62 protein-coding genes (1 of these 62 running past the window's edge) are annotated in these 57,671 nt (G+C 31.8%); 17 read left to right on the top strand and 45 right to left on the bottom strand.

Translation table 11 applies throughout. From position 1 onward, the window contains the following. The 3 genes from sgtB to ACZ267_RS11145 form a co-directional block, all read right to left on the bottom strand. Positions 1-363 carry the 5' end (the start) of a monofunctional peptidoglycan glycosyltransferase SgtB gene (gene sgtB, locus ACZ267_RS11155; protein ID WP_002466157.1) on the bottom strand. The gene continues 447 nt to the left of window position 1, outside the view, so the window shows 363 of its 810 coding nt (coding positions 1-363); its start codon is at positions 361-363; its stop codon lies off the left edge, out of view. A gap of 234 nt (positions 364-597) precedes the next feature. Next, positions 598-1,116 carry a type 1 glutamine amidotransferase domain-containing protein gene (locus ACZ267_RS11150; protein ID WP_015364861.1) on the bottom strand — a complete coding sequence of 173 codons (519 nt, stop codon included), beginning with the start codon at positions 1,114-1,116 and terminating at the stop codon, positions 598-600. A 126-nt stretch (positions 1,117-1,242) separates the two neighbouring features. After that, on the bottom strand, positions 1,243-1,404 hold the full coding sequence (locus ACZ267_RS11145; protein WP_001830395.1) for an SE1561 family protein: 162 nt from the start codon (positions 1,402-1,404) through the stop codon (positions 1,243-1,245). Positions 1,405-1,636: 232 nt separating this feature from the next. Between ACZ267_RS11145 and yfkAB the strand changes: the two genes are divergently transcribed. Then, complete coding sequence (gene yfkAB, locus ACZ267_RS11140; protein WP_002466151.1) at positions 1,637-2,779, top strand: radical SAM/CxCxxxxC motif protein YfkAB; 1,143 nt, start codon at positions 1,637-1,639, stop codon at positions 2,777-2,779. Between the two features lie 119 nt (positions 2,780-2,898). On the opposite strand, the gene ACZ267_RS11135 is transcribed toward yfkAB, so the two are convergent. The 3 genes from ACZ267_RS11135 to ACZ267_RS11125 are packed head-to-tail and all read right to left on the bottom strand — an operon-like array spanning position 2,899 to position 4,945. Then, positions 2,899-3,429: an acyl-CoA thioesterase gene (locus tag ACZ267_RS11135; RefSeq protein WP_002452295.1), complete on the bottom strand. Its 531-nt coding sequence runs from the start codon at positions 3,427-3,429 to the stop codon at positions 2,899-2,901. A gap of 58 nt (positions 3,430-3,487) precedes the next feature. Beyond that, entirely contained in the window at positions 3,488-4,729 is a 1,242-nt protein-coding gene (locus ACZ267_RS11130; RefSeq protein ID WP_015364860.1) for an aminopeptidase, read from the bottom strand. A 12-nt stretch (positions 4,730-4,741) separates the two neighbouring features. Further along, a complete protein-coding gene (locus ACZ267_RS11125; protein ID WP_002466135.1) occupies positions 4,742-4,945 on the bottom strand; it encodes a DUF1128 domain-containing protein in 204 nt (67 codons plus the stop codon). A 146-nt stretch (positions 4,946-5,091) separates the two neighbouring features. Between ACZ267_RS11125 and ACZ267_RS11120 the strand changes: the two genes are divergently transcribed. From ACZ267_RS11120 to ACZ267_RS11110, 3 genes are all read left to right on the top strand, one after another. Next, positions 5,092-5,556, top strand: a complete 465-nt coding sequence (locus ACZ267_RS11120) for a low molecular weight protein-tyrosine-phosphatase (protein ID WP_002466141.1) — start codon at positions 5,092-5,094, stop codon at positions 5,554-5,556. A 6-nt stretch (positions 5,557-5,562) separates the two neighbouring features. Beyond that, positions 5,563-5,847: a YtxH domain-containing protein gene (locus tag ACZ267_RS11115; RefSeq protein WP_002466132.1), complete on the top strand. Its 285-nt coding sequence runs from the start codon at positions 5,563-5,565 to the stop codon at positions 5,845-5,847. Positions 5,848-6,076: 229 nt separating this feature from the next. Further along, positions 6,077-7,312: a YihY/virulence factor BrkB family protein gene (locus ACZ267_RS11110; protein ID WP_015364859.1), complete on the top strand. Its 1,236-nt coding sequence runs from the start codon at positions 6,077-6,079 to the stop codon at positions 7,310-7,312. A 58-nt stretch (positions 7,313-7,370) separates the two neighbouring features. Here ACZ267_RS11110 and vraR read toward each other — a convergent pair whose 3' ends face one another. The 5 genes from vraR to map form a co-directional block, all read right to left on the bottom strand. Further along, positions 7,371-8,000 carry a response regulator transcription factor VraR gene (gene vraR / locus ACZ267_RS11105; RefSeq protein ID WP_002466112.1) on the bottom strand — a complete coding sequence of 210 codons (630 nt, stop codon included), beginning with the start codon at positions 7,998-8,000 and terminating at the stop codon, positions 7,371-7,373. Continuing rightward, the gene (gene vraS, locus ACZ267_RS11100; protein WP_002466111.1) at positions 7,990-9,033 is read right to left on the bottom strand and encodes a sensor histidine kinase VraS; all 1,044 of its coding nucleotides are present in this window, start codon (positions 9,031-9,033) and stop codon (positions 7,990-7,992) included. The genes vraR and vraS overlap by 11 nt, the downstream gene beginning before the upstream one ends. After that, positions 9,030-9,731: a cell wall-active antibiotics response protein VraT gene (gene vraT / locus ACZ267_RS11095; protein WP_015364858.1), complete on the bottom strand. Its 702-nt coding sequence runs from the start codon at positions 9,729-9,731 to the stop codon at positions 9,030-9,032. The genes vraS and vraT overlap by 4 nt, the downstream gene beginning before the upstream one ends. A gap of 14 nt (positions 9,732-9,745) precedes the next feature. Continuing rightward, the gene (locus tag ACZ267_RS11090) at positions 9,746-10,132 is read right to left on the bottom strand and encodes a DUF2543 family protein (protein WP_002466133.1); all 387 of its coding nucleotides are present in this window, start codon (positions 10,130-10,132) and stop codon (positions 9,746-9,748) included. Positions 10,133-10,275: 143 nt separating this feature from the next. Further along, on the bottom strand, positions 10,276-11,031 hold the full coding sequence (map, locus tag ACZ267_RS11085; RefSeq protein ID WP_002466104.1) for a type I methionyl aminopeptidase: 756 nt from the start codon (positions 11,029-11,031) through the stop codon (positions 10,276-10,278). Positions 11,032-11,197: 166 nt separating this feature from the next. Between map and ACZ267_RS11080 the strand changes: the two genes are divergently transcribed. Then, entirely contained in the window at positions 11,198-12,184 is a 987-nt protein-coding gene (locus ACZ267_RS11080; protein WP_015364857.1) for an FUSC family protein, read from the top strand. A gap of 67 nt (positions 12,185-12,251) precedes the next feature. On the opposite strand, the gene gatD is transcribed toward ACZ267_RS11080, so the two are convergent. After that, on the bottom strand, positions 12,252-12,977 hold the full coding sequence (gene gatD, locus ACZ267_RS11075; protein WP_002466154.1) for a lipid II isoglutaminyl synthase subunit GatD: 726 nt from the start codon (positions 12,975-12,977) through the stop codon (positions 12,252-12,254). Next, positions 12,977-14,290: a lipid II isoglutaminyl synthase subunit MurT gene (gene murT, locus ACZ267_RS11070; protein WP_002466150.1), complete on the bottom strand. Its 1,314-nt coding sequence runs from the start codon at positions 14,288-14,290 to the stop codon at positions 12,977-12,979. Before murT ends, gatD begins: the two co-directional genes overlap by 1 nt. Positions 14,291-14,483: 193 nt before the next feature. Between murT and ftnA the strand changes: the two genes are divergently transcribed. Then, positions 14,484-14,984 (top strand): H-type ferritin FtnA, encoded by a 501-nt coding sequence (gene ftnA, locus ACZ267_RS11065; RefSeq protein WP_002466148.1) that lies wholly within the window; start codon positions 14,484-14,486, stop codon positions 14,982-14,984. Between the two features lie 221 nt (positions 14,985-15,205). Then, complete coding sequence (locus ACZ267_RS11060) at positions 15,206-15,760, top strand: 3'-5' exonuclease (RefSeq protein ID WP_002466136.1); 555 nt, start codon at positions 15,206-15,208, stop codon at positions 15,758-15,760. A gap of 32 nt (positions 15,761-15,792) precedes the next feature. Here ACZ267_RS11060 and dinB read toward each other — a convergent pair whose 3' ends face one another. The 7 genes from dinB to gatC form a co-directional block, all read right to left on the bottom strand. Beyond that, positions 15,793-16,863, bottom strand: a complete 1,071-nt coding sequence (dinB, locus tag ACZ267_RS11055) for a DNA polymerase IV (RefSeq protein ID WP_002466110.1) — start codon at positions 16,861-16,863, stop codon at positions 15,793-15,795. A 141-nt stretch (positions 16,864-17,004) separates the two neighbouring features. Beyond that, positions 17,005-17,547: a DUF3267 domain-containing protein gene (locus ACZ267_RS11050; RefSeq protein ID WP_002466107.1), complete on the bottom strand. Its 543-nt coding sequence runs from the start codon at positions 17,545-17,547 to the stop codon at positions 17,005-17,007. 155 nt (positions 17,548-17,702) lie between these two features. Beyond that, positions 17,703-19,064: a 23S rRNA (uracil(1939)-C(5))-methyltransferase RlmD gene (gene rlmD, locus ACZ267_RS11045; RefSeq protein WP_002466102.1), complete on the bottom strand. Its 1,362-nt coding sequence runs from the start codon at positions 19,062-19,064 to the stop codon at positions 17,703-17,705. Positions 19,065-19,139: 75 nt separating this feature from the next. Further along, positions 19,140-20,117 (bottom strand): diacylglycerol kinase, encoded by a 978-nt coding sequence (locus tag ACZ267_RS11040; protein ID WP_002466146.1) that lies wholly within the window; start codon positions 20,115-20,117, stop codon positions 19,140-19,142. A 320-nt stretch (positions 20,118-20,437) separates the two neighbouring features. Next, on the bottom strand, positions 20,438-21,865 hold the full coding sequence (gene gatB, locus ACZ267_RS11035; RefSeq protein WP_002452275.1) for an Asp-tRNA(Asn)/Glu-tRNA(Gln) amidotransferase subunit GatB: 1,428 nt from the start codon (positions 21,863-21,865) through the stop codon (positions 20,438-20,440). A gap of 12 nt (positions 21,866-21,877) precedes the next feature. Continuing rightward, entirely contained in the window at positions 21,878-23,335 is a 1,458-nt protein-coding gene (gatA, locus tag ACZ267_RS11030; protein ID WP_002466125.1) for an Asp-tRNA(Asn)/Glu-tRNA(Gln) amidotransferase subunit GatA, read from the bottom strand. 1 nt (position 23,336) lies between these two features. Further along, positions 23,337-23,639, bottom strand: a complete 303-nt coding sequence (gene gatC, locus ACZ267_RS11025; RefSeq protein WP_002452273.1) for an Asp-tRNA(Asn)/Glu-tRNA(Gln) amidotransferase subunit GatC — start codon at positions 23,637-23,639, stop codon at positions 23,337-23,339. A gap of 419 nt (positions 23,640-24,058) precedes the next feature. Here gatC and putP point away from each other — a divergent pair, with 419 nt between their 5' ends. Beyond that, on the top strand, positions 24,059-25,597 hold the full coding sequence (gene putP, locus ACZ267_RS11020) for a sodium/proline symporter PutP (RefSeq protein ID WP_015364855.1): 1,539 nt from the start codon (positions 24,059-24,061) through the stop codon (positions 25,595-25,597). A 53-nt stretch (positions 25,598-25,650) separates the two neighbouring features. On the opposite strand, the gene ACZ267_RS11015 is transcribed toward putP, so the two are convergent. From ACZ267_RS11015 to ACZ267_RS10970, 10 genes are all read right to left on the bottom strand, one after another. Continuing rightward, positions 25,651-26,853 (bottom strand): CamS family sex pheromone protein, encoded by a 1,203-nt coding sequence (locus tag ACZ267_RS11015; RefSeq protein WP_015364854.1) that lies wholly within the window; start codon positions 26,851-26,853, stop codon positions 25,651-25,653. A gap of 9 nt (positions 26,854-26,862) precedes the next feature. Next, positions 26,863-28,869: an NAD-dependent DNA ligase LigA gene (gene ligA, locus ACZ267_RS11010; RefSeq protein WP_002466117.1), complete on the bottom strand. Its 2,007-nt coding sequence runs from the start codon at positions 28,867-28,869 to the stop codon at positions 26,863-26,865. A gap of 3 nt (positions 28,870-28,872) precedes the next feature. Next, complete coding sequence (gene pcrA, locus ACZ267_RS11005; RefSeq protein WP_002466142.1) at positions 28,873-31,065, bottom strand: DNA helicase PcrA; 2,193 nt, start codon at positions 31,063-31,065, stop codon at positions 28,873-28,875. Beyond that, the gene (pcrB, locus tag ACZ267_RS11000) at positions 31,062-31,754 is read right to left on the bottom strand and encodes a heptaprenylglyceryl phosphate synthase (RefSeq protein WP_002466119.1); all 693 of its coding nucleotides are present in this window, start codon (positions 31,752-31,754) and stop codon (positions 31,062-31,064) included. Before pcrB ends, pcrA begins: the two co-directional genes overlap by 4 nt. A gap of 175 nt (positions 31,755-31,929) precedes the next feature. Beyond that, entirely contained in the window at positions 31,930-32,232 is a 303-nt protein-coding gene (locus ACZ267_RS10995) for a YerC/YecD family TrpR-related protein (RefSeq protein ID WP_002452267.1), read from the bottom strand. 108 nt (positions 32,233-32,340) lie between these two features. Next, the gene (purB, locus tag ACZ267_RS10990) at positions 32,341-33,636 is read right to left on the bottom strand and encodes an adenylosuccinate lyase (RefSeq protein ID WP_015364852.1); all 1,296 of its coding nucleotides are present in this window, start codon (positions 33,634-33,636) and stop codon (positions 32,341-32,343) included. A gap of 233 nt (positions 33,637-33,869) precedes the next feature. Continuing rightward, the gene (locus tag ACZ267_RS10985) at positions 33,870-34,052 is read right to left on the bottom strand and encodes an NETI motif-containing protein (protein ID WP_026088922.1); all 183 of its coding nucleotides are present in this window, start codon (positions 34,050-34,052) and stop codon (positions 33,870-33,872) included. Next, entirely contained in the window at positions 34,036-34,629 is a 594-nt protein-coding gene (locus tag ACZ267_RS10980; RefSeq protein ID WP_002452264.1) for a DUF2179 domain-containing protein, read from the bottom strand. The genes ACZ267_RS10985 and ACZ267_RS10980 overlap by 17 nt, the downstream gene beginning before the upstream one ends. A 164-nt stretch (positions 34,630-34,793) precedes the next feature. After that, positions 34,794-35,615 carry an ammonia-dependent NAD(+) synthetase gene (nadE, locus tag ACZ267_RS10975; RefSeq protein ID WP_015364851.1) on the bottom strand — a complete coding sequence of 274 codons (822 nt, stop codon included), beginning with the start codon at positions 35,613-35,615 and terminating at the stop codon, positions 34,794-34,796. Beyond that, entirely contained in the window at positions 35,608-37,077 is a 1,470-nt protein-coding gene (locus ACZ267_RS10970; RefSeq protein ID WP_002466130.1) for a nicotinate phosphoribosyltransferase, read from the bottom strand. The genes nadE and ACZ267_RS10970 overlap by 8 nt, the downstream gene beginning before the upstream one ends. 232 nt (positions 37,078-37,309) lie before the next feature. Here ACZ267_RS10970 and ACZ267_RS10965 point away from each other — a divergent pair, with 232 nt between their 5' ends. Further along, complete coding sequence (locus ACZ267_RS10965; protein WP_002466138.1) at positions 37,310-38,377, top strand: nitric oxide synthase oxygenase; 1,068 nt, start codon at positions 37,310-37,312, stop codon at positions 38,375-38,377. A 21-nt stretch (positions 38,378-38,398) separates the two neighbouring features. Continuing rightward, positions 38,399-39,205, top strand: coding sequence for a prephenate dehydratase (locus ACZ267_RS10960; protein WP_002466139.1), 807 nt, complete (start codon positions 38,399-38,401; stop codon positions 39,203-39,205). Between the two features lie 55 nt (positions 39,206-39,260). Here ACZ267_RS10960 and ACZ267_RS10955 read toward each other — a convergent pair whose 3' ends face one another. Beyond that, positions 39,261-40,355, bottom strand: coding sequence for a glycosyl hydrolase family 28-related protein (locus tag ACZ267_RS10955; RefSeq protein WP_058714596.1), 1,095 nt, complete (start codon positions 40,353-40,355; stop codon positions 39,261-39,263). A 176-nt stretch (positions 40,356-40,531) separates the two neighbouring features. Here ACZ267_RS10955 and ACZ267_RS10950 point away from each other — a divergent pair, with 176 nt between their 5' ends. The 3 genes from ACZ267_RS10950 (at position 40,532) to ACZ267_RS10940 (ending at position 43,642) form a co-directional block, all read left to right on the top strand. Continuing rightward, positions 40,532-41,086 (top strand): cysteine hydrolase family protein, encoded by a 555-nt coding sequence (locus ACZ267_RS10950; RefSeq protein ID WP_047210901.1) that lies wholly within the window; start codon positions 40,532-40,534, stop codon positions 41,084-41,086. Positions 41,087-41,155: 69 nt separating this feature from the next. Next, positions 41,156-42,085 (top strand): manganese-dependent inorganic pyrophosphatase, encoded by a 930-nt coding sequence (locus ACZ267_RS10945; protein ID WP_002466143.1) that lies wholly within the window; start codon positions 41,156-41,158, stop codon positions 42,083-42,085. A 177-nt stretch (positions 42,086-42,262) separates the two neighbouring features. Further along, positions 42,263-43,642 carry an aldehyde dehydrogenase gene (locus ACZ267_RS10940; RefSeq protein ID WP_002466121.1) on the top strand — a complete coding sequence of 460 codons (1,380 nt, stop codon included), beginning with the start codon at positions 42,263-42,265 and terminating at the stop codon, positions 43,640-43,642. 43 nt (positions 43,643-43,685) lie between these two features. Here ACZ267_RS10940 and pglS read toward each other — a convergent pair whose 3' ends face one another. Then, complete coding sequence (gene pglS / locus ACZ267_RS10935; protein WP_002466106.1) at positions 43,686-44,714, bottom strand: 6-phosphogluconolactonase; 1,029 nt, start codon at positions 44,712-44,714, stop codon at positions 43,686-43,688. A gap of 202 nt (positions 44,715-44,916) precedes the next feature. Between pglS and ACZ267_RS10930 the strand changes: the two genes are divergently transcribed. Further along, positions 44,917-45,321: a YolD-like family protein gene (locus ACZ267_RS10930; RefSeq protein ID WP_002466101.1), complete on the top strand. Its 405-nt coding sequence runs from the start codon at positions 44,917-44,919 to the stop codon at positions 45,319-45,321. A 74-nt stretch (positions 45,322-45,395) separates the two neighbouring features. On the opposite strand, the gene ACZ267_RS10925 is transcribed toward ACZ267_RS10930, so the two are convergent. After that, complete coding sequence (locus ACZ267_RS10925) at positions 45,396-45,566, bottom strand: hypothetical protein (protein WP_002466153.1); 171 nt, start codon at positions 45,564-45,566, stop codon at positions 45,396-45,398. Between the two features lie 386 nt (positions 45,567-45,952). Between ACZ267_RS10925 and ACZ267_RS10920 the strand changes: the two genes are divergently transcribed. Continuing rightward, the gene (locus tag ACZ267_RS10920; protein ID WP_002466108.1) at positions 45,953-46,993 is read left to right on the top strand and encodes a C45 family autoproteolytic acyltransferase/hydolase; all 1,041 of its coding nucleotides are present in this window, start codon (positions 45,953-45,955) and stop codon (positions 46,991-46,993) included. A 54-nt stretch (positions 46,994-47,047) separates the two neighbouring features. Here ACZ267_RS10920 and ACZ267_RS10915 read toward each other — a convergent pair whose 3' ends face one another. The 3 genes from ACZ267_RS10915 to ACZ267_RS10905 all read right to left on the bottom strand — a co-directional run bounded on the left by ACZ267_RS10915 (position 47,048) and on the right by ACZ267_RS10905 (position 48,993). Further along, on the bottom strand, positions 47,048-47,890 hold the full coding sequence (locus tag ACZ267_RS10915) for a DUF4097 family beta strand repeat-containing protein (RefSeq protein ID WP_002466129.1): 843 nt from the start codon (positions 47,888-47,890) through the stop codon (positions 47,048-47,050). Continuing rightward, entirely contained in the window at positions 47,887-48,444 is a 558-nt protein-coding gene (locus ACZ267_RS10910; RefSeq protein ID WP_015364847.1) for an HAAS signaling domain-containing protein, read from the bottom strand. The genes ACZ267_RS10915 and ACZ267_RS10910 overlap by 4 nt, the downstream gene beginning before the upstream one ends. Before the next feature lie 63 nt (positions 48,445-48,507). Further along, positions 48,508-48,993 carry a hypothetical protein gene (locus ACZ267_RS10905; protein ID WP_026088924.1) on the bottom strand — a complete coding sequence of 162 codons (486 nt, stop codon included), beginning with the start codon at positions 48,991-48,993 and terminating at the stop codon, positions 48,508-48,510. A gap of 166 nt (positions 48,994-49,159) precedes the next feature. On the opposite strand from ACZ267_RS10905, the gene ACZ267_RS10900 reads away from it, so the two are divergent. Continuing rightward, on the top strand, positions 49,160-49,723 hold the full coding sequence (locus ACZ267_RS10900; RefSeq protein ID WP_002466160.1) for a thioredoxin family protein: 564 nt from the start codon (positions 49,160-49,162) through the stop codon (positions 49,721-49,723). A 132-nt stretch (positions 49,724-49,855) separates the two neighbouring features. Here the strand turns inward: ACZ267_RS10900 and pmtD are convergent, their stop codons facing one another. The 7 genes from pmtD to ACZ267_RS10865 all read right to left on the bottom strand — a co-directional run bounded on the left by pmtD (position 49,856) and on the right by ACZ267_RS10865 (position 54,059). After that, positions 49,856-50,590 (bottom strand): phenol-soluble modulin export ABC transporter permease subunit PmtD, encoded by a 735-nt coding sequence (pmtD, locus tag ACZ267_RS10895; RefSeq protein ID WP_463680319.1) that lies wholly within the window; start codon positions 50,588-50,590, stop codon positions 49,856-49,858. Continuing rightward, complete coding sequence (pmtC, locus tag ACZ267_RS10890) at positions 50,590-51,462, bottom strand: phenol-soluble modulin export ABC transporter ATP-binding protein PmtC (protein ID WP_002466134.1); 873 nt, start codon at positions 51,460-51,462, stop codon at positions 50,590-50,592. Before pmtC ends, pmtD begins: the two co-directional genes overlap by 1 nt. A 12-nt stretch (positions 51,463-51,474) precedes the next feature. Beyond that, positions 51,475-52,146, bottom strand: coding sequence for a phenol-soluble modulin export ABC transporter permease subunit PmtB (pmtB, locus tag ACZ267_RS10885; protein WP_002466128.1), 672 nt, complete (start codon positions 52,144-52,146; stop codon positions 51,475-51,477). Continuing rightward, positions 52,143-53,042 carry a phenol-soluble modulin export ABC transporter ATP-binding protein PmtA gene (gene pmtA, locus ACZ267_RS10880; protein WP_002466097.1) on the bottom strand — a complete coding sequence of 300 codons (900 nt, stop codon included), beginning with the start codon at positions 53,040-53,042 and terminating at the stop codon, positions 52,143-52,145. Before pmtA ends, pmtB begins: the two co-directional genes overlap by 4 nt. Beyond that, the gene (gene pmtR / locus ACZ267_RS10875; protein WP_002466156.1) at positions 53,042-53,419 is read right to left on the bottom strand and encodes a PSM export ABC transporter transcriptional regulator PmtR; all 378 of its coding nucleotides are present in this window, start codon (positions 53,417-53,419) and stop codon (positions 53,042-53,044) included. Before pmtR ends, pmtA begins: the two co-directional genes overlap by 1 nt. Positions 53,420-53,602: 183 nt before the next feature. Beyond that, positions 53,603-53,785 carry an SE1626 family protein gene (locus ACZ267_RS10870; RefSeq protein ID WP_002466152.1) on the bottom strand — a complete coding sequence of 61 codons (183 nt, stop codon included), beginning with the start codon at positions 53,783-53,785 and terminating at the stop codon, positions 53,603-53,605. A 178-nt stretch (positions 53,786-53,963) separates the two neighbouring features. After that, the gene (locus tag ACZ267_RS10865) at positions 53,964-54,059 is read right to left on the bottom strand and encodes a Trp-rich small protein (RefSeq protein ID WP_015364845.1); all 96 of its coding nucleotides are present in this window, start codon (positions 54,057-54,059) and stop codon (positions 53,964-53,966) included. Positions 54,060-54,258: 199 nt separating this feature from the next. On the opposite strand from ACZ267_RS10865, the gene ACZ267_RS10860 reads away from it, so the two are divergent. Beyond that, positions 54,259-55,545, top strand: coding sequence for an aminotransferase class I/II-fold pyridoxal phosphate-dependent enzyme (locus ACZ267_RS10860; RefSeq protein WP_002466099.1), 1,287 nt, complete (start codon positions 54,259-54,261; stop codon positions 55,543-55,545). Positions 55,546-55,614: 69 nt separating this feature from the next. Here ACZ267_RS10860 and ACZ267_RS10855 read toward each other — a convergent pair whose 3' ends face one another. Next, positions 55,615-55,923 (bottom strand): hypothetical protein, encoded by a 309-nt coding sequence (locus tag ACZ267_RS10855; RefSeq protein ID WP_002466124.1) that lies wholly within the window; start codon positions 55,921-55,923, stop codon positions 55,615-55,617. A gap of 68 nt (positions 55,924-55,991) precedes the next feature. Continuing rightward, a partial coding sequence (locus ACZ267_RS10850) for an energy transducer TonB (protein WP_340102162.1) occupies positions 55,992-57,671 on the bottom strand: 1,680 nt, incomplete at its 5' end.

The following is a 57,671-nucleotide window of genomic DNA, read 5'->3' as shown; positions in this document are numbered from 1 at the left end:
TGAAAATAATGCACGCGAAGTACCCTTAAAATCAAATCCATGGTGCTTATAAAATCGTTCATCTTCTAACGAAATAAATGCACCTCTTACATATTCAGGCATTTGATCAGCAGCAACGTAATCATTTTTATTTTCTATCGATTTTAAATCATCTACATTAGCTCTAGAAGACATAAAATACATTAATCCTAAAAATAGAACAATAATAATTGTTAATATGATTAAAATTCTTAAAAAAATACGTTTACTTTTTTTCTTTTTAGGTGGTTTTCCTACTGGTTGATAATAAGTATTATAGTGAGGTTCACGCATATCTTGTTGATACGTTTCATTCGATTGTGCAAATCTATCGCTTCTTTTCATGCATTTGCTCCTTTACTTAAACTCACTGTTATAATGTGAGTTTACCAGTAGTTAAGAGGATTAGCTATACTTTATCTTAAAAATCAGTCCCAGGGTGTACTTGATTCTATACGTTTTTACTTAAAATTGTCAAAAAAATGATTATAACTTCTGATCATTAATATTTAAATTCTATAAACAAAGCCTGTTGAAATTAATCAACAGGCTTTTGTGAACTCTTATTAAACTCATAAATTAGTCTTCTAGTTGTTTAACAATTTCTCTGTTAAAATCATCTAAATCATCTGGTGTACGACTCGTTACAATGTTGTTATCTACAACTACTGATTCGTCTACAACATGAGCACCCGCATTAGATAGGTCTTTTCGAACATTTAATACTGCTGTTAATGTTCTACCATTTAAATCATCAGTATCAATTAATACTTGAGGACCATGGCAAATTGCGAAAGCAGGTACATCATTTGTTGTGAAATATTTAGCAAAAGTGCCGTATCTACCTTCTGCATCACCACGTAAATGGTCTGGTGCAAATCCACCTGGTATTAATAAACCATCGTAATCTTCTGGTTTAGCATCGGCAATACTTACTTGAACTGTTGCTTTTTCACCATGTTTACCTACAACCTCTTGGTTTTCGTTATCTCCAACAATAACAGTTTCAATGCCAGCATTTTCTAATGCTTCTTTAGGGCTTGTTAATTCTATATCTTCAAATTCATCTGCTAAAATAATAGCTACTTTTTTACTCATAATGTAATCACCTTTCTATTGTTCGATTATATTTATTACTTTCACTCTTTTAGGTGAATTTAAACATCATCTAACAATTGAAAAATAATCGTCACTAAAGTGTCACTATTATTAATTACCTAATAATTATTTTGAAACTTGTTTCACTTTTTCTTCTAATTGGTCTAATAATCCAATCCACTCATCAATGTCTTCAACGCGTACTTCATCAGGGTTTACGTGATCAATATCTTCAATAAATTTGTTTAATCGTGTTTTAATTTGGTCAATCGTTTGTTGTTCACTCATATTAAATAAGCGCTCCTTTGATTTGTTTTTTTGATAATATCATCCTAACAGAATTTGACAAAAAGGGATATAATCTTAATAATGTTTACTGTACTTTTTACAAAATTTAAAGAGCAAGACTTGGTAAAAGTTAGATATACATATATTTTGTAATGAACAAATACATACTAATGATTTACATTTTTTCACATCTAATTTTATACTAACGTCTCCTCTTTTAGGAGTAATTATCATGTTAACAACTAATAAACAACCTATTTCAATATATAACGATCCTTGGGAAGCCTATAATGATGTCATTGATAATGGGCAACTTACTTTAAGTAATATAGAGTTTACAACTACTAATTTATGTAATATGAGATGTAGTCATTGTGCGGTTGGTTATACACTTCAAACAAAGGACCCCGAACCCTTACCCATGGATATTATATACCGTAGATTAGATGAAATACCAAATTTACGTACGTTATCAATTACAGGTGGCGAACCCATGTTCTCAAAAAAATCCATCAAAAATGTTGTTAAACCATTATTAAAATATGCACATCAGCGTGGGATTTACGTTCAAATGAATTCAAATTTAACATTGCCACAAGATAGATATCTAGATATCGCTGAGTATATCGATGTGATGCATATTTCTCATAACTGGGGTACTATCCAAGAATTTACAGATGTGGGATTCGGTGCTATGAAAAAACAACCACCTTTGAAAGCGAAACTCAAACTATATGAACAAATGCTTGATAACGCTAGCACGCTCTCTGAGCAAGGTATGTTCGTTTCCGCAGAAACAATGTTGAATCAAAGTACTTTACCCTATTTAAATAAAATCCATCAAGAGATTGTGAACGATATGAAATGTAGTCGCCATGAGGTACATCCAATGTACCCTGCTGACTTTGCTAGTTCATTAAATGTGTTGTCATTAAAAGAAATGAAAGAAGCAATACATCATTTATTAGATATTAGAAACGAAGATACATGGATGCTTTTTGGTACATTACCTATTTATCCATGTATTAATGACGAAAATGACCAACTTTTATTACAACGATTAAGAAATGCTAAAAACGTTACGATGCGAAATGACCCAGATGGTCGTAGCCGTTTAAATGTAAATGTATTTACAGGTAATGTCATTGTTACTGATTTTGGTGATGAAAATGGTACTATCTCTAATATTCAAAAAGATAAACTGACTGATGTTTTTAATCAATGGCTCAATTCTGATTTAGCACAATCACTCAACTGTCATTGTGCTGAATATCAGTGCTTAGGACCCAATGTTTTAGTGAAAAATATGTACTACCCTAATACAGATTTCAGAGAAAATGAAAAAGCAATGCATGCTAAACATATTTTCTCGTAACGCCTAATTTGTATAGCATTTTAATTTAAAACAGATATAGCTTAAAATAAAGTACCTCTATCTCAATGTGTTTCAATGCATTGAGATAGAGGTACTTTTATTATGAATTAATTTAAGTATTATCTTTCAATATGTTGGATTTTTGATAAATACTCGATTGTATTTTTGCTTTCATCACGACGTTCTTTGCGACGGGCCACACGTTGTGGCGCAGTTTCATGGAACCATTTTTCAACTTTATCTTCTGGATAGACTTGAGGTACTTGTGTTGGTTTACCACTTTGGTCCAATGCAACGAAAGTTAAAAAGCTGAGGGCAGCTAATTTTCGTTCACCTTCGAACACATCTTCAATAATAATTTGTACACATACCTCCATTGAACTACTACCTGTGTACGAAACCATCGCTTCATATGATAAAATATCCCCATTTTTAATCGGTAGTAAAAAATCAACAGAATCTGTCGATGCTGTAACAACTGAGTTACCAGCATGTTTCATTGCAGTAATTGCTGCAATTTCATCAACATTAGCCATTAATGTACCACCAAACATTGTATGATGATGATTTGTATCTTGTGGGTAGACTTGTCTAGACTTCAAACTTTTAGATTCTGACATTGCTTTTTTAGTCACTTGTTGTTTTGCCATTCATATCTTCCTATCTCTTAATGAATTTTGACTCCTCATATTTTATATAACATGATGTTTAGTTTGCCCAATTACCATTTTCAAATACGAGTTCTTTTGTATCATCTTCTAATATGCCATAAATAGTTAAATCTGCACTTCCAATCATAAAGTCTTCATGCACATTTGAATCATTTAAACCACTTGCAATTTTTTCTTCGGTAGTCATTTCTGTCCCACCTTCAATATTGAACCCATATGCTGAACCTATTGCTAGATGACAAGATGCATTTTCATCAAATAACGTATTATAAAAGATTGTATTACGATTAGAAATTGGTGAATCATCTGGTACTAACGCAACCTCACCTAATCGTTTAGCACCTTCATCTGTATCCAATAAGTCTCTTAACACATCTTCACCTTTATCTGCTTTAAAATCAATGATTTCTCCATCTTTGAATGTCAATGTAAAGCCATCAATAATATTACCATTAAAACTTAAAGGCAATTTATTTGTCACATATCCATTAACGTTGTTTCTATCTGGTGCAGTGAATACTTCTTCAGTAGGTATATTAGCAATAAAAGCCTGTTGATCACCATTGACATAACTAGTCGCATCTTCCCAAATATGTCCTTTTGGTAAGCCAACAACTAAGTCTGTACCTTCTGATAGATAGTGTAATGCTTTATATTGTTTTTTCTGCAATTTATCAGCATGCACACTTAAATTCTTGACATGAGATTGCCAATTTTGAATCGGATCGTTACCATCAACTCGTACAATATCAAACACTTCATCAACAAAAGTTGTATATGCGTCTTCCACTGATTTATCAGGATAAACGCGTTGTGCCCAAGCTTTAGATGGAAATGCTGCTACGACCCATGGAAATTGATTCTTTTGACTCGCTTCCATATAACCTTTATACGCTTTTGAATATTGTAATTGATATGCTTTTAATTTACTTGCATCGATACCACTTAATAAATCTGGATCTTCAGTTAAAATTGCTAGATTTGCAGCCCCTCTTTTTACAAAGTCCATTCTAGCTTCAACATCATATGACTTAACGTCGTTATTTTCAAAGTGGTCTAGAGATTCATGTTCAAATTTTAATCGTTTTAAACGTGGATCAGCATACTCAACTCTTACATCTGAAGCACCAGCAATGTATGCCTCTTCAACGACTAAATGAGTCAGTTCCAATGCTTCAACTGATGATCGAATAAATACGGGTTGCTTATCTTGGACATTCATCCCTACTCTAACTAATAGCTGTGCATATTGTCTTAATTTGTCTTGATAGTTACTCATTTAGGTTCCCCCTTATTGTCGTAATTGTCCTAGTGCATCTGCAATTGCAGTGACTTCGCTAGGTGAAAAAGAATCTTTTGAAGTGACAAATTGGTGAATTTCTTTAATTTCATCATGATTTGCCTCTTTAAATTTATCTGGATCGATAAGTGCTTTATTGACAATATTTAATTTTTGTCTAATCTCAGTAATCATCTCTTCATTAGATAATGCCACGCGTCTCACCTCTTTATATTAGTAATCATATTCTATCAAACTAACATACTTTATGGAACTTTAATAGAAATTGAAAAAATTTACTTTCTAATTGTTTGAAGAACCATTAAAATGGGGATATAATTACATGGTTTGGAGGAATCAATATGGTAGACGTTGCTTTTGTATGTCTTGGAAATATTTGCCGTTCTCCAATGGCTGAAGCTATCATGAGACAAAGACTTCAAGACAGAGGCATTAAAGATGTTCAAGTACATTCTCGTGGCACTGGAAAATGGAATTTAGGAGAACCTCCACATGAAGGTACTCAAAAGATTCTTAATGAACATCAAATTCCTTTTGATGGTATGATTAGTGAGCTATTTGAACCAACAGATGATTTTGACTATATTATTGCAATGGATCAAAGTAATATAGAAAATATCAAAGCAATTAATCCTAACATTCAAGGACAATTGTTCAAACTGTTAGAATTTAGTAATATGGAAGAAAGTGATGTACCAGATCCATACTACACAAACAATTTTGAAGGTGTATATAAAATGGTACAATCATCTTGTGATCATTTAATTGACTACATCGTAAAAGATGCAAATTTGAAAGAGGGGTAAAAAATTATGGAAAACAAATTCATTCCTGGTGTATTATTAGGCGCTGTTATCGGTGGCGCAGCAACATTAGCTGATAAATCAACTCGTAATTCATTAAAACAATCATTCTCTAATGTTAAAGAAGGCAAAAAATCTCAAAAACCTTCTAAAGTGAGTAGCATTAAAGATGAAGTAATGTACTGGAAAGATGTTATCGAAGAAATTCGTCGTAACAATCCAGAATTAGAACGTTCTATTAAAGATGCTAAAGACACATTTGTTAATAGAAAAAATGAACGTATTGGTAAGTAATGGAATGCCAAATGGGCAATTTTATTGAATATTGGCTTTATAGCCAATGAGTAATCTAGCTATATAAAATAGTGAAATACTTCTAATATTATTGTCCCACTCCATTAATACGGGGGTGAGTTTAAGAATTCATTTCCAAATGAGTTCTTTCTCACTCCCTTTCTTTACAACTAATCATAAATTAAAATTGCATTTAAAATTCGATGTCAAAGGACTAAAGGAGATTGTTATGTCAAAGAAAGAAAAAACAAGTTCCAAATTCCTTAACTCTGCAAAAGAATACGAAGAGCATAAGGATGACAAAAATAGTGATAATAAAATTAAAGTAGACCGTACATATATTGAACCACAGGAGTTTCAATCTAAGGAACCTAAGAAAGATAATCAAGTTTTCTTCTTATCAAGATTAAACAAACCTGCTAAATATACAAAGAATTCAAATTTCTTTTCATATTTAGTTTATCGAATTGGTAAAGATGATGCTTCAGGTTTAGCAGCACAAATGACTTATCATTTCGTTCTTGCGATGTTCCCTATGTTGATTTTCTTATTAACATTGTTACCATTCTTTAATATTGAACAAAGCCAAATTACTAGCATGTTAAGCAGTGCACCATCTGAAACATCATCAATCATAAAAGGTGTTATTGGCGATGTAACGAAGAACTCAAGTGGTGGCTTACTATCTGTCGGTTTGATCTTAGCAATTTGGTCAGCTTCAAACGGTATGACAGCAATTATGAACTCATTTAACGTTGCTTACGATGTTGAAGATAGTCGTAACGGTATTTTACTAAAACTTCTAAGTGTTGTATTTACAGTAGTAATGGGTGTTGTATTTGCTATCGCAATGGCATTACCAACATTAGGTTCTGCAATAAGTCATTACTTATTCGGGCCATTAGGCTTAGATTCTGAAGTGAAATGGGTATTCAATTTAATAAGAGTGGTATTACCACTTATCATCATTTTAGTTTTATTTATTGTGCTATATTCAGTTGCACCTAATGTAAAAACAAAAATCCTATCTGTATTGCCAGGTGCTATTTTTACTTCTATCATTTGGTTACTAGGATCATTTGCATTTGGTTGGTATATTTCTAACTTTGGTAACTATTCTAAAACGTATGGTAGTATCGCAGGTATCATTATTTTATTAATTTGGTTATACTTAACAAGTTTCATCATTATTATAGGCGCAGAAATCAATGCGATTATTCACCAACGTCATGTAATTAAAGGTGAAACACCAGAAGAAGCAGCATTGAAACATGATGATAACAACCAAAACCATTACAACGAAGATACAACTTATGAATATAATGATCATCGTGAAATTGGTAAAGATGAAGATTATAATATTGATAAAGATGCTAATGACAAGTATCAAGAAGATCAAAGTACAATGAAAGATAAAATTGTTAATAAAATTAAAAATAATGATTCTGAAGATAAACATTCTTAATCATAAAATTAAAGGCCAAGTGGAATTGATAAACATCATCCACCTGGCCTTTTTATAATTATTGAATTAAGTTATGTTGGAAAGCATAAATGACTGCTTGTGTTCTATCTTGAACTTCTAATTTACTTAGAATATTACTTACATGTGTTTTAACTGTTTTTATTGTAATGTGAGATGCACTAGCAATCTCTTGATTGGAGTAACCTTTAGCAATTAACAATAAAATTTCCATTTCTCTTTCTGTTAACATTTCATATAGCTCAGCGCGTTTTTTCATTCTGTTACGCATTTTAACTAATACTTCTGGTTCAAACACCGATTCACCATTGTATGTTTTACGAACCGCTTCTGCGATATCACTAGCACTTGTAGTCTTTAAAATATAACTATCTACACCAGCATCTAAAGCTCGATATACTTCTTTATCTTCAATGAAACTTGTAAGCATTACTACTTTGATGTGAGGTAAATCCTTTTTTATTTCTGTTGTCGCTTCTACACCATCCATATCATCCATCAGTAAGTCCATTAGAATTAAATCTGGTTGTAACTCGTGTGCCTTTGCAATTGCATCTTTCCCAGACTCTCCTTCTCCCACTACTTCAATGTCAGATTGTGTTGATAAGTAACTTGATATACCTATTCTAACCATCTCATGGTCGTCTACAAATAATACTTTAATCGCCATACGAATCCTCCTTGTTTAATGGTGCTTTAACTTCAATACGTGTACCAGAGTCTGGTAACGATACGATATGGAAGGTAGCACCAATTTCTAGTGCACGTTCACGCATATTCTTTAATCCATAACTTTGTTCAAGTTTCTCATCTACATTAAAACCTTTACCATTATCTTGTATACGTAAAAGCAGATAATCTTGCTTATTAAATAATTCAACCGTTACTCTTGTGCCATTAGAATGTCTCAATGTATTTGAAATTGCTTCTTGTGTAATTCTGAATAAATGATCCTCAATTCCTTTTGGCACTTTAAATTCTTGAATTTCATGCACTACTTTCATTGGTACTTTCTTTTGAAGGTCAATGACTAAATCTTTAATACCTTCACCTAATGATTTATCTTTTAATCCTAATGGTCTTAAATGAAGTAACAATGCTCTCATCTCTAGTTGTGAATCTTGGACCATCTTTTCAAGTACGGGTATTTGTTGATCTAATGGTGGTTCTAACTGTGTTTCTTTTATTGCAGATAACATCATACTCGCAGCGAATAATTGTTGGCTTACAGAATCATGTAATTCTCTAGCTAAGCGTTGTCGCTCATCTTCAATAATCTTTTTAACTTTAACATCATTCATATTGTAATTTTCGTTAGTTAAATTTTGTGTTTTCATTCTTAATCGATGTAACTCTTGATTTAACGGGACAAGTGTATGATATATTTCTAACGTCTCGCTATACAATTCAATATTTTGATCATTAATTCCAACAGTTTCCCCTTCAATTGATCGCTCAATTTGAGTTTTAATCCAATCATTCTGTTGATTAATTTTATATGCTAGAACTGATCCAACTATAATACATAATAATATAACTATAATATTTAAAAATAAGAACACTGGAATACCGAAAATTTGTGTATAAAACATTCCTTGAAAGTAAATGATGTTGACAAAAACTTTATCAATAAATAAGAACGCCGTTAACATACTATATATCAATATCAGCATTGACCCAATAGCTCTTATATAGTGATTCATCTATATATCACCTCTAGGTCACCAATAAATGTTGATACATAGACATTAACCGTATAATTTTCTTCTTTTGTCTTCTCTTCAACATGAATATTATTATTCTCTATCTTATATGATTTTTCATTTATATTTGCTGAACCATAAAATGCAGTAGCATGGATATTAATATTATAATTTAATGGCACAATCACTTGAACTTTACCTAATATATGTCTCACAACAATAGTATTGTTATCTTTAATATTCGCGGCTTTAGTCAAATCGATATGAATATCTCCAATTCCATGTTGGATTTGAACATCTTCCCACTTATATACATATACTGGTGTACGTTGCTCACCAAACCATTTCTGCTTAATAAATGCTGGCGATGTAACTTCTTCTTCAGTTGCTGTTACTTTTAAAGGTTTAAATTTATAAATTAAGTACCTTACAATTAATATCAATAAAAATATAAACAAAATGATAATCGTATATTTATTAGATAATAAGGTGAATGCAATTAATAAAGTACCAATCCAAAAGGATAACAAACCTCGTACTTTATGAAAGTAAATATATCCTACATAGACAAGTACACATCCTAAAAGTAAAACGAGTAAAAAGCCTATTTTTTCAAAGAATATATAATAAAAATTAGCAATAATCATTAATGCTGTAAAAACTATCAACAATTCTGTTGATATATATTTATGTGTCATGATTCGCCACCTTTCTATGCCACAGCACTCATATAATGAATTAAATGACATTCTTTTTCTATAGTCATTTTCTCTTTTGCTTGTTCACTTATTTTAGACTCAATTTGAGCACAATACGCTTCAATTTGATTTAAATTATTTCTTAATGACGCAATTTCATTATCATGTACCTCTTCTGCACATCTAATATTATATAAATCTGCGATATCTATATATTTATTTTCTAATGCTAAAGAAATACTGTCAATTAACTTTTTGAGTTGCATTCGCTTTTCACTTAAATAAGCTATATACTCTTCAATATCTTTCAATTTTTTGTCTAATTTCATTTTATAATCATCAATATTGTATCGTAATGATGTTTTAAATATTTTATTTAAGTAAATCTCCATGTAATTCATAGAACCACCTCGCCCTTGATTAGGCTCTATTATAAAACAATTCCGAAACCATCAGTAATAGGCTCCGGAACCATATCTTGTTAGTCCTTTAGTCTTAGTCTAAGTAAAATGAATAACTTTACTATCTAAAGGAAGAATATACTTTAATCTTCAATTTTAGTTGTTAATAAAGGACCCTCTTTGGTAACGATAACAGTATGTTCTATTTGTGCAACATAGCTTTTATCTCTTGTTTCAAATGCCCATTCATTTTTACCTTCAGTCACAAATGTTGCTTTAGATGAAATAAATGGTTCTACTGCAATAACAAGTCCTTCTTTTAAAAGTGTTTTATCTTTAGGATCATAGTAGTTCATGACATGATTAGGTGCTTCATGTAATGATTGACCAACGCCATGACCTGTTAGATTCTTAATAACTGTTAAATCATTTTGACGTGCTGTTGCATGCACAGCTTTACCAATATTACTCAATTTTGTACCTGGTTTTACTTTAGCCATTGCATTTTCAAATGCCATTGTTGCAACGTCACAAACTTTTTGTTTCATTGGATCACTTGCTTCACCTACCACAAATGAAATGCCAGTATCTGCATAATACCCATTTTTCAATGCTGAAACGTCAATATTAACTAAATCACCTTCACGAATCACACGTTTTCCAGGTATGCCATGTGCCACTTCTTCGTTGACACTGATACATGTCTGACCTGGAAAATTCTCATCATGAATTGGCGCTGAAATCGCACCATGTTCTTCGAATAAAACTTTAGCAATATTGTCTAACTCTTTTGTTGTAATACCTGGTTTAGTTTCAGCTTGCATTGTGTCTCTTACTTTTGCACAAATATAGCCAATTTCTTTTAAAGCTTGTAATTCCTCATCTGTTTTTACAATCATTTTTATCCCGTTCCTTTTTATTTATTATTCTATCTTATTATAGCAAAATTTTTTTGATATACTAAACATGAATGCATAGAAATGACTTTATTTTGTTTGATTAAGAAAGAGAATTTGTAAAAGCGTAAATCGTTTTAAAAATTCCCTTTTCAAGGGGGACAACATTTTGAATGAAAAATGGTATAAAAATCTCATTGGTGCACGCACTATCAAGACAGGTTTAGCTACATTTTTTACAACTGTCTTTTGTATGCTATTAAATCTCACACCAATATTTGCCATATTAACTGCTATAGTAACAATAGAACCTACTGCTAAAGCCTCAATTAAAAAAGGCTATCGCCGTTTACCTGCTACAGTTATTGGCGCATTATTTGCAGTTATATTTACATTTATATTTGGCGACCAATCGCCATTTGCTTATGCATTAAGTGCAACATTGACGATTTTAGCTTGTACTAAACTCAATTTGCAAGTAGGTACGACAGTAGCAGTATTAACGTCAGTTGCAATGATACCAGGTATACATGAAGCTTATGTATTTAACTTCTTTTCACGTTTATTAACTGCCTTAATTGGATTAGTTACAGCAGGTCTAGTCAATTTTATGATTTTACCACCTAAATATTATAATCAGTTAGAAGATCATCTTTATGACTCTGAAGAAAAAATGTACGCATTATTTAATCAACGATGTCATGAATTGTTACTTGGTCGATTTCAGTCTGATAAAAGTAATAAAAAGATTATTCAAATCAGTAATTTAAACCAGAAAATCGATATGCTAACTGGGTATCAACGTGATGAGCTCACATATCATCAGAACAAGGCTGATGATTGGAAAAAACTAAATAAATTAACGAATAGAGCTTATACTAATCGATTACTGATGACCCATTTAGCGAACATTATTTATTTACCTAAAGATGCACACGTATTCTTTACACCTGAAGAAAAAATGGCGATTCTAAAAATTAGTACAAGTATTAGCCAAATTCTATGTGATGGTACATTTAAACGTGAACGAAAATCCGCTTCAACACTAAAATCATCAGTGAAGCAGCTAGAAGAATTTGATCAAAATCAGATTAAAAGTCACCTTATTTATGAAATATTGTTAATCTATAAAATATTAGATCATCGTTATGCTTAAGGTGATGTCAAATATAAGAAAGAAGAGGTTGCGACTCGTTATAAAAGTCGCAACCTCTTCTTTTAAATTATTTACTTTTATTTGCACGATCTATTAAAACTTGTTTGGCAGCTTCTTCTTCAGTATTATCTATTTCTTTTGGTTCAAATGGTATACCTTTTCTTTCACAAGCTTTTTCTAATAAATAATCTGTAACTTCATGGTTTTTAGGTAAGATAGGACCATGTAGATAAGTTCCTAGTAAATTCTTATAGTGGATACCCTCTTTACAATCCGTATCATTATTACCATAACCATGTGTCACTCGACCTAGGGTACCAAATTGGTGATAAGTTCTTCCCCCGTGATTCTCAAAACCAACAATTGTTCCGAACGTATCACTTTCGATAATGATATCACCAGTTAATCGATCTTCTCTAGATTCAGTATAGAAATCTAAAATACCTAACCCATCTAATTCTGTACCATCTGGTGTAATATATTTAGTTCCTAAAAATTGGTATCCACCACAAATAGTTAAACCAGGCATTCCATCCTCAATAGCTTCTTTTAATGGAGTTTTAATTTTACTTAATTGTTTTGTAGCAAGTGATTGTTCACGATCACTGCCACCGCCAATAAAGAAGATGTCACAATCATCAAATGTTACACCCTCTGTTTCATTAATTTCTACCACATTCACTTTAATATTTCTTTTTTTGGCTCTTATTTTTAAGGCAATAATATTACCAATATCACTATATAAATTTAATTTATCGGACATAAAATGATATATCGTTAATTCGTGCTTCATTATGATTGTCCTCCTTCAAAAGAACGATTCAATTGTTCTAGCATCGGTGATAATGAAGTATAGTTCGGTATCGCTACTGTAAACCCTGTAAAGTCTATTGTTTTAGCAGTTGCTTTATATATATCCCTTTCAAGAATTACAGGTACATCCACTTCAGCTAATTTTAATCTTAGTTGTAATTCTTCAGCACGATTACCTGTAACAATAATTGCTTCAATATCTTGATGACTCAGTTTTTCAAAGTCTGCATCATAAATCCATGACGTATCTCTTCCATCTGCAGCATTATCATTTAAACTAATAACATATACTTTACGTCCTTCTAATTGCTCGCCAACTGATAAACTTGCATTCATTCCTGCTGGATTTTTAGCTAAGTTAATCATCGCTTCTTTTTGATTTAAAGAAAAATACTGCATACGGCCATTGTCAGATGTATAAGTTTCAAATCCTTTTTGAATAGATGCATCATTTAATCCTAATTCTCTTAACACAGTATAGGCTGCAAGCGCATTGTATGCATTAAAATCACCAGCAATTTTCATATTAAATGTGGCATTTCCTATATTTAATTTTAGGAACGGTGATGTTTCGAAGGAAGATACTTCATATTTAGGTTGTTCACGTTTGAAGCCACATTCACAATGATAATGACCAATTTGATTATAATGTATGTAATCATATTTAAGTAAACGACCACAATTTGGACAATATCTACTTTCATTCATTGTACTTTGTTCAAATTCATGAGCATGTGCTTTCATACCATAGTAAATACGAGTCTCACTTGCTATTTTAAGTCGACTTACAAATGGATCATCTGCGTTTAATAATAGTTTTATACCTTTATCACTAATTGATTTAGCAATATTATTTACCATGATGTCTATTTCACCAAAACGGTCCATTTGGTCTCTAAAGAAGTTTGTAAATACCATCATAGATGGCGTTACTTCTTTAAGTACTCTCGGTATCGATCCTTCATCTATTTCAATAATAGCGATTTTAGTTTGCTTTGTTGTTTGCATAATGAAGGCAGATGTAATACCTGCTGCCATATTGGCACCTTCATTGTTATGAATAATATCAATTTGATTAGCCTTTAATGTATGTCCAATTAAGTTAGATGTTGTTGTTTTACCGTTTGTACCACTTATGAAGACAATATCATCAACTTGTTCTGATAATTTTCTTAATATATTTTGATCCACTCTACGTGCGATTTGACCTGGTAAGTCAGTTCCATTTTTACCCACGGCTCTACTTGCCTTGCGCGCTAACTTCGCTAAATGGGTTGCAGTCCATTGTCTCATTTGTTTCCTCCCTATTACTATTCACTCGCATAATTATAACATGCAGAGGGTATAACTAAAAAGATTCTCAATTAAAAAGATAAAAATGCACTCCAGATTATAATAATTATTATTTACGAATGAGAATAAGTTTGTTATACTCATTTTAGTCAACAGAGAAAGAAAATGAAAATTTTCATATGAGGTGAATATTATGTTAAACAAAGAATTATTAGAAGCATTAAATGAACAAATGAATCACGAGTATTTTGCTGCTCACGCATATATGGCAATGGCATCTTATTGCGATTCTCAATCATACGAAGGATTTGCAAACTTCTACATTCAACAAGCTAAAGAAGAAAGATACCATGGTAAAAAAATCTATGATTATATTAACGATCGTGGTGGACATGCGAAATTTACTGCATTACCAGCACCTAAAGTAGATTTTAGTTCTATTTTAGAAACATTTAAAGACGGTCTAGCTCAAGAGCAAGATGTAACAAAACGTTTCTACAATTTATCAGAAATCGCACATAAAGATAAAGATTATGCTACAATTTCATTCTTAAACTGGTTCTTAGACGAACAAGTCGAAGAAGAATCAATGTTCGAAACTCATATCGATTACTTAAATCGAATTGGTGATGACTGTAATACTCTATATTTATATGAAAAAGAATTAGCTACTCGTACATTTGACGAAGAATAATTTAAAATAACTCTTTAAATCATTGATTAACAACAGAGGGACTGTCAATTAACCTAATAAGTTAATTGGCAGTTTTTTTCGTGAAATTTCAAAAATCATTTTTCAAAACACATTCCCTAATTAGAATGTTTATAGATGTTAACCTTTTCCCTTTTACTATCCATTATAGTTTTGATATATTAAAATATATTTTATGATCTTTGATAGAAAGGAGCGATACAATGAGCGAGAATGCATTTGTCGCACTAGACTTTGAAACTGCTAATGGAAAACGTACTAGCATATGTTCAGTAGGTATGGTTAAAGTAATAGAAAATCAAATTACAGAATCCTTCCATACTCTAGTCAATCCAAATGATTATTTTTCTGAACAAAATATTAGTGTACATGGTATACATCCAGAAGATGTAGCATCCTCTCCAAATTTTTCATATGTATATCCCTATATGATGCAGTTTATCGATCAACTTCCAGTCGTGGCGCATAATGCTGCATTTGATATGAATGTACTCCATCAAAGTATTCAAGCCATAGGGTTAGAAACACCTCATCTTACTTATTTTTGTTCATATCAATTAGCAAAAAGAACAGTACAATCACATCGCTATGGCTTAAAACACATGATGGACTATTATCAACTTGATTTCCATGGGCATCATGACGCGTTGAATGATGCGAAAGCTTGTGCAATGATCACCTTTAGATTATTAAAACATTATGATGATTTACCAAGCATGCTCAATATCTATGGTAAAGATTTAAAAGATAAAGGCTAATAATGTAGACATTATCTTACATTACTAGCCTTTTATATAAAATCATATATAGTCATATTGCGATATGCTGATTGCTCTAGGTTACCTACTGTAACACCTATTAATCGTATAGGTACATCAGGATCTTTCAAATCAGTATAAAGTGAATAGGCAATATTATAAATATCTGTTTCTGAATTAACAGGATCCCTTAAACTGGTTTGCTTTGATAACGTCTCAAATTGATAGGTTTTAATTTTCACCGTCACAGTTTTACCTGATTTTTGTAACTTATTTAATCTTTCCGCCGTTTTTCCAGATAATTCCCAAACCTTTCTTAAAATCTCATCATCATCATTAACATCTGTTGCAAAAGTACGTTCTGTTCCTACAGATTTTCGTATTCGGGTCGATTTTACCTCATTATGGTCAATACCTCTTACTTTATTGTATAAACCCCTCCCTCTTTTTCCAAACAAACGTATTAATTCAAATTCATCCTTATTGTATAAGTCTTGACCATTAAAAATTTGATTATCATGCATGACCTTTTCCGATGCTTTTCCAACACCTGGAAATTCACCAATATCCAAATTCATTAAAATGTCATGTACATTATTATAATCTATTACTGTGAGGCCATTAGGCTTATTCATGCCACTTGCCAATTTCGCTAAAAATTTATTATAAGATACCCCCGCAGACGCTGTTAATTCAGTTTGTTCTAATATATCTCTTCGTATAAAATTAGCTATTTTAGAAGCTGGTAGATCAGGTCTCACTAAATGTGTAATATCTAAATAAGCTTCATCTAAAGATAAGGGCTCTACAATTTCAGTATAACTGCGAAATATGTCCATAATTTTCTTAGAAGCTTCCCTATAAGCATCAAAGCGACTCGTTACATAATAACCATTAGGACATAGTTTATGTGCTTGTGACATGGGCATGGCAGAATGCACACCATATTTTCTAGCTTCATAAGATGCAGTAGAAACGACCCCTCTGTTACTTGCCTTTCCTCCAACAATTACTGGTTTCCCTTTTAGTTTCGGATTATCTCTCATTTCAACTTGCGCAAAAAAGTAATCCATGTCAATGTGAATAATTCTTCTTTCTTCCATTATTTCACCACACTTTCACTTTTAGTATTATCTTACTTTTATTATAAAATGTATGACGACGATTCACGAATTTCATGCTTTTAAATTAAGGCATTAAAATAAGCCATCTTCTCTTTTAAGAAAGATGACTATAATGATTGACTATTCTTGATTCATTTGACTAGGTTTGTGTTGATATAGATATAATCCTTCATCATATTTTTGAATATATTTAAAATTACTGGCAAGTGCTAACGACACTAATAAAACATCAAGCACGCAATAGCCAATATGGATACTAAACATAAATATCAACGAGGAATATGCATAAGTCTTAATTAGTACAAGTAAAAGTGAACTTATTAATACAAGAGGCGCTAACATGATTGTGCTAAATTGCCATCTGTTAAAGCAAGTTTCAGTAAATTGTAATAACATTGTTCCCTTTTTATATTTCATTTTAGGCTTTTCACCTTTAGAAAATAAAATAAATAATACACGATGTATCAACTCATGAATAATTAATAAAACTAAAAAGCCAGCAAAACCATAAACTAAGTTCATAACAATATTTTGTTCTATAATATGTGTCACGGTATAAGCCCACTTATATGTAAATAATATGACAAACATAATTAAAACAATTTGCATTAATACAAAGCGACGAATATTAATTTTATGTGGAAACAAATCAATTTTATGCACAACCAACCCTCCATTTTTCTCTAAAATCAACTTTAGTATACATTGTTTAGGATTGATACTAAAGGTATTTTCAAGAAAGTAAGTTGCTTGTAATATAATTTTAATAATCGTCTTGTTTTAGCAATCAACTTCTTCAAATATCTCGACAAATGATATTATTTTCTTTCAAATAATGCCACTGTTTCAATATGTGTTGTTTGCGGGAACATATCAACAGGTGTAATTTCTTTTAAATCATACTGATGATTAAGTATGTGTGCATCACGTTGTTGTGTAGACGGATTACATGATATATATACAATTCGTTTAGGATTAAGTTCTAATATTGTTTCTAAGAACGTTTCATCGCAACCCTTTCTTGGTGGATCGACCATAACAACATCTGGTCTTATTCCTTCTGCTTTCCATTTTAGAATAACTTCTTCAGCTTTCCCACAGACAAAAGTTGTATTTTCTAATTGGTTTTTAGTCGCATTTTGATTTGCATCATTAATTGCTGAAGGTACTACTTCGACACCATATACGTGTCGAGCATTTTCAGCCATGTATATAGCGATTGTACCGATACCACAATATGTATCAAGTACAATTTCATCCCCGGTTAATTGGGCATAATCTAATGCTTGTTGATATAATTTTTCTGTTTGATGTGAATTGATTTGATAGAACGATTGATCACTTATATTGAAAGTGACTTCACTTAATTGATCTTCAATTTCTTCTTCACCATAAAGCGTAATAGATTGAGGCCCCATTATCACATTTGAATGTGCATCATTAATATTTTGTTTAATACTTGTGACATTAGGATATTTTCGAACTAGTGCATCCACCAGAGATTCAGCTTGTTTGAACGCCTTACCATTGGTCACTAATATAATCATTAATTGATTCGTGTAATGTCCTGTTCTCACTACTAAATGACGAAGTAATCCTTTTTTAGTTTTTTCATTATAAACGCTTATATTTAGCTCAGATATCAGTTGTTTTAGATCGTTCATCACTTGTTGATGTTGTTGATCCTGAATTAAACAACTTTCCATATCAATGATGTCATGACTTCGTTGTCGGTAAAATCCCATTATTGGTTGCTGATCCTTACTTAAACCAACGGGGATTTGTGATTTGTTTCTATATCGCCAAGGGTCTTCCATACCAACAGTATCTTTGATAACTGTATTTGTAAATTTTGCTTTTCTGTGAAATAAATTAACCACCTGTTCTTTTTTCATATTGAGTTGTGCTTGATATGACATATGCTGAAGTTGGCATCCTCCGCATTTGTAATAATATATACATGGTGGCTCTACTCGAGCATCACTTTCAGTAATCACTTTTATTAATTTTCCAATTGCAAAGTTTTTCTTTACTTTAATCACTTTATACTCAATCTTCTCATCTATTAACGTATTTGGGATAAATATCGGATATCTATCAATTTTTACAACGCCATGGCCTTCATGTGTTAAATCTACAACCTGGCCTGTTAGTACATCATTTTTCTTCAATGTTTCCACTTTATTTCCCCCACATATAAAAAGGTTAGGACATATCATCTTGCCTATCCTAACCTTGTGTTCTTTAAATATTTATTAAACTTCGTCTTCTGAATTATGTTGATAATCCTCAGCCTTCATCTGTGGTGTTACTGTTGGTTGATCAAGTAATTCTTCATTATGAATATCATGAGGTGTAAATACATCGATATGTCTTTCTAAATTTAAGAAATTAGCTGGTAATTTGCCGCCATATTCACCATCAACATTTAATTGCATTTCAGTATATGATGAAATATTAATAGATTTTGCTTTTTCATATATCACTTTAGGATGCTTTGTATGTTCGCCTCTTGAAGCTAAAGTCATGATGTGACCTAATTCTGCTAAGTTCGCCTTTTCTACTATTATTAATGTATAGTAACCATCATCTAACTTTGCGTCAGGTACTAATTTTTCAAAACCTGCCATTGAATTAGTTAGTCCTAGTAAGAATAGCAATGCTTCTCCCTGAAAGACTTTATCATCATATTCGATTCTTAAATCAACAGCCTTCATTTGCGGTAACATTTCGAATCCTTTAATGTAATACGCAAATGACCCGACGATAGATTTTAATTTACTTGGTGTTTCGTATGAGACTTGTGTCAGTTGACCACCTGCTGCTAAGTTAATGAAGTAACGACTGTTCATTTTACCTATATCAACTTTAGTACTGTGTCCTTCAATTATCACATCAAGCGCACCCATTATGTCGTTTGGCAAATGCAACGCTCGTCCAAAGTCATTAACTGTGCCCATAGGTATAACACCTAATTTCGGTCTATTAGGTTGCTCAGCGATTCCATTGACTACTTCATTTAATGTACCGTCGCCACCCGCTACTATTAAAATATCATATTGTTGTTTAAGTGCTCGCTCTGCTTCTAAAGTAGCATCACCTTCGCGCTCTGTAGCATAAGCACTTGTTTCGTATCCAGCTTTTTCTAGTTTAATTAAAACATCAGGTAGCATTCGTTTAAATAGCTCTTTACCAGATGTCGGGTTATAAATAATTCTTGCTCGTTTTCTCATATCATATCCCTCGACTTCATATACTCATATTTAATATTAAATGATTTACACTCGAGTTGAAAGTATTTTTTAGAACTTGATAGTAATTTATTGTTTAGAAGCGCTTATATATGAGCTTTGCTAAAGTTTTCAAATATAACTATATTAAAGTGTTTAATTTAACTTTTGTATTAATTATTATTCATACGTTTTGTTTTATATCTAAATGCTTTCAATCTTAGTTAAGGACTACTTATTTCTCCACCAAAAAGAATGACATTCAAAAAACTCCTACAACGAATAGTTTACACTAAACGTTATAGGAGTGAAAATCAAATTATTTATCTTTTATCTAGCTCTTGTTTAAGTAATTGGTTTACTTTTTGAGGGTTTGCTTGTCCTTTAGAAGCTTTCATAATTTGACCAACTAAGAAGCCCATTGCTTTACCTTTACCATTTTTATAATCTTCAACTGATTGAGGATTATTATCTAATGCTTCATTAACAAATTTTAATAAAGTAGCTTCGTCTGAAATTTGAACTAAACCTTTATCTTCCATAATTTGTTTCGCATCTCCACCATTTTCTGCTAATTCAGGGAAGACTTTTTTGGCAATCTTACTGCTCATTGTGCCGTCTTCGATTAATTTAATCATACCTGCTAAGTTTTCTGGTGTTAATTTTGTATCTTGTAATTCTACTTGATTTTTATTCAAGTATTCATTTACGCCACCCATTAACCAGTTAGAAGTTAATTTCACGTCTGCACCATGTTCTATAGCACCTTCAAAGAAATCAGACATTTCTTTAGTAAGTGTTAAAACATGCGCATCGTATTCAGGTAATCCTAAATCATTAACATATTTAGCTTTACGTTCATCTGGTAATTCTGGAATTGTTTGACGAACACGCTCTTTCCATTCGTCATCTACATATAATGGTACGATATCTGGCTCAGGGAAATAACGATAATCGTCAGATCCTTCTTTAACACGCATTAAGATTGTTTTACCTGTTGATTCATCAAAACGACGCGTTTCTTGACCAATCTCTCCACCATTTAACAATTCTTCTTCTTGGCGTTTTTCTTCGTATTCTAAGCCTTTACGAACATAGTTAAATGAGTTTAAGTTTTTCAATTCAGCTTTTGTACCGAATTCTTCTTGGCCATATGGACGTAATGAAATATTAGCATCGCAACGTAATGATCCTTCTTCCATTTTACAATCAGATACACCTGTATATTGAATAATTGAGCGTAACTTTTCTAAATAAGCATACGCTTCTTGAGGTGAACGGATATCTGGTTCAGATACGATTTCGATTAATGGTGTACCTTGACGGTTTAAATCAACTAAAGAATATCCATCTTTATGTGTTGATTTACCAGCATCTTCTTCCATGTGTAAACGAGTAATACCAATACGTTTTGTTTTACCGTCTACTTCGATATCGATATATCCATTTTCACCGATTGGTTCATCAAATTGAGAAATTTGATAAGCTTTTGGATTATCAGGATAAAAGTAGTTTTTACGGTCAAATTTAGAATTTGTAGCGATATCCATATTTAAAGCCATTGACGCACGCATTGCCCAGTCTACTGCTCTTTTATTAACAACAGGTAGAACACCAGGATATGCAAGGTCAATTACGTTTGTATTTGAGTTAGGTTCTGCTCCAAAATGTGCAGGTGATGGAGAGAACATTTTTGAGTCTGTTTTTAGCTCAACATGAACTTCAAGTCCGATAACTGTTTCAAAATGCATTATTTCCACTCCTTATAATTTTTCATAAGCGTCATGTAGGTTGAATTGTGTTTCATATTGATATGCAACACGATATAACGTCTTTTCATCGAACGGTTTACCAATAAATTGTAATCCAATTGGGCGTCCGTTTGATTGTCCACAAGGAACAGAAATACCTGGTAAACCTGCTAAGTTAACTGGTGTAGTTAATAAATCATTGGCATACATTGTCAATGGATCATCAATCTCATCACCTAAATCAAACGCTGTTGTTGGTGCAGTTGGACCTACAACAATGTCATATTTTTCAAAGATTTTATCAAAGTCATTCTTAATTAAAGTTCTTACTTTTTGTGATTTCTTATAAAATGCATCATAATAACCTGAACTTAACGCGAATGTTCCTAAGAAGATACGGCGTTTAACTTCGTCACCAAAACCTTCTGATCTAGACATTTTATAAAGTTCTTCAAGTGATTGTGCTTCTTTGGAGTGATAACCATAACGGATACCATCAAAGCGAGCTAAGTTTGCTGATGCTTCTGATGATGCAATAACATAATATGATGGAATACCATATTTCGTATTAGGTAATGATACCTCTTCTACTTCAGCACCTAATGATTTTAATGTTTCTACTGCATTTTTTACTGATGCTTTAACATCTTCGCTAACACCTTCACCTAAATATTCTTTAGGAAGTGCTACTTTTAAGCCTTTAATATCTTTTCCAATTTCAGAAGTAAAGTCAACATCATCAACCGGAGCGCTTGTTGAATCATTAGCATCTAAACCAGAAATAGCTTCTAGCACTAATGCGTTATCTTTAACGTTACGAGTTAATGGTCCAATTTGGTCTAATGATGAAGCGAATGCGACTAAGCCAAAACGTGACACACGTCCGTATGTTGGTTTCATACCCACGATACCGCAATAAGATGCAGGTTGACGAATAGAGCCACCAGTATCTGACCCTAGACTAAATGGTACTAAACCTGCTGCTACAGCCGCAGCTGAACCACCTGAAGAACCACCTGGTACAGCAGAATGATCAAATGGATTCACTGTTTTCTTAAAGTAAGATGTTTCAGTAGAACCACCCATTGCAAATTCGTCCATGTTTAATTTACCAATTAAAACTGCATTTTCATTATGCAATTTATTCATAACAGTTGATTCATAGATAGGTACAAAACCTTCCAACATTTTACTTGCACATGTTGTTTCTAAATCCTTAGTTATAATGTTGTCTTTAATCCCCATTGGAATACCAAATAATTTACCTTCCATTTGGTCTTTGGCTTGTAATTCATCTAATTCTTGCGCTTTTTTCATCGCATTTTCTTTATCTAAAGCTAAGAAAGATTTGATTGTAGGATCAGTTTCTTCAATAGCATCATAAATATCACTTACAATTTGTGAAGGTTTAATTTCTTTATTTTTAATTAAAGTTAATAAATTCTCAACAGACTCATAGCGAATACTCATCTTAAGCGTCCTCCTCATTCATGATGGCTGGAACTTTAAATTGTCCATTTTCAGTTTCTTTTGCATTTTTTAATGCTAATTCTTGAGGAATGCCCTCGATAGCTTTATCTTCACGTAATACATTTTGTAAATCTAATACGTGGTATGTTGGTTCAACACCTTCAGTGTCTGCACTATCATTTTGTTTAGCAAAATCTAAAATACTCTCTAATGTATTGGCCATTTCATCCGTTTCTTCAGGAGAAATTTGAAGTCTGGCTAAATTAGCTATATGTTCAACTTCTTCGCGTGTTACTTTAGTCATTAAATAAAAGCCTCCTTATTACTCATTCATCACTAAATTGTATCAAATATTCATTTAAAAATCTAAGTATTTATTGCATAATGCCAATTTAAATCACTGTCCTCACTTTTTTGAACATGTTTTTAGTCATTTCCATTACATAATCCAATAATCAAAGATTGATTCATTTAGGTGTAACTTATTTATATGTATTTATCATATATTTCTATTAAAACACTAGATTTTATATTAATCATTTATGATTATGCAATATTTATAAGTGGGAATATTAATTAAAATTTATAATGTAAGCGCTATATCGCTGTTTTGTCAGTTCTTTAAAAATAAAATTTTATTTTTTCACTTTTCTAAACATTTAACTATAATGTATAATATTACATGTGACACAAATCAATGAATTATAAGAGGGAGTGGTTAATATGCTATATTTGGGGACTGCACTAAATCAACAAGTTGATGCAAATTGGCAAACTTACATCATGATCGCCATTTACTTTATTATTCTGCTTATTATAGGTTTTTATGGCTATAAACAAGCAACTGGTAATTTAAGTGAATTCATGTTGGGTGGTCGTAATATAGGTCCTTACATAACTGCACTATCCGCAGGAGCTTCGGATATGAGTGGTTGGATGATCATGGGATTACCAGGTTCTGTTTATAGTACTGGTTTGTCAGCCATTTGGATAACAATCGGTCTAACACTGGGTGCTTATATTAATTACTGGGTTGTAGCGCCTAGGCTAAGAGTTTATACAGAAATTGCAGGAGATGCCATTACACTCCCTGATTTCTTTAAGAACAGATTAAATGACCAACAAAATATTATTAAAATTATTTCAGGATTAATTATCGTTATATTCTTCACTTTATACACACATTCTGGTTTTGTTTCAGGCGGTAAATTATTCGAAAGTGCCTTTGGATTAAATTATCATTTTGGATTAATTCTCGTCGCTGTTATTGTTATCTTTTATACATTTTTCGGTGGTTATTTAGCTGTATCTATTACAGACTTTTTCCAAGGTGTTATTATGTTAATCGCTATGGTCATGGTACCTATTGTAGCAATGATGCAGTTAAATGGATTTGATACTTTTAGTAAAGTAGCAGCAATGAAACCAACAAATATGGATTTATTTAGAGGCACGACATTAATTGGTATTATTTCTCTATTTTCATGGGGATTAGGATATTTCGGTCAACCTCATATTATTGTTAGATTTATGTCTATTAAATCTCATAAATTATTACCAAAAGCGAGACGCTTAGGAATCAGTTGGATGACGATAGGCTTACTTGGTGCGGTTTGCGTAGGATTAACAGGTATTGCCTTTATCTCTGAACGTCATATTAAAATGGAAGACCCAGAAACATTATTTATTATTATGAGCCAAATACTATTCCACCCACTAGTTGGCGGATTTTTACTTGCAGCGATCCTTGCTGCTATTATGAGCACTATTTCATCTCAACTTTTGGTTACTTCAAGCTCATTAACTGAAGATTTTTATAAATTGATTCGTGGGGAAGAAAAAGCAGCAACACATCAAAAAGAATTTGTAATGGTAGGACGATTATCTGTATTAGTTGTAGCTATCGTAGCCATCGCTATTGCTTGGCATCCAAATGATACAATTCTCAATTTAGTTGGTAATGCTTGGGCAGGTTTTGGTGCATCTTTTAGTCCATTAGTATTGTTCTCATTATATTGGAAAGGTTTGACGAGAGCTGGTGCTATTAGCGGTATGATTAGTGGTGCTTTAGTTGTGATTATATGGATAGCATGGATTAAACCATTAGCTTCTATAAATGAATTATTTGGTATGTATGAAATTATTCCAGGTTTTCTTGTAAGTATTATTGTGACATATATTGTAAGTAAATTAACGGCTTCACCTGGAGAATTTGTAAATCAAGACTTAGCTAAAGTAAAACAAATTGTTAAAGAAAAATAAAAAATACGCGTAGAAAAGGCCAACCTTTTCTACGCGCTTTTTACTTTTATAAATTAATTATGATAAATGTGAACCTGTGGTTCTTTATCATCTTTATTTTTACTAATTAGTGCTCTTGGATTGTTACCATCTTTAATTCTAATTTCATACTCATCTATATCATCAAAGTATTTATTAGCTTGTTCTGTCACATATTGTGTGATTCCAATCGTTTCAGCCTGACCATAATAGTCAATTGGTAAATCCACTGTTAACTGTTTTGCTTTTTTATCTACAAATTTCACTTTACCTACTGCTTGAGTAAAGTTAGAGAAATAAGATTGTAGGTTATCATTAAATTGTTTAAAGTTATTATTTAATGATTCATCATATTTACCTGCTGTAGATGAAGGTAATAAAGCAGTTGTCTCATTAATTGTTTTCCAATCATTGATTTTCGTTTGACCATCATCAGCAGTTGCGCCTGCCATAAATTCACCCGGCGTAATAGACTCTTGGCTACTTTGTTTATATATAGCAAAGTGAATTGGAATATCTTTTAAGTCACTATTTTCTCTTAATCTAGATAATATTTCACTCGCCATTGCTTTACCTTGCTTCTCTATTTCTTTGTCATCTAACTTCTTGCTATACGTTTCGCCATCTTTCTCTTTCTGATAATAATATTCACTATTCATAGCTAAACCAATGGTCATACCCTTAATATTTTTACCTTTAGTATCACTATTACCATAGAAATCCTGTTCTAAAATATTAGATAAATAGGCTGGCGATTTTTCAGCTATTTTAGTTGGATTTGTTTCTCCTTGATGAGAAGGATTAAGGCCTAAATTTTCATTAGCTTTTTTATCTTTCTTCTCTTTATCACTCATTTTTTCTATTTCTTTTTTAGTATATTTGGGATCAAGATAAGCATTGATTGTCTTTTTATCTAAAAATTGCCCATCTTGATATAAGTATTTGTTTGTAGGAAAAACTTCTTTACTTAGTTCTAACAGACCACTCTCAAAGCCTTCGCTGTTATAGCTATTTGCCATATTATCTTGTAATAACCCACGTGATTGACTTTCTTTAAATGGTAAAATCGTACGATAATTATCGCCTTGTACGTTTTTATCTGTAGCCACTTGTTTGACCTGAGATGAATGACTTCCTTTAGTATGATCTGCTTCTTGGTCAGATGATTTATCTTTATCGTTACTGCATGCGGTTAAAATAAAAATTGTCGAGATAAGTAAAATTATTGTTCGCTTCATCGACGTACCTCACTCATTGTTTATTTCATTTTGTTTTGTTGCAAATTCTTCTTCAGTCCATATTTCCGTTCCAAACTTTTCTGCTTTAGTTAATTTAGAACCTGCATCAGCTCCAGCAATGAGTATATCTGTACTCTTAGTGACACTGTTCGTCACTTTCGCACCTTGCATTTGCAACCACTGCGAAGCCTCATTACGTGTCATTTGTTCTAATTTACCAGTTAATACAATTGTCTTACCACTAAAATCAGGATGTCCTTCAATTTCAGTAGTTTTAACACCTTTATATGTCATATTAACATCTTTATCTTTTAATTTTTGAATTAATGCACGAATGTCATCATTTTCTAAATAAGTGACTACTGATTGTGCTAATTTACCACCAATATCATGAATGGCAATCAATTCCTCTTCAGTTACTGTCAAAAGACGATCCATAGTTTCGTACTTTTCAGCTAGAACACGACTTGCTTTTACACCTAAATGACGAATGCCTAAACCAAACAATAAATGTTCTAACGACTGTGATTTAGCTTGTTTTATAGCTTCTAATAAATTTTCAACTTTTTTACTTCCCATACGTTCAAGAGGTAATAAATCTTCTTCTTCCAAATAAAAGATATCGGCAACATCTTTAATCAAATCATTTTCATATAACTGTTGAATAATTTTAGTACCTAAACCATCAATATTCATAGCCTGACGTGAAACAAAGTGAATAAGACCTTCGATCAACTGCGCTTGGCATTTAGGATTAATACATCGTAAAGCCACTTCGCCTTCTATTCTTACTAACTCATGACCACAACTTGGACAATGCGTCGGCATATGATACGTTTCAGCATCTTCAGGTCGACGGTCAATAATACTTTTCACAACTTCTGGGATAATATCGCCTGCCTTTTTGACAACAACACTATCACCAATTCTGATATCTCTTTCATGTATTAAATCCTCATTATGTAATGAAGCCCTTGATACAGTCGTACCTGCCACTCTCACTGGTTCGAGGATTGCCGTAGGTGTAACAACACCTGTACGTCCTATACTTAATTCAATGTCTAATAACTCTGTAACAACTTCTTCAGCAGGAAACTTATAAGCAATAGCCCATCGAGGTGATTTTTGGGTGAATCCCATTTCATCTTGTTGTTCCAAATCATTGACTTTGATAACGATGCCATCTATATCATAAGGTAAGGTTTCTCTTTCAGCTGTCCATTTTTCAATATATTTAAGCACGCCGTCTATATCAGATACTCTCTCACGTTCATGATTTGTCTTAAATCCTAATTGATCTAATTCATCTAATGCACCACTTTGAGTAGTCGCTTCAAAGTCAGTAAAATCGTTAATACTATATAAGAATACACTTAACTTTCTTTTAGCAGCTAGCTTAGAATCTAGTTGGCGTAACGACCCTGCTGCTGCATTACGAGGATTTGCAAAAGGTTGCTCGCCATTCTTTTCTTTTTCTTCATTTAAATTCATAAATGATTTTCTTGGCATATATGCTTCTCCACGAACTTCAAAATTAAGTGGTTCTTTAATTTTTAATGGAATGGCATGAATCGTTCTTAAATTTTCAGTTATATCTTCACCCGTTGTACCATCACCACGAGTTAATCCTTGTACGAAACGGCCGTTTTCATATTTTAAAGAGACCGCTAAACCATCTATTTTAAGTTCACACATATATTCTACTTTGCCAATATTTTCTCGTATACGTTGATCAAACTTTCTTAAATCTTCCTCATTGAAAGCATTACCTAAACTAAGCATAGGCGTATCATGATTCACTTTTTCAAAGGATGATTGTGCTTCGCCACCTACTCGCACTGTAGGTGAATCTGGTGTCTTAAATTCAGGATGTTCTTCTTCAATATGAATGAGTTCGTGTAATAATTTATCGTATTCACTATCTGGCACTGATGGGTTATCTTGAACATAGTATTCATAACTATATTGGTTTAATAAATCATGTAATTCATCTACACGATTTTGTAATTGACTCATCCACTAGTCCTCCTTTTTCTCAATTGGTGCAAATTGTGCAAGTAATCGTTTAGGTCCTTCTGATTTAAAAATAATATCTAATTCGACAGAACCATTCTTTTCGTTAACGTTACTAACCATTCCTTCTCCCCATGCTTTATGAGTCACTTTGTCTCCTACCTTCCAATCTGAAGATGTGACTTGTTTCTTAGATGACGTTGTACGTTTACTAAATCCACGTTTTTGAGTTGGTTTTGCTTTAGGTTGAATCGTTTGTCGTTTACTACCAGAATGACTCTCCATTAAATCTTCAGGTATTTCTTTTAAGAAACGTGATGGCATATTTGATTGAGAACGACCAAATAACATTCGAGTTGTTGCATTCGTAATATATAACGTTTCCTCTGCTCGTGTAATTGCTACGTAACAGATACGTCGTTCTTCTTCCATTTCGTGGTCATCATCACTTTTAATTGCTCTTATATGCGGGAATAGCGACTCTTCCATACCCATGATAAACACAATTGGAAATTCTAAACCCTTGGCAGAGTGCATCGTCATTAATGTAACACCCGATTCTGTATCCGCTTCATCAATATCAGCTACAAGTGATAAATCCGTTAAAAAGTTGATTAATGATTGCTCTTCTAATGGCGTGTTTTCTTCATAGTCTTTGGGAACCGACATAAATTCGTCCAAGTTTTCTAAACGACTACGTGATTCAAGTGTTTGTTCTCTATCAAGCATATCTCTGTAACCAGATTTGACTAGTACTTCTTCTACGATTTCGCTAATTTCAAGAAACTCTTGCTCTTTAATAAGATTTTGAATCATTTCGTAAAAAGCGATACATTCTTGAGTTACTTTTTTAGATAATCCAATAAAATCAACTTCACCTAATGCGTCAAACATACTGATATTATTTTGAACTGCATAAGTTTGAATTTTTTCAACTGATGACGGTCCTACACCTCGTTTAGGTACATTAATAATACGTTGTAAACTAATATCATCATTACTATTGGCAATCACTCTTAAATAACTTAATAAATCTTTAATTTCTTTACGATCATAGAATTTTTGTCCGCCAACCATTGTGTAAGGAATGTTTGATTTCATAAATGTTTCTTCAAGTACACGCGATTGTGCATTGGTTCTATATAAAATAGCCATATCACTATATTTTTTACCATTACGTTGATGCTTCATAATTTCACGAACAACATATTCTGCTTCATCACGTTCAGTTGTTGCTTCATAATAATTAATTTTATCTCCGCCTGTATTAGCAGTCCATAACCCTTTAGGCTTTCTTTCAGTATTGTTTTTAATGACTTCATTAGCAGCATTTAAGATTGTTTTTGTTGAACGATAGTTTTGTTCTAGGAAGATTGTTTTGGCGTCTGGATAATCTTCTTCGAATGACAAGATATTTTGAATATCAGCACCACGCCAGCCATAGATAGATTGGTCTGAATCACCTACAACACATAAATTTTTAAACTTGTTCGCTAGTAATTTAATTAGCGTATATTGTGCTTTGTTCGTATCTTGATATTCATCAACATGAATATATTGGAATTTGTTTTGATAATATTCTAAAGCTTCTGGTACTCTTTCAAATAAATTAATCGTTGTCATAATTAAATCATCAAAGTCCAACGCTTCATTTCTTGAAAGTTGACGCTGATAGCCTTTATACACAGTAGCAACCATTTGTGAATGATAATCATTAGCTTCTTTTTGAGCATCTTCTGGCGTTTTTAATTCATTTTTTAAATTGCTAATGGCACCAATAAACATACGTGGTTCAAAACGTTTACTATCGATATTTTCATTCTTTAAAACATCTTTGATCACTGATTTTTGGTCAGTTGGATCAATAATCGTGAAATTACGTTCTATGCCGATACGATCTGCATCTCGACGTAATATACGAACGCACATAGAGTGGAATGTAGACATCCATATTACTTGTGCTTCTTCGCCTACTAATTGTTCTACTCTAGCTTTCATTTCTTTAGCAGCCTTATTTGTAAACGTTATGGCTAAAATATTGTAAGGTGATACATCTTTCTCGTCTAATAAATAAGCGATTCTATGTGTTAACACACGTGTTTTACCAGATCCTGCACCTGCCATAATCAATAGTGGCCCTTCTGTAGTTCTGACAGCTTCACTTTGCTCTGCATTCATATTCTTTACTAATGAATTCATTTACTAGACTCCTTTATCTTAACTGTTTTTAATGCTTTCTTTATATCTTGATATACAATATCACCAACGACGATTGTATCAGCAAACTCAGCCATTTCTTTTGCTTGTGATAACGATGTTATTCCGCCACCATAAAATAATTGTGTTGTCGTTAGTGTATTTGCTACTGACTTCACTTTCTCTACATCCCCATATTCACCACTATATTCGAGATACATTATAGGGAAACGATATAATTCATTGGCCATTAATGCATATGAATCTACATCATCTATATCTAATTGCGTATTTGCTTTTGTTTTTTGCGCAACTTTACTATTTTCATTTAGTACTAAATAACCTTCAAAGACGACTTCTTCAAAGTTAATAACATGACCAAATTCCTTTAAAGCTTCTAATAGCATTTCATTATGATACTTTACATTGTTACTATTTAAAACAGTAGGTACAAAGTAAAAATCAAAACCTGGCATAACACTCTCTAAGTTAGAAATTTCAAGAACAAGTGGTAATGGATAACGTCGTACTCTACTCATTAAATGAATGACGTTATCTTCAGTTACGTTATCAGTGCCACCGATGATGATAGCATCTGTATTTGACATACCAATCGCATCTAAATCATCGTCTGAAATAGGCTTAGCAGGGTCTAATTTAAATACATGACGCCATTGTTTAATATCATACATTACGTGAAACTCCTTTTTTTAACATACCTTAAATTATATCATTTTTAACATGCTAGTTCTAAACAGATCATATGAAATTGTATAACTTATTTTTCACTTTTGATACTAAAAAAGAAACGATCGTTAACATATTAAAGATGTTGAACTTTAATAGTTACGATCGTTTTGCATTATTTTATTCTTTTGTATCGATATTAAGGCGATCTAATATCATTGTGTATGCATCATTGCCCCATTGTAAAGAACGCTTCACTCGAGAAATCGTTGCCGTTGACGCGCCTGATTCTTGTTCAATTGTTGCATATGTGTATCCTTGTTTAATCATTTTAGCAACTTGAAGTCGTTGAGAAAGTGATTGAATTTCGTTCACTGTGCATAAATCATCGAAAAACTGATAACATTCTTCTCTATTCTCTAATGTAAGGATTGCATCAAATAATTCATTTAACGCATCCCCACGTAATTTTTCAATTTGCATCATAACAGCTCCTATATGCATATTCTTTTTACTATTTTAACTTACTAACAAGGTAAAGTGTAGTAGTTTTAATTGAATTTGTATAGGATTTAATTATAATTTCTAATGTTATTCTAAGCCTGCTCTTTTAAAGATGGTGTCGACTTGGTTTAAATGGTGTTTTGGATTGAAACATTCATCTAATTCTTCTTTAGATAATACATCTGTAATCTTACTATCTTGTTCTATTAATTCTCTGAAAGGTGTTTTAGTTTCCCAAGATTTCATAGCCTTAGGTTGCACTGTATCATACGCTTCTTCACGTACCATACCTTTATTGATTAGAGAAAGTAATACGCGTTGTGAATAAATTAATCCAAATGTTTTATTGATATTCGCTTGCATATTATCCTCATATACTGTTAAACGATCTACGATATTTGTAAATCTATTTAATGCATAATCTAAGGCAATTGTTACATCAGGTAACATGATACGTTCAGCGGATGAATGTGAAATATCTCGTTCATGCCATAATGGTACATTTTCATAAGCGGTAGTGATATAACCGCGAATCACACGAGAAATACCCGTAATATTTTCAGAACCAATTGGATTACGTTTATGTGGCATCGCTGAAGATCCTTTTTGCCCTTTAGCAAAAGCTTCTTCAACTTCACGTGTTTCAGTCTTTTGTAGGTTTCTAATTTCAACTGCAAATTTTTCTAATGAAGTCGCAATAAGCGCCAATGTTGCGATATAGTAAGCGTGACGGTCACGTTGTAAAGTTTGAGTTGAAACAGGTGCTGCACCTAAGCCTAAATGTTTACACACATAGCTTTCTATTTCTGGTGGAATGTTCGCAAACGTACCTACCGCACCACTCATTTTTCCTACTTCTATTTCTTCACGTACATCTTTAAAACGTTTTAAATTACGTTTCATTTCTGTATACCATAATGCCATTTTGACACCGAACGTTGTTGGCTCGGCATGTACACCATGCGTTCTACCCATCATTAATGTATATTTGTAATTTTTAGCTTTTTCTTCTAAAACTTTTATGAATCTTTCTAAGTCTTTTTCAATAATATCATTTGCTTGTTTAATGACATAACTAAGTGCTGTATCTACAACATCAGTAGAAGTTAAACCATAATGAACCCATTTTCTTTCGTCACCTAATGTTTCTGAAACCTGTCTAGTAAATGCTACGACATCATGTCTTGTTTCTAATTCTATTTCTTTAGCACGCGCTACATCAACTTTTGCATTTTGACGAATTTTTTGAACATCTTCTTTAGGAATATATCCAAGTTCACTCCATGCTTCAGATGCTAAAATTTCTACTTCAAGCCAAGCTTCATAACGGTTTTGGTCTGTCCAGATAGACGACATTTCTTCTCTAGAATAACGTTCAATCATTTTTTAAACTCCTATCGTATGTATATTCATATTTCAAATTCCAAAATCTGTACATTAAAAGTAAAATAAACACAAAAGTTCGTCTTTGACGATTTACTTTAATTCTAACAGAATACCTATCGATTGTATAATTCTAATTAACTTATATTCCTATTTTATTTCATATTTTTGTCAAACACAATTCCAAAATCAAAACCACTCAAAGCAACTTATTGAGTGGTCTCTGTCATGTGTTATTCAGTTATCTTCTTACCAATAAAAATTATGTCTTGTTTTAAAACTTCTAAACTTCCATCTTTATTTTCTTTATAAATTGGCTTTTCAATGCGTCTTGTTGGCATATAACCATCGGCTTTCATTCTTTGTAGGCAATCAGCAATCGTCTCATTATCATTTACTTTATACTTCATGCTCAACAACACTTTCTAATTCTTCTGGTTCGTAAGCTTTAAGTTTACGTTTACGTACACCTTTAACCCAGAAGCCACCGTGAATATTTCTTGGCTCATAAGCAATGATAAAGGCTTTAGGATCTAAGTTTTTAATTGTATCCATTAACTTTAATTCATATTTTCTTGGCGTTAATATTTGCATTACCATTCGGCTTCCATCTCGTCCAAACGCTTCATAGTGTGTAACACCATACCCTAAGTTACGGAGTTCATTAGGTAAATCTAACTCGTATTCAGAAGATGTCACATTAACTACAGTATAACCGAGTGCCAATTTTTCTTCGATTTTCATACCCACAATGATACCTATTGAAAAACCAAATGCATAAGCAACAATATTTTGAATTTGATCTAAACTAGACATTACCAACCCTAGACCTACGACATAAATTAAGACTTCAACAAAACTTACAATCGCAGCCACATAACGGTAACCTTTTAAAGTTAAAATGGTTCTCATTGTTAAACATGTGACGTAACACACATTGATTACAAAGATAGCAAACACCATCAACCAAGGGTTTTGAGCAATCGCTGACATATTATTCCTCTTTTCTTACTTGAAATTCAAATTATTTTAACAGTCATTTTAAGCTTTGTCACGTCAAATTTAACTTTAATATTATAAAATGATTAATAACGTTATTTTTTATGAAAATGATAAAAAAGTACGTTCTATTCTTAGGTTAGTTTATAGATTACTTTCTAATTTTTAGGCCAAGTATAACGTGTATAAGCAAGTTCGCGTTTATGTGCATTTTTAACATAATGATTTTCAATCGTTTCTTTCGCTTCACTAGAAACCTCTTTGCCCTCTAAATAATCATCTATATCGTTATATGTTACACCTAAGGCTTCTTCATCAGGCAATTGAGGTTTGTCTTCCTCTAAATCTGCTGTAGGTGTTTTTTCATATAAATGTGCTGGCGCACCTAAATATTTAAGTAATGATCGACCTTGACGCTTGTTCAGACCAAATAGCGGCGCGATATCAGCTGCACCATCACCATATTTAGTATAAAACCCAGTGATATTTTCTGCAGAATGGTCAGTTCCCACAACAATACCTGATTGGTTTGAAGCAATTGAAAATTGTACTTTCATTCGTTCTCTTGCTTTTTCATTCCCTTTTTGGAAATCTGTTAATTGAATCCCTGCTTCTTGTAATGATTTTACACTTGTATCGACTGCAGGTTTAATATTAACAGTAATTGTTTGGTCAGGATTAATAAAGGTTAACGCGTCTTCAACCTCATCAGCGTCTGATTGCACACCATAAGGCAGTTTAACCGCTATAAATTGACATTCTCTGCCTTCTTCACGTAATTCGTTAACTGCTAATTGAACAAGGCGACCAGCTAATGTTGAATCTTGCCCACCAGAAATACCTAGCACTAATGATTTGATAAATGAATGAGATTGTACGTAACTCTTAACAAACTGTTTAATCTCTTGTACTTCTTTTTCAACATCAATTTGAGGTTTTACTTTCATCTCTCTTACTACGATATCTTGTAAATTACTCATGGTCTTCCTCCATTTCTTTTACATGTTCGGCCACTTCAAAGATGCGTTTATGTTTATTTTCCCAACAAGCTGTACTTAAATCAACTGGATACTCTTGGGGATTCAAGTAACGTTTGTTTTCATCCCAAAATGTTTTAAGTCCTTCTGTTAAATAAGCTTGTGCATCATGAACACTTGGTAAATCATAAACGAGTTGACCATTTTCAAAAATAGCATGATGTAAATCAATCGCTTCAAATGATTTTATAAATTTCATTTTAAATGTATGTACAGGATGGAATAATTTTAATGGCTTTTCTTTAGTTGGATCTTCTCCGTGTAAAGTAATATAATCCCCTTCTGCTTTACCTGTTTTCTTATTAATGATTCGATATACATTTTTCTTACCAGGAGTCGTTACTTTTTCTGCATTATTAGATAATTTGATACGATCACTGTATTCTCCATCACTATTTTCAATAGCAACTAATTTGTATACTGCCCCTAATGCTGGTTGATCAAATCCAGTAATAAGCTTCGTACCTACACCCCATGAATCTACTTTAGCACCTTGGGCTTTAAGACTTGTTATTGTTTCTTCATCTAAATCATTGGAGGCTATAATTTTAGCATCTTTAAATCCTGCTTCATCTAGCATACGACGTGCTTCTTTAGAGAGATATGCGATATCTCCTGAATCCAAACGTATACCAATAAAATTGATTTTATCGCCCAATTCTTTAGCAACTTTAATAGCTGTAGGTACACCCGATTTTAACGTATGGAAGGTATCTACTAAGAATACGCAGTCTTTATGACGTTCCGCATATTTTTTAAATGCAATGTATTCATCACCGTAAGTTTGAACTAGTGCATGTGCATGAGTACCTGATACAGGTATACCAAACAATTTTCCTGCTCGTACATTACTTGTGGAATTAAAACCACCAATATAAGCAGCTCTAGCACCCCATAATGCTGCATCTAACTCTTGACCACGACGTGTCCCAAATTCCATAAGAATATCGTCATTCGCTATTTGACGAATACGACTTGCTTTCGTAGCAATGAGCGTGTGGAAGTTAATAATATTTAATAATACTGTTTCCAGTAATTGTGCCTGAATTAAAGGGGCTTCTACTCTCATCAATGGTTCGTTTCCAAAACATATTTCTCCTTCTTGCATTGAATGAATATGTCCTGTAAATTTTAAATTTTTCAGATAATCTAAAAAATCATCCTGATAACCAATTGATCTTAAATATTCAATATCTGTATCTGAAAAACCAAAATTATCCATAAAATCTATAACACGTTTAAGTCCATTAAAAACTGCATAACCACCATTAAATGGCATACTTCTAAAGTACAAATCAAACACAGCCATTCTTTCATGAATACCATCATTCCAATAACTTTCAGCCATATTAATTTGATATAAATCATTTTGTAACATCAAACTGTCGTCTTCAAATTGGTACACTCGTATCTCTCCATTTCGACCATTCTTTTATCATTATTTTATCATAATTCAATTTAACTAGGTAACAACTGAATTGGTTTTACTAACTACACATGAATGATTTCAAAATTTACTTTCAAGCATTTTATGACTTTACCCATACATCTATGACGTTGCGACAAATTCGTGACAATTATCATTAATGAATGTGTAAATCAATCGTGTCGATTATAATACTTATGAGGTGTTTGAAATGTTAATAGATAAAGCAACAACATTTATCCAAACGATGTATTCTGAATTAAATTATACGCAAGATGAAGTTGATAAGAGACTTAAAGAAATTAATCAAGAGATTGAAAAAACTGGTACCTACACACATACATTAGAAGAATTAACTTATGGTGCTAAAATGGCTTGGAGACATTCAAATCGGTGTATCGGTAGATTTTTTTGGGAGTCACTTAATGTCAAAGATGCTAGAGATATCAATGATGAAACACATTTTTTAGAAACTATTGAAGACCATATTATCAAGGGCACTAACGATGGAAAGATCAAACCTTATATAACTATATTCAGTCCTGACAAACCTCCTAAGATTTACAATAATCAATTAATACGTTATGCAGGTTATGAGGATTGTGGCGACCCATCTGAACGTGATGTGACACGATTAGCACAACATTTGGGATGGCTAGGAGAAGGTGGCGACTTTGACGTGTTACCCCTCATTTATCAAATCAATGACGGCCCAATTAAATTTTATGAATATCCTAAATCCATCATCAAAGAAGTCTCAATTGAGCATGAACATTATCCTAAATTGAAAGATTTAAATTTAAAATGGTATGCAGTACCTATCATTTCGAATATGGACTTACAAATTGGTGGCATTATCTATCCTACTGCCCCATTCAATGGTTGGTATATGGTTACTGAAATTGCAGTAAGGAATTTTACTGACAGTTATCGTTATGATTTATTAGAAAAGGTTGCAGAAGCGTTCGAGTTTGATACACTTAAAAATAATTCTTTTAATAAGGATAGAGCACTTATCGAACTTAACTACGCAGTTTATCATTCATTCAAATCACAGGGTGTTTCAATTGTGGATCATTTAACAGCTTCTAGACAATTTGAAATGTTTGAAAAGAATGAAGCAAAGCATCAGAGATCAGTAACAGGTAAATGGTCATGGTTAGCACCACCTATTTCCCCGACACTAACTAATAATTATCATCATGGTTTTGATAATACGATGCGTGATCCAAACTTTTTCTATAAACAATCAAGTGAGACAAAGTGCCCTTTCCATTAAAACATCATTAGAGGTGAAGGCATGCAAATATATTATTTAGGTCCAAAAGGTACATTTTCCTATTTAGCTTCTCAGAGGTTTGTTAATCAAAATCGAATACAACATTATGACTTTGTACCAAAAGCTAATTTATATGAAGTGATCAAATATGTTTCTCAAGATAACGCATCAATAGGAATTGTACCAATTGAAAATTCAATAGAAGGCACAATTAATATCGTTGCTGATTCACTTGCACAACAAAATGTATATGCACATGGCGAATTACATTTAGATATAGATTTTGCTTTATATGGTAAAGCCGGTAGTCAAATTAGTGATATCAAGAAAGTTTATTCGATAGCTCCAGCCATTAGTCAAACCTCAAATTATATTATGAAACATCAATTTGACTATGATTATGTTGATAGCACTGTTAAAGGATTTGATATGATTAATAAACATACGGGGGCTATCGCTCCACTAGCTAACGAGAATGATTATGATTTTGAAATTTTAGATACACATATCCAAGATTTTGCTCATAATGCGACACGATTTTTAATCATTAAAAACCATGCTAATTTCGATAGTAATACGAATACGTCAATGTTCCTAATCACACCAAAATACGATAAGCCTGGCCTTTTAGCGAGTATTTTAAATACTTTCGCTTTATTTAATATCAATTTATCATGGATTGAATCACGGCCTCTGAAGACTAAACTAGGCCAATATCACTTTTTTGTTCAGGCAGATGCACCTGTATCACAAGATGTCAAAAAAGTGATGACTATCCTTAATACACTTGATTTTGAAACCAAGCTTGTTGGTTCATTTTATAAATAAGATAATAAAGAACGCTTCTCTCTTACTCTAATAATTAGGGAAAAGCGTTTTTATATTATTTTATGTTTTCTACATTCTTTTTTTCTATAGACACTAAATGATCGTCTTGATTCAATGTTAAATCATCGATATCTTCGAGATGTATTTTTTGAGATTTATCATTAAATGTATTGCCTGCAATAAATATTTGCGTATGTTTTACATTATTATAACTTCTAATGTGTATAGCATCCTTTTCCATTTTTCCAATAAATTCATTGCCAATTACATTAAAATTAGAACCTGCTTGTGTCCCCATGTCTTTTCCAGTATAAGGATCCGCTGCGTTTTTACCATCTTTGATACCTAAAAAACGTATGCCCCCTACACAATTTATGAACTTATTTTTAGATATAAATGTATTTTGAGATTTTAGCGGCGTTAATGCATATTCTTGAATTTGATCAAACACATTGTCTCTGATATGAATATTTTCATAATAACGATGATATCTACTTGCATGTGACCCGATTGCCCTATTCCAAGGTTTCATTTTTGGGTCATCTGACGGTCCAAAATAACAATTTTCTATAATGGCATTTTTAGTTATTGTCCCATCGGTTGTACCAAATTTTGGAAAAGCACCAGGCACTTGGATATCCAGTTGAACCGCTTCCGAAAAGAATCTATCACCATCAATATCTAAGAAACCTTCAAAAGAACAATTCGCTATTCTTAATCCATTTAAACCACATGCATCTATGGCATGTCCACCTACAATATTTTTAAAAGTCACACCTATAAATTGAATGTCTTCTGCATGCCCCATGCATACAGCGGTGTTGTTATATGGAAAATGAGAGCCATTCATATCAAATGTGCCCCCCTTAATATGTATATGACTATTTCCTTTGTATTCATGATAGAAAATATATGGTTTCCCATTCTTTAATAGTGCATCTTTGCTATATCTCAATAATACTGTTTCATCATCTAAAAGCAGTGTTGTAGAATCATAAATCACTAACGCTTTGCCAATATGATAAGTCCCTTTTGGGATATACACCGTATGTTCACCATTTTTTGCTTTGTTCAATGCTTTTTGAATTGCTTTTGTATCTTTTACTTTATTATGACCTTCTGCGCCAAAATCTTTCACATTTATGAACATCCAATTTCTCCTTTGTTTCATATTTAATTGTAGTCCTCTTGATAAATATATATACTATGATTAATCTTATAAAACATTTTTTAAGCAATTAGATGAAATTTTTAATTAACTTAATAAAATTGAATGATATGATCGAAGACAATGATTATTTTTTATTTTGGGAAGGATGTTATTAAATGGAGAAAAAAGCTTTAATTGTAGTAGATTACTCAGTAGACTTTATTGCATCTGATGGAAAGTTAACTTGTGGTGAACCTGGACAAAAATTAGAAACATTTATTACAAATCGCATTCATCACTATATTAAAAATAATGAAGATATCTTTTTTATGATGGATTTACATTATGAAAATGATAATTACCACCCAGAATCTAAACTATTCCCACCACATAATATTGAAGGTACTTCAGGACGACAACTTTATGGTTCAGTTGGAAACATTTATGAAGCGAATAAATATCAAAGCAATATTCATTACTTTGATAAAACACGTTATGATTCATTTTACGGTACACCTTTAGATAGTTTATTACGTGAAAGAACAATTAGCACATTAGAAATCGTTGGTGTCTGTACTGACATTTGCGTTTTACATACTGCTATTTCCGCATACAATTTAGGTTATAAGATTCATGTGCCAAAGAAGGGTGTTGCTTCCTTTAATCTATCTGGACATGAATGGGCATTAAATCATTTTCAAAACTCATTGGGCGCAGAGGTAGAAGAATAAGCTATAGTCATGCTAAAATAACTATATAATATCAATAAAATAACTAATGAATAAGGGAGACATATATCCATGGCAAACACTTACATTTTTGGACACAAAAACCCAGATACTGACGCAATTTCATCAGCAATTATTATGGCTGACTTTGAACAATTAACAGGTAATGCAGGCGCTAAAGCTTATCGCTTAGGTGAAGTTGGAGCTGAAACTCAATACGCATTAGATCACTTCAATGTTGATGCACCAGAGTTATTAGAAGATAATTTAGACGGTCAAGATGTTATTTTAGTTGACCACAACGAATTCCAACAAAGTGCTGATACAATTGCTGATGCTACAATTAAGCACGTTGTAGATCATCACAGAATTGCAAACTTTGAAACAGCTAGCCCACTTTATTACAGAGCAGAACCAGTAGGTTGTACAGCCACAATTCTTTACAAAATGTACAAAGAACGTGGATTTGAAATTAAACCTGAAATTGCTGGACTTATGATTTCTGCAATTATTTCAGATAGTTTATTATTTAAATCTCCTACTTGCACTGATGAAGATGTCAATGCAGCTAAAGCTTTAAAAGATATTGCAGACGTCGACCTAGATGCATATGGTTTAGACATGCTTAAAGCAGGTGCTTCTACTACTGATAAATCTGCTGATGTATTATTAGATATGGATGCTAAATCATTTACTATGGGAGATTACGTAACACGTATTGCTCAAGTTAACACAGTTGATATTGATGAAGTATTAGATCGTAAAGAAGAATTAGAAAAATCTATGCTAGAATCAAGCGCTGAAGAAAAATATGATTTATTCGTTTTAGTTGTAACTGATATCATTAACAGCGATTCTAAAATTTTAGTTGTTGGTGCTGAAAAAGATAAAGTTGGCGAAGCATTCAACGTTAAATTAGAAGACGATATGGCATTCTTAACAGGTGTTGTATCTCGTAAAAAACAAGTTGTACCTCAAATTACTGAAGCTTTGACTAAATAATTTATTAGTAATATAGAAATATATTTGATTGTACTGAACCTGGGACATGATTTGATGTCTCAGGTTAATTTTTTATATTATACTTAATTATTTTTGTGTGAATCGGGTAAAGATATGTTAAGCATTTTTTTCTTGAGGATATTGTTATCTCAAATCCAACTTAAGGAGGTTCAACTTTTGAATTCAATTGATCAACTATTTGAAAATAGCAAAGCTTTTTTCAAAACACATCAAACAAAAGATATTAAATTTAGAAAGCAACAATTAAAGTTGTTAAGTAAGAGTATTAAACATCACGAAAATGAGATACTTGAAGCTTTGCAAAAAGATTTAGGTAAAAGTAATGTTGAAGCATATGCTACTGAAATTGGTATTTTGTTAAAAAGCATTAAATTAGCCCGTAAAGAGCTTAAAAATTGGTCTAAAACAAAACAAGTAGATACACCACTTTATCTTTTTCCTACTAAAAGTTATATCAAAAAAGATCCTTATGGCACTGTTCTTATTATCGGTCCCTTTAATTACCCAGTGCAATTAACATTTGAACCGTTAATTGGTGCGATTGCAGCTGGTAACACAGCGATTATTAAACCATCAGAATTGACACCTCATGTATCTTCAGTCATTCGTAAAATTGTTGAAGATGTTTATAAACCTGACTATATTGCTGTAGTTGAAGGTGGTATTGAAGAAACAGACCACCTTATTCACTTACCGTTCGATTATATGTTCTTCACTGGTAGCGACAAAGTAGGTAAAATCGTTTATCAAGCCGCAAGTGAAAACCTCGTTCCTGTAACACTTGAATTAGGTGGTAAATCTCCTGTAATTATCGATGAAACAGCTAATTTAAAAGTAGCTAGTGAGAGAATTGCTTTTGGTAAATTTACAAACGCAGGACAAACTTGTGTTGCTCCAGATTATATTTTAGTAGACCGAAAAGTAAAAGATGATTTTATCAAAGCATTAAAACAAACTCTAAATGAATTTTATGGTAAGACCATTCAATCTAGTCCTGATTATGGCAGAATTGTAAATCATAAGCATTTTAATCGCTTAAATGATTTACTACAACACCATAAAGAGAATGTCATTTTTGGTGGTCATAGTGATGAATCCGATTTATTCATCGAACCCACTATTATTGATGATATTCAAACTTCAGATTTAATTATGGAAGAAGAAATCTTTGGTCCATTATTACCAATCATCAGTTATGATCAATTTGATGAAGCTTTCGAAATAATCCAGTCTCGCCCTAAACCTTTGAGCCTTTATTTATTTAGTGAAGATGAAAATTCAACGCACCGTGTGCTTAACGAACTTGCCTTTGGTGGTGGTGCTATTAACGATACATTGATGCACCTAGCAAATCCTAATTTACCTTTTGGCGGTGTAGGTCTATCGGGTATCGGTAATTATCACGGCAAATACTCATTTGATACATTTTCTCATGATAAATCATATACTTTTAAATCGACACGCTTAGAGTCGAGCCTATTTTTCCCACCTTATAAAGGTAAATTTAAGTATATTAAAGCATTTTTCAAAAATTAAAAAAATAAATCCCTTAAGCAATATCGCTTAAGGGATTTATTTTTTAGAACATGACACAAACACCTTCTGGTGCCTGAGTTGATTGATCTTTTAACGTCAATGTGCCTTTTTCTTTATCTCTTTCAAATACCGTTAATTTAGATTGGCCTTCTTGATGTGCACAAACTAAGTAATCATCTGATTCTGTGATATTAAAATCTCGTGGGAATTCATCACCACTTTTGACAATATCAACCAATTCAAGTTTAGCCCCATTTTCTAAGACTTTGTAAATTGCAATGCTATCATGACCACGATTACTTACATATAAGAACTGTTGGTCATGCGATAAATGTACTGCTGCAAGTTTAGTTGCACCATCAAAATGTTCTGGAATTGTTAAATGACGTTCTAATTCTTTAAAACGACCATCTTCATATTTAGTCACGCTAACAATATTTGATAATTCATGTACGACATATGCATATTTTCCATTTTCATGAAATGCAATATGACGCGTACCATCAGCTGCATTAAATTCTGAAACAGCATGTTCTTTCAAACCATTTTCACTAAATGTGTATGACACAAGTCGATCTGTACCTAAATCAGCTGCTACTACATATTGACCATCTGGTGTCTCGTTTAAAAAATGCACATGAGGATGTTCTTGTCTTTCATGAGGTCCAAGTGGATAGTCATGCGCTAGCTCCTGAATCAATCTCTCTATTTCACCAGTAGTCGGATTTAATTGATAAATTCGAGCTAATCCTGCACCATAAATTGCTTCAAATAGAAACTCACCATTTGTTGATACTTGAACATAACATCCTGTTCCCTTTTGAGAAGCCAAACATTTATTGATTAATGTTAATTCGCCATTTTCTGCTATTCTAAAACTTGCGACACCACAATTGTCTCCTTCTTTTGTAATAGCATATAGAAAATGATTATTTCTTGTTACATACGTTGATGCTTCTAGTTGGTAACCAGTCGCCACTTCAACTATTTGCCCATTTTGTTCGTCTAAATCAAATTGATAAATCCCTTGTCCATTCTTCTTCGTATATGAACCAATATAACCTTTAGTCATTTCGTCAACGCCTCCTTATCACTTACCTCTATTCTATTAAATTTATATATATAAAGACAAACGTTTGGGTATGATTTTAGTTATAAACCTCTATACTTAAATTTTATATCTTGATAACCACACATGATTCTAGCGAAATACCACTTGCAAAACAGAACGTATGTTCGTATAATAAAAGTATAAATATTGAGGTGATTGAAAGATGATTAAGGATTTAAATAATAATCAGTTGGACTATCGAAATATTCCGCGCAACCAATTGAATAGAAATATTCCAAAAGGCCGTGGCATGGTTAAATGGGCACCATTTGCTACCTTACCTGAACAATTTGAAACGATTCATCAATATATCATCGATCAAAATAAGGTTGATCGTCCTGTGCTTTCCGACGATCAATTATCTGATTTGAATTTTCGTTTACATCAGTCCTTGCAGTTAAATCAACCAGTAGTCGTACAGTATTATGATGATGGATACTTTAAATCTATCGAACTTAATATTGAACGTATTGATGCTATAACTTTTGAAGTTGAAGGATATCCATCTCATTCTTCTGATAAATTCAAACTTTCTTTATTAGACATTGTACGTATTTCCCCTACTTAATTTCTTTTAAAGCAAATAAAAAAGCCACTGATGACGATTTCATCAGTGACGCTTTCATTAATTTAATCTTTAAATTAATTATTATTTTCGATATCTGAAACGATTTCTTTAGTTTTTCTTTCGATATCTTCAAAGTCTTTTTTGAAAATATAAGCAAATGCAACTACACCTACACCTACAACAACTGTAGTGATAGCTACTAAACTAAATACAAATTTAAATAAACCTTTAATAAAGTTCCACATTAAAATTCACCTCTATATTTTATATGCATATCTACAATACATTATGATAGCATATTTATCGTTATCAATAAATACATACCCTTTTTACTATTTTTATAAGCTCACTTTATAAAAATTTTTATGATAAGATGTAACTATAAAAAAGACGACTGATTTATTCATCAGCCGTCAGTGCAATATTATAATTATTTGTGCCACCAATTATAAATTGCGCCTTTTATATAATCATATTTACTACGCATGATATCACCCCAAAATAAATTATTTCTCAATGCTATCAGTAACTAATTACAATTTTATTATATATATAATTACATAAAATAACAATTAATGTAACATTAACATTATATTACAAAGTGTAAATTTTGAATAAGGAGTACTTTCATATGCAAAACGTTCAATCTGAAATTATGTGCTATAGAGGTTCACATTATGATTTAGGTATACACACTGCCAAATGGTTAAAACAAACTGACCTCTTAAAAAACAGAGAAAAAGAATGGAAAAAGCGAATTCCTAGATTTGATATAGATGTTAACGAAACACATTCTATTTTTCAAACGTATGCACCTAAAATTTGGGAAGAACTCATGGGTATGCAAGATGTATTAAAGTTACCAACACGTCAAATGATTTTAAACTTTGCACATTATCGTTTTACTGATTTAAAAGAAAGTGGTTGTACCGTATTTAACGGAACCAATTATTTAGTAAGAAATTATGATTATCATCCTGCTACTTACGATGGCAGATATTTATTATATCAACCTAATGATGGCGGATTAGCACAAATTGGTCCAACATCAAGAGTAACTGGACGAATGGACGGAATGAACGAAGCTGGTTTAGTAATGGCTTATAATTTTATGCATCGTAAAAAGCCAGCAAATGGATTTGTATGTTATATGGTAGGTAGATTAATATTAGAACTCTGTAAAAATGTCGACGAAGCGATTCAACTGTTAAAAGAGATACCACACCGTAGTTCATTTAGTTATATTTTAATGGATCAATCTTTAAATCATGCCATCGTAGAAATTACACCTCGTGATATCAATGTCAGATATGATACTATTTGTACAAATCATTTTGAATTACTAACGCATGAAAATAGAAATTATACTAAAGAATCTAAAGAACGACTAGCACGTGTCATTAACCAAACACATACACAACTTGATAAGCATCAAGCATTCAAATTATTTAATGATCCACAATACGACATATATAGTAAACTTTTCAACAGTTGGTCTGGTACCATTCATACATCGATGTACGAACCACAATCACTTACGGCATGGATGTCTTTAGGTGAGAATCAGATACCTTCAAGTATAGATTTTAATACTTGGCTTAAAGGCGAAGAGCTCACGCAACGTACATTTGAAGGCGTCATTGATACAGATTTAACTTTTGCCACACATTAAAAAAGTACAAAACGAGAACAAATAGACCTGTCTCGTTTTGTACTTTATCTTCCTTTATTTTATGACTATATCTCCATCAACCGTATAAAATTCAAGAATATTGTCACTCTTCCCTACTTTACTTTCATGAAAATGTTTATTCTCAATTAAAGACTTTCCTTTACCTGGTTGTAATTTCAACAAAGTATTTTCTGGTTTATCTTTATAAGAATAATGAATATCGCCTTTTTTAGTAGATGCCTTGATATCGTTTCTTGATGACATATTATTAAAATGAATATCTCCTTCTCCTAATAAAAAAATAGAATCGCTAATATTGCTGTTATAAACATTAATAAAACCGTTATTTAAGTTTACATGATTATTTTTTAAAGTAGAATTTTTTATAGATAATTGTGAGCTATTAGCCTTAATATCTGAATCATTAACACTTAGATTTTTTAAATCCATATGAGAATTTGTACTCAATATTTTTAAATGATTAGTAGTAATGTTGTCAATGTTAAAATTACCACCTCTAGATACATAAGAAAAAGTATTTAATTTTATATTTGGCACCTCAATAACAATCTGATTGTCATCTTTTCTAAACGGATTCAAATTAATAGCATACCCTCTATTAACATTTTTTACTTCTGAAATTTTCAGAGTCTTATTCTTTTTATCTAAGTTTACTTTATTATCCCCATTATATTTCACTTTAAATTTAGACCCGTTAACCACTTTGACATTAGCGTATTCCGTGTTAATTGATATATTTTTAAAATTAGAGTTAGAATATGATTTATTAATTTTCGTTTCTTCATAATTCTGTTTTTCAAAGGTAAACCAGCAAACTGTAGCACCTATAAAGAAAACAAGAAAAATGATAAGACCTGAAAACATTATCTTTCTCATCTTTTAACGCTTCCTTTAACTGTTTTAATATACCATCTCAAATATTTTAGAATGAGTCTATATATCGTTTCTAATACTTTAAATGTTATAACAATCAACATTAATCCGAGTCCTGTGTATGCTATTGAAAAAAGAATATTACTCACTGAATCATGTATCCCTTTATAGAAAGACGAAAAGACTAAAATTAAAGGTGCACAAATTAATAGCACGGAAACAACAAACAAAATTACGAATATCATACATATAAAGAACACTGGAATTAAAACTAAAAATACTGATAGCAAACCTAAACTTAATGAAGCCGTAACAGCTCGTAACGTATTATGAAATGTTGGTTTATATTCAGCATATTCAATCGCGCTATGCGCTTTTACCTGTTTAGCTATATCATTAGGCTCTTTTAGCGCTTTAACTATTTCCGCTTCAGATTTACCTTTCAGTTCCTCTTCATAAAAGTAATGTTCATAATCATACATTTTTTTATCTTTTTCTTTTCTAGGTAGTTCGTCTAATGAGACTTCTAATTCATTCAAAAATGTAATTTTATCCATAGTATTGTCACTCTTTCTATCTATTTTTTCAATTAGTTGCAATACTAATGTTCAACTATTTAGTTACTTACTAAAGAATTCAATCCGCTTCACGATATCATCTTTATATAAAATATTTAATTTCAAATGATGTTCACGATCTCGATAAGTCATTGATTGATAGTTCTTACCTATTTTACTTTTTTGATAATCACTACCTAAATTATGAATAACTTCATCAATATGACTCCCAATTCTAATACCAAAATTTGTATGTATCTCTTTATCTTTAACAAGTACAATGCCTTTAACAACGTGTTTCTTTTTATGAACTTTAACTGTTAAATCATCATGCTTTTTATGATTATAAAATGTGTAACGATCTACTTTAATATTTTTATTTACATTAAAATCTTTTTTATGAAATTGTTCATTTAAATGTATTCCATTTATTGATGCACCTGATAAATCAACGGTTTTTATATTTTTATAAAATGAAAGACCTATCAGAAGTAAAATGGCTAATATTAAGAATAGCATACTAATTATCCATCGATTCTGAATGCGCAAAGATGTTCACCACTTTCAACTTATTATAATAAATATAGCATAAGGTGTATTTAGTTTCATCTCACGGTAGGTATTTGCTAAAATGAGAGAATTTTTAAAATATTTTAATTTATTTACATTATGAAAATTGGTATAATATATAAAATGATTAAAGGAGGTTTTTTCGATGACCAATTTAGAAACATATTTTAAAAACAGTCAAGACATCGGACCTTATATTGAGCAGATGCAAGACAATAAAGACAATCTCGTTTCAATTTATGATTCCTTTAAGTTACCTGAAGATGATGAAAGATTACAGAAATTAAAATCATCTAACTATTCTAAAGTATTGGTAATTACCGAAGACTGGTGTGGCGATGCCATGATGAATCTTCCAATACTTAAACATATTGCTGAAGCCCTAGAATTAGAAGTCAAAGTGTTCCATAGAGATGATGATACACATCTTATAGACCAATATTTAACAAATGGAAAATCACGTTCAATTCCTATTTTTGTATTTTTAAATGATAATTTTGAACAAGAAACAGTTTGGGGTCCACGTGCTAAAGAAGTTCAATCATTTGTTACTAATTTGCGCGAAGATACTTTACCAAGTAAAGATCATCCGGATTATGAAGATAAAGTTAAAGAAACACATTTAATTATTTCAAATCGATATAAAACAGATTCCACTTTCTGGAAAGCAGTTTACAACTCAATTATTGATCAAATGATTTATAAATAACACCTATATATAACGAAGCTATTTGAGTAAGATAGCTTCGTTTTCTTTTGAAATCTCCCGTTTTAACGCCTTATTCTCTCTTAAATTAAAACATTAAAAACCGGGACTATAAAGCCCCGGTAATCACTTATTCTAAATATCTCTTTTAGCTGCATATAATACATTAACAATAAATAGCACTACGATTGATGCTATAGAAATAAACCATTGCCAATGTGTAAATGAAACATCGGACTCAGTCATTTTTTGTGTTAAATATGTGAATGGAATGTATTTAAATGACTTATGAATGTCATCACCGATGTTTGGAATTAAACCTACTAGCGGTTGGATAAATGGCACGATTAATAATAAGAAAATGCCTAACGTAAAGATAACAGCTGGTTTTTCAACTGCTAATGTAATTAAGAATAAAAATAATCCAAAGAATAGGAAAAAGATAAGATAGAACCAAATGTTAGTTAAAAAGTTATCTCCATCAATACTTTTATCTTTAGTTGTAGCTTCAATTACAATAATCACTATATATTGAACAAGTGTAAATAAAAATGAAATTAGAATCATAGAAATCGTTTTAGCAACAATATAACCAATTCTACTACTCATCTTATTCATATATAACTGAATCGTACCTTGTGAGTAATCTCGTGTAATTGTTTTGATAATAAATAATAAACCTGCAAATAAGAATAACCAATTGGCCATGATAAATACCATTGTATAGTCCACTTTATGACCAGGACTATAATTTGCCATCATAACAGCTTGAAAGACAGTTAAGCCTATAACAAGTATAAACGCAATGTATGTGAGCGGACTTTTAAAAATACTTATTAAATCATGCTTTACTAATTGTAAAGATCTCATTATTTATCACCTCTTTGATTAATATTAAAGTAAGTATCACGTAATGAACTTTTACGTGTTTCAATATATTTAGGATAAATATTGAGTTTCGCTAACGCTTCTAGCACATCTTTATAATTTTTTTGCGCTTTAATGATGATTTCTCCATTTTCTTTATTAGACTGTTGAACATGGAATTTTTCTGTCAACATTTCTAATGCCTTTTGATAGTCTTCTGTATCGATTGAAATTATCGTACTATCTTTTGGTCCACCATCTTTCATATTGACATCTTGTACGAATGTACCATCTCTTAAGAATACAGCCCTATCACAAATGAGTTCAATGTCCTCTAATTTATGACTAGAAATCAATATCTTCATTTCTAACTGTTTAACCAATGATTGAATTGTCTTCAATACATCAATTGAACCATCTGGATCCATACCATTTGTAGGTTCGTCTAAAATAAGGTATTTAGGTTTATTCATTAATGAAACTGCTATAGCTAATTTTTGTTTCATCCCCATTGAATATTTCTTCACTTTTTTCTTGATATACGGTCTCATACCGAATGCGTCAATGATATGATCTGCATATTCTTTGTCGAATCCTTTACCTAATACTTGTGCAAATAATTTTAAATTATATAATCCTGTTTTATTATCATATAGTTTAGGATGCTCGATTAAATATCCAACATTTTCATTATTTGGTAAATTAACTTTTCCTTCATAATTGATAATATTGCCATTCATTACTTTCATTAGCGTTGTTTTACCTACACCATTTTTACCGATTAATCCTACGATTTGACTGTTTCCAAAATCAAAGTCTATATGATCTATAACTGTATTTTGGCCATATTTTTTTGTTATTTGTTCTAACTTCATCGTAGACCTCCTTTAAAGTGTATGTTTCTTAATTTTATTTAGTTGTAACACGTAATTAATGATTAAAACTATAATACTTAACAGTACAAATCCATAATTTAAAAAATAAGAGTAAAATTGTGGAATTTGACTATGATTTAAAAATATATAATTAATTAAAATCAATGTGACGGATAATAGAAATGGTAATACGAACATAATCAAAATGATATAAGCAATATATGATACTCCTTCAGTTTTATACTCAGTACTTTTTCTAAAAGCTATTGGTATCGATAAGAAGTTCGCTACAATATAGGCATATGTAGTTGAGAAATATATGGCATTGGCTCGAATAGAATCTGATTCATAACCATATAAAGTAATCACAATTGCACCAAATAAAGTAAAGAAGATACATGTTAAATAATTGGCATTTAACATATCCTTCTTGGATACTGGTAAACTTCCGAAAAATAAGTTTGCACGGTTCCCACCTAATCGTCGATGAAATCTAAACAAATGACCTGCATCGAGAATAGAAATAATCATTAAAATTAATCCAAGTGGTATTGCCATAACAGAATTCATGAGCGGATTAGGTTTCATTAAGAAACTATATATTGGATAAAATCCAATCAATGCTATATACAAAATGAGCGTCCAATATCTTAATTTTATATTTCTAATTAACAATTGCTTCATTTCTTATCCTCACTTTCTAAAGTAAGGGTCTCAGATAATTTATTCTTATATTTCTCTAAATAAATCATTAATTCTTCGATACTAGGTTTTTGTACTTCAATTTCGTTTCCGAATATTTCTTTAAATGTTTGTGCATGTTGTGTTAAAGCTGTATATCCAGTTTTCCTAGTTTCTCTGTATATTAATAATTCTTCCAATTCTTCATCTAAATCATTATGATTACCTTTAATAATTTGAAATTTACTCATTAACGATTCAATTGAATCATTTAATATAATTTCACCGTCTCTGATATATACTAAATAATCAGCAATCTTTTCCAAATCTGAAATAATATGTGTAGAAATGAAAACTGTCTTATCTTCATCAATTAGTTCTTGTTGAATAATTTCTAATACTTCATTTCTTACAATTGGGTCCAAACCCGAAGTAGGCTCATCTAAAATAAATAACTCAGCATGATGACTAAATGCAATAGCTAGTGACAGTTTCATTTTCATACCTGTAGAAAATTGATTGATTTTCTGATTATATGGTAAATCAAATTTACTTAAATAATTTTTAAACAAATGCCTATCCCAATCTTTATAAAAAGGAGAAATGATATTTTCTAACTTTTTTATAGTCCATTTTTCATTGAAGTAAGTTTCTGAATAAGCAAATCCTATTTTATTTTTTATCTTAATAGGATTCGTTAACATACTGTCACCTAATATTGAAATGGTTCCCCCATCATATTGTAATAAATCCATAATTAATCGTATGACTGTCGTTTTCCCTGCACCATTTCCACCAATAAACCCTGTTACAAATCCTTGAGGTACATAGAATGATACGTCCTTTAATTTAAATTTCTGTCTAGAATAATTAACATGGTTCAATTCAATAGCATTCATTATTCTTCCTCCTCATAAATTAAAGAAAGAATTTCTTGCAGTTCTTCTAATGACATCCCAATTGTCTTTGCTTCTTTCGTCATCGATTTAGCTAAATTTTCAATCACAAAGAACTGCTTTTCTTTTAGAATTGAATTATCCTGTTCTTTAACAAATGTTCCCTTACCTCTAATCGTAGTAACAAAACCATCTTTTTCCAAATCTTCATATGCACGTTTGGTCGTAATTAAACTAACTTGTAAGTCCTTTGCAAGTTCACGCATAGATGGTAAATGCTCTCCAGCAGAAACGTATCCTTTCAAAATGTTTTCTTTAATTTGTTGTTTGATTTGTTCATAAATGGGATATTCACTGGTGTTTTTCAAAATAATTTTCATTGATGTCCCCCTTTTCTTCTGTATATACTCAATATACACACTATACACAAATTTGTAAAGTGTATATAAAAATTCTCTTAATATATGGCAATGTAATATCAAATTATGTATATACAATATATACAGATTAAAAAACAGCATGTAAATTACACACTGTTTTCTAACAATTAATTTCTAAATTGCTTACTTTTTATGATTATTTTTTCGACGATCATTATTTCTACTTATAAAAGCGCATATCATAAACATAATAGCAGCAAGTAATAATTTTATTCCAGACGATTCATTACCTGTAGCTTGCAAATAATAACCTATAATGAATAATATGATTGCTAACACTACAAATATTTTAGTCATGTGCTTCATTGTATTCACCTCATTATTTCAAATTATATCAAACTATCAGTTTTTCCTAAAATCGGTCAAACGTTATATTGATTGCGATATATTTATTACGATGTTAATATATATTTGTATCCACAAATTATACTACACTACCCCAAGTCTGGTACCAGCAGGCTTGGGGTATTTTGTGTATGGTCATCTATTTATCTTTCCAATTGATTTCCAACCAAATTCGAAAGATAACAAGTAGGCCACCTGTTAATAAAGTTATAATTCCATCTTGCCACCACGTCATTATACTACACCTCCCAAATGCAAAGTGTCATAAATGTCGATGACCTATACTTATCTTAACATAAAATAGAACATATGTTCGTATATTTTACTGAATAAATATTATTAACCAAATCTTTTATAACAATACTTTATCTTTGGACAATTTCAAGATACTATAAAGATAATGACTTTAATTTAAAAAAGAGAGGTTATTCAATATGAACCCATTAGCCCAAAATTTAAATGAACAACTAAAACAATCAAATCCTGAAATCTTTTCAATGCTTTCAGATTTAGGGCAAAATATGTTTTATCCAAAAGGTATACTTTCTCAATCTGCTGAAGCAAAGAGCACTAAGTATAATGCAACAATAGGTATGGCAACCAATGATAAAGGTAAAATGTATGCCAATGCTCTAAATCAAATGTTTAATGAACTATCACCAGATGAAATTTTTCCATATGCGCCACCTCAAGGTGTTGAAGAATTGCGTGATTTATGGCAGGAAAAAATGTTAAAAGATAATCCTGATTTAACCAAAGAAGTCATGACAAGACCAATTGTTACTAATGCACTCACTCATGGACTTTCACTTGTCGCTGACCTATTCATTAATTCAGGAGATACTATTTTATTACCTGAGCATAACTGGGGGAACTATAAATTAGTATTTAACACACGACACAATGCAAATATTGATACTTATCCAATATTTGATAAAAATGGTCATTATACTACAGAAGCTTTAGTTAAATCTTTAGAATCTTATAATAAAGATAAAGTCGTAATGATTCTAAATTATCCAAATAATCCTACTGGGTATACACCTAATAATGAGGAAGTACAAACAATTGTCAAAGCTATCGAATCATTAGCAGCAAAAGGAACACAAGTTGTGGCAGTTATTGACGATGCATACTATGGATTATTTTATGAAGATGTCTACACTCAATCTCTATTCACTGCTTTAACAAATATTCACTCTAAAAATGTACTTCCAGTGAGATTAGATGGTGCAACTAAAGAATTCTTTGCGTGGGGATTCCGTGTAGGATTTATCACATTCGGTGTTGAGGACACACCTACTAAAGATGTTTTAGAAGCAAAAACTAAAGGACTAATACGTAGTAATATTTCAAGTGGTCCACTACCATCTCAAAGTGCTGTTAAACATGTCCTAAAAAATAATGATCAATTTAATAAGGAAATTGAACAAAATATAACTACATTACGAGAACGATATGAAGTAACAAAATCAGTCGTATATGCCGACCAATATCAATCTCATTGGCAAGCCTATGATTTTAATTCTGGTTACTTTATGGCAATTAAAGTTAAAGACGTAAATCCTGAAACATTACGTCAACATTTAATTGAAGAATATTCAATCGGTGTCATCGCATTAAATGAAACAGATATAAGAATCGCATTTAGTTGTGTAGAAAAAGATGATATTCCACATGTTTTTGATTCAATTGCTAAAGCAATTGATGATTTAAGATAATAAAACAAAAAGGTTAGACCACAAATTAAGTTGGTCTAACCTTTTTTTATACTATTTATATAATGAACTTTAGATAAATAGTAATAAAATAAATCCTATAATTGCTAATGAAAATGGTCCATAAGCTTTTAAGTTATCTTTAATTTTTAATCCTATAAAACCATCTATCAATTGAACTAGTGCCATTAAAAATGTCATAGCAAATAGAAACTGATGATTTATAAAGAATAATGTTGCAACGCATAATAATGCTATTGAAAAACTTCTAGCAAACGCATAAAGCGCATTCACTTGTTTAGTTTTAATACATGCATCGATTGCATAAAATAAACTTACTAACGAACTAATACTAGTAAAGATTGCGATAATAAAATACATAATAACTCCTTAAATTCTCTTTTTTAGTCAACATGTTATTAATATATTTTATTATATACCCTTTTATACTATAAGTCTTTTCTTTTCAAATTTAATTTACAAAGTATTAACCCTAAAAGTAATAAAACAATACTAGCGTTTCCTTTTTCATCGGTTTGTTTCTTTCCAGTATTCGGTAATTCTATTTTGCTTGCTTTCACCTGTTTCTTAATTACAGATTGCTTTTTAATATTTTCATTTTCAAATTCATAAACTGTATTTTCTTGTTTGTTGTAATTATCTAGGTCATAAACTAAACCTTTAAATTTCGGAATTATAAAATGAATAATTTCACTTTCATCGCTATTACCGAATTTACTACTTACTAGTAATTCTTTGAAATTTTGGGACATTCGATAATCAATTGTAACTATACCAGTTTTACGATCTATTTGAATTCCATTCATTTTCTTATTAAGTTTCCACTGATTAACAACTTTTGTCGCAATAAGTTCTTTATCAGTATTATTAGCCGAACTTATAATTTGTATTTTCATCTTATCTATTTTCCCATTTGGTTTAATAGAAACTGATTTTTTCTCTCTATCCCATGTGATTATTGGCGACATAGGTTTACTTTGTTTCACAGGGACATTAGTCACTATTTTTTCACTTGGATTACTATTACCATGGGTTTCACTCGCACTCACTTCACTACCGTTTTTGACGCCTTGGTAATTGACTGTTACTGTTCCACTTGTATTATCGATACTAATACCTACTGGCGTTTCACTTAATGTCCACTGATCGCCTGTTTTTGTTGCGATTACTTCTTTTGGATCGCCGTTTGGCGCAATATAATGCACTGTCATCTTATCTGCATTACTTTCTGGTGTAATTGTTACACTTGCGCTCGCTTCATCAGTTATGATTATTGGTGCTTTTGGTGTTGCTTCTTTCACCGGTACATTCGCTTTCTCTTCTGTACTTGCATCACTATTACCGTGACTCTCATTAGCTGTAACTTCACTTCCATTTTGAACGCCTTGATAATTCACTGTTACTGCTCCACTTGTATTATCGATACTGATACCTGTTGGGGTGTCATTTAACGTCCATTGGTTTCCTACTTTAGTTGCGACAACTTCCTTCGCTTCTCCATTTGGCGCTACATAATGAATTGTCATTTTATCTGCATCACTTTGTGGTGTAACTGTTACACTTGCACTCGCTTCATCTGATGTTATCACTGGTGCCATCGGCGTCGCTTCTTTCATTGGTACATTCGCTCTCGCATCTGGACTTGTGTCACTATTACCGTGACTCTCATTAGCTGTAACTTCACTTCCATTTTGAACACCTTGATAGCTTACTGTCACTGCTCCACTTGTATTATCGATACTGATGCCTGTTGTTGTCTCGTTTAGTGTCCATTGATTGTCTTTCTTTGTTGCGATTACTTCTTTTGAATCACCGTTTGACGCAATGTAATGCACTGTCATCTTATCTGATTCACCTTGCGGTGTTACAGTTACACTTGCATTTGCTTCATCTGGTGTTATCACTGGCGCCGTAGGCGTTGCTTCTTTCACCGGCACGTTCGATCTTGCTTCTGTACTCGCATTACTATTGCCTTGACTCTCATTAGCTGTAACTTCACTTCCATTTTGAACACCTTGATAGCTTATTGTCACTGCTCCACTTGTATTATCGATACTGATACCTGTTGGGGTGTCATTTAACGTCCATTGGTTTCCTACTTTAGTTGC

Source organism: Staphylococcus sp. AC872 (assembly GCF_979255425.1).
The sequence above is the reverse complement of the archived record's forward strand: the minus strand, read 5'-3'. Positions and strand labels throughout refer to the sequence as shown.

Coding starts and splice junctions, on each gene's coding strand:
- ACZ267_RS11150 (WP_015364861.1), bottom strand. CDS start 1,116: ATGAGTAAAAAAGTAGCTATTATTTTAGCAGATGAATTTGAAGATATA.
- ACZ267_RS11145 (WP_001830395.1), bottom strand. CDS start 1,404: ATGAGTGAACAACAAACGATTGACCAAATTAAAACACGATTAAACAAA.
- yfkAB (WP_002466151.1), top strand. CDS start 1,637: ATGTTAACAACTAATAAACAACCTATTTCAATATATAACGATCCTTGG.
- ACZ267_RS11135 (WP_002452295.1), bottom strand. CDS start 3,429: ATGGCAAAACAACAAGTGACTAAAAAAGCAATGTCAGAATCTAAAAGT.
- ACZ267_RS11130 (WP_015364860.1), bottom strand. CDS start 4,729: ATGAGTAACTATCAAGACAAATTAAGACAATATGCACAGCTATTAGTT.
- ACZ267_RS11120 (WP_002466141.1), top strand. CDS start 5,092: ATGGTAGACGTTGCTTTTGTATGTCTTGGAAATATTTGCCGTTCTCCA.
- ACZ267_RS11115 (WP_002466132.1), top strand. CDS start 5,563: ATGGAAAACAAATTCATTCCTGGTGTATTATTAGGCGCTGTTATCGGT.
- ACZ267_RS11110 (WP_015364859.1), top strand. CDS start 6,077: ATGTCAAAGAAAGAAAAAACAAGTTCCAAATTCCTTAACTCTGCAAAA.
- vraR (WP_002466112.1), bottom strand. CDS start 8,000: ATGGCGATTAAAGTATTATTTGTAGACGACCATGAGATGGTTAGAATA.
- vraS (WP_002466111.1), bottom strand. CDS start 9,033: ATGAATCACTATATAAGAGCTATTGGGTCAATGCTGATATTGATATAT.
- vraT (WP_015364858.1), bottom strand. CDS start 9,731: ATGACACATAAATATATATCAACAGAATTGTTGATAGTTTTTACAGCA.
- ACZ267_RS11090 (WP_002466133.1), bottom strand. CDS start 10,132: ATGAATTACATGGAGATTTACTTAAATAAAATATTTAAAACATCATTA.
- map (WP_002466104.1), bottom strand. CDS start 11,031: ATGATTGTAAAAACAGATGAGGAATTACAAGCTTTAAAAGAAATTGGC.
- gatD (WP_002466154.1), bottom strand. CDS start 12,977: ATGAAGCACGAATTAACGATATATCATTTTATGTCCGATAAATTAAAT.
- murT (WP_002466150.1), bottom strand. CDS start 14,290: ATGAGACAATGGACTGCAACCCATTTAGCGAAGTTAGCGCGCAAGGCA.
- ftnA (WP_002466148.1), top strand. CDS start 14,484: ATGTTAAACAAAGAATTATTAGAAGCATTAAATGAACAAATGAATCAC.
- ACZ267_RS11060 (WP_002466136.1), top strand. CDS start 15,206: ATGAGCGAGAATGCATTTGTCGCACTAGACTTTGAAACTGCTAATGGA.
- dinB (WP_002466110.1), bottom strand. CDS start 16,863: ATGGAAGAAAGAAGAATTATTCACATTGACATGGATTACTTTTTTGCG.
- ACZ267_RS11040 (WP_002466146.1), bottom strand. CDS start 20,117: ATGAGAAAACGAGCAAGAATTATTTATAACCCGACATCTGGTAAAGAG.
- gatB (WP_002452275.1), bottom strand. CDS start 21,865: ATGCATTTTGAAACAGTTATCGGACTTGAAGTTCATGTTGAGCTAAAA.
- gatA (WP_002466125.1), bottom strand. CDS start 23,335: ATGAGTATTCGCTATGAGTCTGTTGAGAATTTATTAACTTTAATTAAA.
- gatC (WP_002452273.1), bottom strand. CDS start 23,639: ATGACTAAAGTAACACGCGAAGAAGTTGAACATATAGCTAATTTAGCC.
- putP (WP_015364855.1), top strand. CDS start 24,059: ATGCTATATTTGGGGACTGCACTAAATCAACAAGTTGATGCAAATTGG.
- ACZ267_RS11015 (WP_015364854.1), bottom strand. CDS start 26,853: ATGAAGCGAACAATAATTTTACTTATCTCGACAATTTTTATTTTAACC.
- ligA (WP_002466117.1), bottom strand. CDS start 28,869: ATGAGTCAATTACAAAATCGTGTAGATGAATTACATGATTTATTAAAC.
- pcrA (WP_002466142.1), bottom strand. CDS start 31,065: ATGAATTCATTAGTAAAGAATATGAATGCAGAGCAAAGTGAAGCTGTC.
- pcrB (WP_002466119.1), bottom strand. CDS start 31,754: ATGTATGATATTAAACAATGGCGTCATGTATTTAAATTAGACCCTGCT.
- ACZ267_RS10995 (WP_002452267.1), bottom strand. CDS start 32,232: ATGCAAATTGAAAAATTACGTGGGGATGCGTTAAATGAATTATTTGAT.
- purB (WP_015364852.1), bottom strand. CDS start 33,636: ATGATTGAACGTTATTCTAGAGAAGAAATGTCGTCTATCTGGACAGAC.
- ACZ267_RS10980 (WP_002452264.1), bottom strand. CDS start 34,629: ATGTCAGCGATTGCTCAAAACCCTTGGTTGATGGTGTTTGCTATCTTT.
- nadE (WP_015364851.1), bottom strand. CDS start 35,615: ATGAGTAATTTACAAGATATCGTAGTAAGAGAGATGAAAGTAAAACCT.
- ACZ267_RS10965 (WP_002466138.1), top strand. CDS start 37,310: ATGTTAATAGATAAAGCAACAACATTTATCCAAACGATGTATTCTGAA.
- ACZ267_RS10960 (WP_002466139.1), top strand. CDS start 38,399: ATGCAAATATATTATTTAGGTCCAAAAGGTACATTTTCCTATTTAGCT.
- ACZ267_RS10955 (WP_058714596.1), bottom strand. CDS start 40,355: ATGTTCATAAATGTGAAAGATTTTGGCGCAGAAGGTCATAATAAAGTA.
- ACZ267_RS10950 (WP_047210901.1), top strand. CDS start 40,532: ATGGAGAAAAAAGCTTTAATTGTAGTAGATTACTCAGTAGACTTTATT.
- ACZ267_RS10945 (WP_002466143.1), top strand. CDS start 41,156: ATGGCAAACACTTACATTTTTGGACACAAAAACCCAGATACTGACGCA.
- pglS (WP_002466106.1), bottom strand. CDS start 44,714: ATGACTAAAGGTTATATTGGTTCATATACGAAGAAGAATGGACAAGGG.
- ACZ267_RS10930 (WP_002466101.1), top strand. CDS start 44,917: ATGATTAAGGATTTAAATAATAATCAGTTGGACTATCGAAATATTCCG.
- ACZ267_RS10925 (WP_002466153.1), bottom strand. CDS start 45,566: ATGTGGAACTTTATTAAAGGTTTATTTAAATTTGTATTTAGTTTAGTA.
- ACZ267_RS10920 (WP_002466108.1), top strand. CDS start 45,953: ATGCAAAACGTTCAATCTGAAATTATGTGCTATAGAGGTTCACATTAT.
- ACZ267_RS10915 (WP_002466129.1), bottom strand. CDS start 47,890: ATGAGAAAGATAATGTTTTCAGGTCTTATCATTTTTCTTGTTTTCTTT.
- ACZ267_RS10910 (WP_015364847.1), bottom strand. CDS start 48,444: ATGGATAAAATTACATTTTTGAATGAATTAGAAGTCTCATTAGACGAA.
- ACZ267_RS10900 (WP_002466160.1), top strand. CDS start 49,160: ATGACCAATTTAGAAACATATTTTAAAAACAGTCAAGACATCGGACCT.
- pmtD (WP_463680319.1), bottom strand. CDS start 50,590: ATGAGATCTTTACAATTAGTAAAGCATGATTTAATAAGTATTTTTAAA.
- pmtC (WP_002466134.1), bottom strand. CDS start 51,462: ATGAAGTTAGAACAAATAACAAAAAAATATGGCCAAAATACAGTTATA.
- pmtB (WP_002466128.1), bottom strand. CDS start 52,146: ATGAAGCAATTGTTAATTAGAAATATAAAATTAAGATATTGGACGCTC.
- pmtA (WP_002466097.1), bottom strand. CDS start 53,042: ATGAATGCTATTGAATTGAACCATGTTAATTATTCTAGACAGAAATTT.
- pmtR (WP_002466156.1), bottom strand. CDS start 53,419: ATGAAAATTATTTTGAAAAACACCAGTGAATATCCCATTTATGAACAA.
- ACZ267_RS10870 (WP_002466152.1), bottom strand. CDS start 53,785: ATGAAGCACATGACTAAAATATTTGTAGTGTTAGCAATCATATTATTC.
- ACZ267_RS10865 (WP_015364845.1), bottom strand. CDS start 54,059: ATGACGTGGTGGCAAGATGGAATTATAACTTTATTAACAGGTGGCCTA.
- ACZ267_RS10860 (WP_002466099.1), top strand. CDS start 54,259: ATGAACCCATTAGCCCAAAATTTAAATGAACAACTAAAACAATCAAAT.
- ACZ267_RS10855 (WP_002466124.1), bottom strand. CDS start 55,923: ATGTATTTTATTATCGCAATCTTTACTAGTATTAGTTCGTTAGTAAGT.